The following is a 57,671-nucleotide window of genomic DNA, read 5'->3' as shown; positions in this document are numbered from 1 at the left end:
CTTCGCGACACTGATTGGATGGCGCACGCCCTTGATCACTGCGACGGCACCCACATTGAAGTCCCTGCCCTCCATCAGGCCAGCGCACATCTCGACCTCGCCGTCCGAATTGAGGGCACTTCCATATCCCGCATTGAACGTCGGGTCCGCCTCGAGGATGCGACCGGCCGCTTCCACCGCATCGACCGCCGTTCCGCCGCCGGCCAGGACGGCCCGACCTGCCTCGAGCGCCTCGATGCATCCGTTGCGATGCGCCTCCTCCTCTTGCGGATCGATCTTCTTGGCGCCGCCGTGCAGGATCAGCGACCACATCAGCCAGCCCTCAGATGGCGAATATGGGTCTGATCGGGCCCTCCCCTCGAAGGCGTCGCGCCTCCGAAGCCGGTTACCTGCCGCCACACGGCTTCAACGTCGTCGACGGTCAGCACGACAAGGTCGTTTTCCCGTGCAAGCCTGAGACACACGTCGACGGCCTCCTTCTCGGGACAGACGGCGTGAATGCGGCCTGGGGCGCAGCCGGCGTTCAAGGCACCTTCCCGCAGCAAGCCGGCGATCGCTCCGGGGGCTCGGCCGCGCAGCTCCTGCTCATCCTCCTTGAAGACGATGACGTCGAATATCCGCGAAGCGATCGCGCCCATCTCGCGTATATCACAATCGCGGCGGTCACCGGGTATGGCGACCAAGCCGATCGTGCGCTGATAGCCGCGCCTCATGTGGGAAACGAGCTTTCCGAGCGCCTTCAGCCCTTCCGGATTGTGCGCATAGTCGACGATCGTGCGGAAACCATGCCCGTCGAAGACGTTGAGGCGACCGGGAGATTGCTCGAACGAGGTGCCAAACTCGGCCAGCGCCGCCCGGATCGTTGCCGCCGGAACGTCGTGGCAATGCGCCATGGCGACGGCTGCCAGGCTGTTGGCAACGTTGAATTCGGCAGAACCCTCGAAGGTCGCGGGAATTTCGTCGACGCTCATCAGGAACATCGATTCCCCATCCTCGTGGATGAAAATGTCCCAGCCGTCGCTGCTGGGCTCCCGCGTCACGGCGCGGCCGCCTTCCGCCAGGTGGCTGCGCAAGAAATCGGGCCACTCGCTCCTGCTCGCCAGCGAGAAGTAGCAGATCCTGCCGCCGGCATCTCGCGACATTGCGGACGTATGGACGTCGTCGGCATTGAGAATGCTCCATCCCCCGCGGCGGACGGACTCGACCACGACCGATTTCACCTCCGCCAGGTCCTCGATCGTGTCGATGCCCCTCAGCCCGAGATGATCGCCGTGGACGTTCAGAACGGCGCCAACATCGCATGCATCGAAGGCAAGCCCTTCGCGCAGGATGCCGCCGCGCGCACATTCCAGCACCGCGACATCGACACCCGGCTCGCGCAGCACGATCCTGGCGCTCTGCGGACCGGAGCAGTCCCCTGTCATGATCCGCTCGCCGTTCAAGTAGACGCCGGTGGTGGAGGTGAGCCCGACGGTTGCCCCATTCGCCTGCAGGATGTGCGCCAGCATCCGGGCAGTGGTCGACTTGCCGTTGGTTCCCGTGATCGCGAAGATCGGAATCCGGCCGTCCTTGCCGCCTTTGAAGAGAAGATCGAGCACGGGCCGTGCGACGTTGCGGGCGCGCCCCGACGAGGGTTCGAGATGCATGCGAAAGCCAGGACCGGCATTCACCTCTATGATGCCGCCGCCGGTTTCGCTCACCGGCCGTGAGATGTCGGGACAGACGAAGTCGATCCCGGCAATGTCGAGACCGACGATCTGTGCCGCCCGCCTGGCGATCAGCGCGTTTTCGGGATGGATTTCTTCCGTCCGGTCGATCGCGGTCCCACCGGTGGAGAGATTGGCGGTGGGCCGCAAGAGCACCATTTGGCCCGGCGCTGGAACGCTCGCCAGGGCGAGCTGCGATTTTGACAGGAAATGCTCGACGCATTCGTCGATTTCGATGCGGGTCAATACCGAGGAATGGCCCTCTCCCCTCCGCGGGTCGCGGTTCGTCTCCTCGACGAGCTCGGCGACAGAACTCCGGCCATCGCCGACCACATGGGCCGGAACCCTCTCGGCAAGCGCCACCACCTTTCCGCCGATTACCAGGATCCTGTGATCCGAGCCGACGAAATGCTGCTCGACGATAACGCTGCGGCTGTGTTCTCGCGCCTGTTCGAAACCCCAGCGGACGTCGTCTTCTGTTGCCAGACCGATGTTGACGCCGCTTCCATGATTGCCATCGAGTGGTTTGGTGACCACGGGGTAGCCCAGCCGTGCGGCTGCCGCGACCGCGTCCTGCGCCGATCGCACCAGCTCCCCGCGTGGCACCGGCAGGCCGGCCTGTTGCAGCAGGAATTTGGTCAGGTCCTTATCCGAGGCGATCTCGGTCGCAATCTCGGAAGTGAGGTCACTGCAACTGGCGCGGATGCGCTTCTGATGCTTTCCGTGACCAAACAGCACGAGGCTGCTGTCGTCGATCCGCGCCGCCGGAATGCCTCGCCTCTCGGCCTCGCGCACCAAGGAAGCAGTCGTAGGCCCCAAGGCACGCTCGGCGGCCAGAAGCTTGAGCTGCTGCAGCCTGGCTGCGAACTCGAATGGCCCCTGCGTTTCCGCAATGTCGCCGAGCCCCTCGACACCATGCAGATTGGCCGGCAGCAGGCTGTCCACCAGTTCGAGCGCGACGCGCCCGGCGAGCAGCCCGACAAGCTCGTCCTTGTAGGCGAACATGACATTATAAGTGCCCGGACTGCCTTTGACCGACCGTGTCTTTCCTCGTGTCACCCGGTGACCGAGCATGCTCTGCAGTTCCAGGGCGACATGCTCGACGACGTGGCCGAGCCAGGTTCCTTCCTGCATGCGGCGGACGAAGCCGCCGGCGGCGCCATAGCTGCAGCCATGGCCCGCAAGGCCGGGCAACAGTCGGACGATTTGTTCGGAAAACCCGGGCAGTTTGTCTGTCGGGAACGCCTCAAGGGCTCCGAGGTCGATCCGAATCTGGACCATTGGCGTCATGCTATAGAGGTGCGGCCCGCGAAACACGCGGGCGTCCACGACGCGGATAGGGCGAAAACGCGAGGCGCCCCGATGAATTTCTTTGTCCGACATAGTCCGTTTCTCCTGACTAACTCCGCAACATCCGGAGGATCGGTTAGTTCCCGGCCTTTCAGCCCAAATATTTTTGCAGGAGAGAGAAACAAAAGTGGCCGATAACATATGTTGGCCCAAGAACACCCTCTGGTCATCTCGGCCACGTGCGGTCGCTGTTCTGAGGGGCTACTTATCTCTCGGGACGAGGCGGGCCAGGCGTTCGCTCGTTTTCACAAGCATTCGCCGGGCACATCGCGGCCGTTGAGCTAGTGCCCGGCTTTAGCTCATGGCGACCCATTGTGCGGGTCCAGCACTGAGGCATTAATCTTCAGCACGCCTTCGGCACCCGGGAACACTTCCAGACGCGTCAGGTTTGGAACCATCCTTGCACCGGAACTACAGCCATGCAGAGTCGAAAATCGGTGAAGGCCGCGCTCGTCAAGGAGATCGACGCGGTCCGCCTTCGTATCTCGCTGCTTGAAAGCGAGCTATGCAGAGATGGCAGACCCAGGCAAATTGGATGGCGTTCAGGATACGAACTGAACGCCCACAAAGCCCGCCTTGCTCGACTGGAGACCGTGCTTGCCCACTATCCGTCGGCACCGACGGCCCGGGCATCGAAACAGCAACAGCTTGAGTTGCGCGCAAGTCAACCAAGTAATTTTGGGGAAACGCCATGGCTGACAGACCCTCAATCAGAACTCCGCTAGCTCGAGTGCGGGGCCTTGGATCGGCGAAACACGGAACCGAAACGTTCATGCTGGAGCGGCTGACATCTGCTGCCCTGTTGATCCTTGTCATTTACATCGTCGCGGTCGTTATAATGCTGGTCGGTGAGCCTCGAGACGCCGTCCTCAGCGTCGTAGGATCGATCTATGTCGCGCCAGCCCTTATTGGCTTCATTCTCGTAAGCTGCGTTCACATGCGGCTTGGAATGCAATCGATCATCGAAGATTACTGCCATGCCACCGTGCTCAAATCGCTTCTTCTGATCGCCAATTGGTTATTCTGCTGGGCAGTCGCGCTCGCAAGCTTGTTCGCTGTGCTGTTAATCAGCTTCAGATAGCGATCCGGTTCTCAGCTGCAGCCAACGTCTGCCACCGGCAGGCTGAAGTTCGCCTCAGCGGCGAACCGGGCTGGCTTGCGCACAGGAGTTCGACAACCCGGCCTCATCTGATTTGCGGCAGCCTGTCCCATTGATGGAAAGGGGGTGGAGAGGTCAGCTCCCACTCCAATGTGGTAGCTCCTGGCCCCCATGGGTTCATGCCGGCGGCTCTTTGCCGGTAGAAAGCTTCCAAGATGCCGAAGAGGAAAATCACGACACTCGCGGCCGACAGGTACGATCCATACGAGGACACCATGTTCCAGCCGGCGAATGCGTCGGGATAGTCGACATAGCGACGCGGCATGCCCGCCAATCCAAGGAAGTGATGGGGGAAGAAGACGAGGTTCACGCCGACGAAGGTCGTCCAGAAATGGACCCCAGCCAGAAGCGGATTGTAGAGATATCCCGTCATTTTCGGAAACCAGTAATACCAGCCCGCGAAGATGCCGAAGATCGCTCCCAGTGAAAGTATGTAGTGGAAATGCGCGACGACGAAGTATGTGTCGTGCAGTTCACGGTCGAGGCCGGCATTTGCGAGTTGAACGCCCGTCACCCCGCCTACGGTGAACAGGAATATGAAGCCGAGGGCCCAGAGCATCGGCGTCCGCAGGCTGACCGAACCGCCCCACATGGTTGCAATCCAGGAGAACACTTTTATCCCGGTCGGCACTGCGATCACCATCGTGGCGAAGGTGAAGTAGCGCTGCGTGTCGAGGCCTATCCCGCTGGTGTACATATGGTGGGCCCAGACGACGAAGCCGATCACCCCGATCGCCACGATTGCGTAGACCATCCCGAGATACCCGAAGATCGGCTTTCGCGAGAAGGTCGAGATCACCTGGCTGACGATGCCGAACGCCGGCAGGATCATGATGTAGACTTCCGGGTGGCCGAAGAACCAGAAGAGATGCTGGTACAGCAGCGGGTCGCCTCCGCCGTCCGGCGCGAAGAACGTGGTTCCGAAATTGCGATCGGTCAGGAGCATGGTGATGGCGCCGGCCAGCACCGGCAGAGCCAGCAGCAGCAGGAAGGCGGTGATGAGGATCGACCACACAAACAGGGGCATCTTGTGCAGGGTCATCCCCGGCGCGCGCATGTTGAAGATGGTGGTGATGAAGTTGATGGCTCCCAGGATCGAGGAGGCGCCCGCAATGTGCAGAGACAGGATGACCAGATCCACGGCGGGACCGGGATGGCCGGAGGTCGACAGCGGCGGGTACAGGAACCAGCCGGTCCCAGGGCCATAGCCGCCGGGGACGCTGGGCATGAAGATCGACAATAAAAGCAACATCAATGCCGGCGGCAGCAGCCAGAACGAGATGTTGTTCATGCGCGGGAAGGCCATGTCGGGGGCGCCGATCATGATCGGAACCATCCAGTTGGCGAAGCCGCCGATCAGGGCGGGCATCACAGTGTAGAAGATCATGATCAGCGCGTGGGCCGTGGTGAAGACGTTGTAAAGCTGCTTGCCGGCGTCGATCGCCGCGTCGCCCTGGTAACCGTAGATCATCGACGCCAGTCCGGGGAAAAACTGGATCCCGGGTTGCTGCAGCTCGATTCGCATGCTCACCGACAAGAGCATGCCGATCACCCCCGCGATGAAAGCGAAGACCAGATAGAGTGTGCCGATGTCCTTGTGGTTGGTCGAAAACAGCCATCGGGTGATGCCGGTCGGCTGGTGGCTGTCGAGACCGTCCGGATCTGCCGCCGTATATTCGTTCATGACCTTCTCCGCTTGAGCCGTCCGTCGCCAGCATCGAACCGTGCTGGAACTTGATTGTTCCCTCCACCGAACCGGCGGTAGGAACATTCCACGGAAGCCGCGGTTAGGTTCCGCGCGGCCGACCCTGCGCGGCTGAGGATCGACGTCCATGCTGGCGATAATTGCTGCGACACTGGTTCTGACTACGGTGGTTGGTGGGCTGATATCCGCCTTCTGGCTCGAGGCGCGTTATGGTCTCCATGACCCCATGCCGCCGGACATGTCGGTGCCCAGGCAACTGAACGCCCCGGCCTGGAGCCGGTGGTCCTGACATGGACGCGATCACCGCGACACTCGACCCGAGAACGCGAGCCGGCTGGCTGCTGCTCGGCTTCGCGCTCGGCGGTTTCTTCGACGGCATCGTCCTGCATCAGATCCTGCAATGGCATCATCTTCTCTCGGGCGTCGCCGATCCGGTGGGTTCCGACCTGCGCTTCCAGATCATGGCCGACGGCCTCTTCCATCTTTTCATGTATGTGCTCGCCGTCGCCGGCACGGTGCTGCTGGTGGCCGCGAGGGCGGCCGGCGCGCGGCCCGGGACCACCACGGAGATCCTGCGGCTCGCCTTCGCCGGGTTCGGCGTCTGGCATGTCGTCGATGCCGTCGTGTTTCACTGGCTGCTGGGTCTGCACCGGATCAAGATGAACAGCGACTTGCCGCTCGCCTGGGATATTGCGTGGCTGGTCATCTTCGGCATCGTGCCGCTTGTGTTGGTGCTGGTGCTGCCCAACCGCGGCGGACCGGCACGCGGTGCTTCGGCAGCGCTTACCAGCATCGTCCTGCTCGCGGGATTGGCAGCCGGCGCCGGCCCGTTCTTCAACGGTGCCGCCAATTCCATCATCGTCTTTCGGGCCGGGATGGAACCGGCGGCGATGATGCGGGCCGTTGAAGTCGCCGACGCCCATCTCAAATGGGTCGACGCCAGCGGCACCATCTGGGCGGTCGACCGCGTCTCATGGCGCGGGTTGGTATCCCTTCACGCGCGCGGCGCCCTTGTGGTCAGCACGACGCCTGTCATTGCCGGATGCCTCGCCTGGACCGATGCCGCCGGAATGAGCAGTAGCTCCAGCCAGCAGCGAGGCACTCCTGCCAGGCTATGACTTCCGGACAGGGATAGGGGAGTATCAAGCATGCAGTTCGCCACCGAGAGCAGCCACGGCCGGAGCCTGACACCGCGCATCGTCGTGGTCGGCGGAGGCTTTGCCGGTCTGGAGGTTGCCAAGGCGCTCGGCAAGGCGGAAATCGGGGTGACGATCATCGACCGCCACAATCACCACTTGTTCCAGCCCTTGCTCTATCAGGTTGCAACCGCCGCCTTGTCGGCGCCTGACATCGCCGAGCCAATCCGCAAGATCCTGGGCCGCTATCCCTCGGTTCAGGTTCTCTTCGGCGATGTCACCGAGATCGTCACCGAAGCCAGGATACTGGTGCTGGCCGATGGGACCACGGTCCCCTACGACATCCTGGTCTTGGCCACCGGTTCGCAGCCATTCTATTTCGGCCAGGAGAGCTGGGCTCGGGTTTGTCCCGGCTTGAAGACCATCGAGGACGCGCGCACGATCCGGTCACGGCTGCTGCTATCGTTCGAGCACGCGGAACGGACCACCGATCCAGTCGAGCAATCCCGGCTGATGACGATCGCCATTATCGGCGGCGGCCCGACCGGTGTCGAACTGGCGGGCTCGATCGCCGAACTCAGCCGGCACACACTGGCGCGCGACTTCCGCAACATCCGGCCCGAGAAGACAAGGATCATACTGGTAGAAGCCGGCGAGCGTCTGCTCGCCGGATTCGCCCCGGAGCTTTCCAGATATGCACGTCTGCGCCTTGAAAGCCTGGGCGTCGAGGTCGCGCTCGGCAACCGGGTCGAGGCGATCGAAGCGCATCAGATCACCGTCGGCGGCCAGGTGATCCCGGTGGCCTTGACGCTCTGGGCCGCCGGGGTGGCGGCTTCTCCGCTGGTCGCCCAGCTTGGTGTCGGGCTCGACCGCGGCGGTCGGGTGAAGGTCGAATCCGACCTGCAGGTCGTCGGCCATCCCGATGTCTTCGCGCTTGGCGACGTCGCACTGGTCCTCGATGGGAACGGCCAGCCATTGCCGGGTCTTGCCCAGGTCGCCAAGCAGCAGGGCGAGCACCTCGGCAAGGCACTGGCACGCCGGATAGATGCTGGCGATACGCTGCCCGCTTTTGTCTTCAGCAATCGAGGCAACACGGCCATTGTCGGCCGCCACGCTGCCGTGTTCGAATCGGGTAGGCTGAAACTGAAAGGCTGGTTCGCCTGGTCTGCCTGGGCGCTCATCCATGTCTACCTGCTCGTCGGTTTTCAGCACCGCGTTCAGGTCTCGATCCAGTGGCTCTGGCGCTACCTGACCTATGAGCGTGGCGCCCGGCTCATCGCCGAGGAGCGAGTCGAACCGGGTTCGAAATCATCGCCGGGAGCGGCCCCGAGAGAGCCGCTGCCAACCAAGGCAGACGCCGCCCCGGCATTGCACGCCCGCACTGACTAGATTGCCGGGTGCTCAGTTCGGAGACAGTGGCGATGCGGGGGTCAGCTCTGGATTCCGCCACGGCCCGTCGTCCCACGGCAGCCCGAACCTCGATAGTTGAGGCGGGTGGTTCCCAGCTTGTATCCGGTGCCGGCCTGATGGATCCGGATGGCACCAACGACGTTGCGTCCCTATATGAACAAATGAACACAGGCTCCTCGAAACGGGATCTGTTGAACCCCTCCTCTTCAGAGACAGCTCGTCATGACGTCACCTGCGACTGCTGAACAACCCCCGGTCATTCAGACGGGGCTTCCCGCCCTGAGCAACAGCTATGCGCAATTGCCGGAGCGCTTCTTCGCGCAAACAGATCCGAAGCCGGTGTCCGAACCGCGGCTGATCCGGTTCAACCGGCACCTCGCGGAGGAACTCGGGCTCGATGCCGACCAGCTTACCAGCCCGGATGGAGTGGCGATGCTTGCCGGCAACAGATTTCCGGAAGGGTTGCAAGCAATCGCCCTGGCCTATGCGGGCCACCAGTTCGGAAACTTCGTGCCTCAGCTTGGCGACGGGCGCGCCCTGCTGCTTGGCGAAGTGGTGGACGTCAACGGCGTTCGCCGTGACATCCAGCTGAAAGGATCGGGACCAACGCGGTTCTCGCGCAACGGCGACGGCCGCGCCGCACTCGGCCCTGTCCTGCGCGAATATGTCGTCAGCGAAGCGATGGGGGCGCTCGGCATTCCGACGACGCGAAGCCTTGCGGCGGTGCTCACCGGCGACCCGGTCTATCGCGAGGTCCGGCTGCCCGGCGCCGTCCTGACACGGGTGGCGGCAAGCCATATCAGGATCGGCACGTTCCAATATTTCGCCGCGCGCCACGACACCGAGGCGCTCAAGATACTGGCCGACTATGCCATTCAGCGTCACTTCCCACAGCTGGCGGGGGAAGCACGGCCGTACCGGGCTTTGCTGGAGGCCGTTGTCGCCGCACAGGCGGACCTGGTGGCGCGCTGGATGCTGGTCGGCTTCATCCATGGCGTCATGAACACCGACAACATGTCGATCTCGGGCGAGACGATCGACTATGGCCCATGCGCCTTCATGGACGCTTACGACCCCAGCGCGGTGTTCAGTTCGATAGACCGCGCCGGTCGCTATGCCTATGCCAACCAGCCTCGTGTCGCCACATGGAACCTTGCGCGCTTTGCCGAGACCCTGCTGCCGCTCATGAGCACGGACGAGAATGAAGCAGTGTCTGAAGCGGAAGAGGTGCTGAGGTCGTTCCAGGCCTCCTATGAGGCTGTGTTGCAGCGCGGCTTCCGCAGAAAACTCGGACTGCTGACCGAAGCGGAAGGCGACTTGCAGCTCGCTGCCGACTTTCTGGATGTGCTGGCTCGCGGCGAAGCGGATTTTACGCTCGGCTTCCGGCGCCTGGGCGATGACCTCGACGCTGCGGACGGCCAAGGCACGGCGCGGCAGTTGTTTAAGGATCCAGGTGCATTCGATGCCTGGTCGGCGCGGTGGCGCCAGCGCATCGCAAGCGAGGGCGACACGGCCACGCGCCGTTCTGCCATGCAATCGGTCAATCCCAAATTCATCCCCCGCAATCATCGCATCGAGGCGATGATCCAGGCGGCGTTGGGCGGCGACTTCAGACCGTTCGAGGAGATTCTGGCGGTCGTCAGCCGTCCCTTCGATGAGCAGCCGGGAATGGAACGCTTTGCTGAGCCGCCACGCCCGGATGAGCGCGTCCTGCAGACATTCTGCGGTACATGAGACATTCGTGATGGTCGCTTAACATGTGCAAATGCGGAAGACCCATTTGCAAGCTATCGTCACGGGCACTCTCGTAGGGGCTGAGCTATGACGATCATAGAATTGGCATTCGAATTGCTGGCACGGAAGCTCGTAGACCGTACCGGAATATCAGACGAAGATGCTCGAGACCTTGTCGCAGCCATGGGAGCTGACTGGTCATCGCTCGTGCGAGCAGCGAGGGCGATCAAAGAGGCTTAGGTCTTTTGACGTCGTTTTAGCTGCCATCAGCTGCAGGCAGATCGGACCAGAGGCTGCTGCCGCGATCCAGGCGCGACACCGCGCTCTTCACCGATCATGTCAGCAACGTGGTCAAGCACTGTATTTCGGTCGCTCCAGATCGACCGGATACAACACGCTGTCCCCTGAAAGCCACGGCGGCCCGCTACGCAAGTCGCCGCAAGCTCGCAATAAACAGCGATAGCAGCCCAGGCTTAGGATTTATATTGCAGGCCCGCACCACTGGCAGGGCGACGCGGGCGGGCCGCTGCCGTTCCTTGAAATCCGCGTTGGGAGTCAGATTCCGTCGGCACCGAAAAGCACAGGTGCTGACGAAGCAGACGGAACTTCCCCCCACGATCACGGTTTTGAGTCACGATAGCAACCCAAGGAGATGCAGATGTCGAGCAAAATGCCGCCCGTGCCGCCTGAGAACCAGAGCCAGAAGGGTCGAGGAGAAGGGCGACAGGTTAGCCACGATGATGCCCAGCACGGCACTCACGGAGCGCCGGATCCGGAGCGCCAAGGGCAGCAAGCCAACACCAAGGTCAACACCACTCATCAGGGCCGTCAGCAGGATCGGTGATCATGTCCACATCGAAGAAACACCCGAACACGATCCGGCAGGGCGGGCCAGGCGCATCGCACGAGAACGCCAGAAAACCCCTGCAGGTCAACAAACCCCCGGCGGATGAAGACCGTCGATCCAAAAGCCGAGTTTCAGGGGGTGGCGGTGAAAAGGACAGTCATCATTCGCACAATCCAGCCAAGAAGGGTAGCAACAGTTGAACCCACGGCTTTGTGAATGATTGTGCTAAAGCGCGCCGCGTGTGCATGTCATTGTCTCACAACCGAGCCTTTTTTTGAGTGACATGCATAGCCGGACCAGGGTGAGGATCAGCGAGTCGAGACGCCCGGAAAAACCGGAGGCCGTGGGCCCGCACCACTGGCGGAGCGATGCGGGCCCGGCCAAGGGTTACGGCCCTCGACCAGCAGCGAGGGGCTCGCTGCCGCATGCAGAACAAGCCCCGTAATTTCAGGTTCCGCTAATATACAAAAAAGCCGGCCACCTTTCGGCAGCCGGCCAGTTCCAACAGAACAAGGGAACGTGCACTGATGGGGCAGTGCAACGCCCGAAGTGTTTCGAGGCGACGATGTTCCACCGGAAATCCACAGATTCGCCGTTTCGATCTACATTGGCCGGATTGAAAGATCTTTGACGATCTCTCCCAAGTTCTCGCGGAGCCCGGTCCGACGTGTGGCGCCCTGTCTGCGCCTTGGCTCTCTATGCGGCCAGCAAGCTCATCTTTGAAGAATGCCCGCCGCGACTGCCGCGCGCGTCAAACACCGGCGTGCAATTGGTCGAGCGCGCGGCAGACCGGGGACGCGTCAAGTCGAGCGTCGGTCGACGTAGGTGTAGACGCCGGCCCCAATGGCGACCGCGCCGACCGTGATCACGATCGATGGCGCGCCCATCAAACTGGCAAAGACCGCCCAGATGAGGGCGATGACGATAGCGCCGAGTGTTCCCAGGATCAGTCTCGGCATTGTCTACCCCTCCACGTTCGGGCCGCCTGTGGATGGTCGTCACCCACCGGTCATGCGAAACGCCGCATGAAAGCACAGTGTGGCCCATGAGGTGAAGGGCCGCGCCGGAATACTCCGGTGCGGAAAAGATGATGCCCGCGCCGCCAAAGCCCGGGTGTTCAATAGCCAAATGGCTGGACCGGCGCCTAGCGCCTCAGCGCGTGGACTTCCGCCATGCTTTCGCCGCCCATCGGCAGGGCCATGTCATCATCGAGCAGCCGGGTGATGCGGGCAAAGCCCGTAAACGCCTTCCTGGCTGCTTCGGCCGACATTCTGCCCGACAGGGCCGCGGAGCAGCAATTCACGGCGCACTGATACACAGGCCCACGCCGTCCCAATGGCCATTTCTGCAAAAAGACCATCGCTTCGGCAACGCTATCGACTTCCTCGACGGGGTGTCCCTGCCCGCGCGCAATGCGCACGGGCGTAAAGAAATGCAAGCGGTCCATTTTGTTCTCTCCCTGGTCGGCCGCAGCGCGAACCAACCCTACTAAATTCGCGGATGGCGCGTTTGTTCCGCTTATTGCAAAAAAATCTGCGCTGGTGGGCTTGGGTTGCCGACGCCCGCTTTTGTCCGGAACGTTAGGCCGGCTGATGCATTTCGCTCTCGTGATTGCCTTGAGGGACACGTTCAAACCATGCGCATAGCCCATGTCGCCCCTTTGCACGAATCGGTGCCACCCCTTCTCTATGGCGGCACCGAGCGCATCGTTTCCTATCTGACCGAAGGGCTGGTCGAACTCGGCCATGAGGTGACGCTGTTCGCCAGCGGCGACAGCCGGACGTCGGCCAGACTGATACCAGGTCGCGAACGCGCGCTACGCCTCGATCCGCGTCCACTGAAATCGGACACGGCGGCGCATCTTGCGATGCTTGCCGATGTGAGGAACCGAGCCCACGACTTTGATATCATTCATTTTCATCTCAGCCATTTCCTGCATTTCTCGTTCTTCGAGACCATGCCGGACAAGACGGTGACAACGCCTCATGGCCGGCTCGATTATGTCGATCTGGCGCCAGCCTATGAGCGTTTTCCGCGCTTTCCGCTGATCTCGATCTCGCATAGCCAGAAGACCGGGCTTGCGAATGCCAATTGGCTGGCCACCATCCATCACGGGCTGCCGACGGGTCTCTATCAGCCGACCTTCGAGACGGCGGCAGGCGAACCATACCTCGCCTTTCTCGGCCGGCTTTCGCGCGACAAGCGGCCGGACCGGGCCATCGACATCGCCTTGCGCTCGGGCATGAAACTCAAGCTGGCGGCCAAGATCGGCGACGATGATCGCGCCTATTTCCATGAGACGATCGAGCCGTTGATCGATGGCGACCGCATCGACTATGTCGGCGAGATCGCCGAGAGTGAGAAGACTGAATTCCTCGGCAATGCCGCTGGTCTGCTGTTTCCGATAGACTGGCCCGAGCCGTTCGGCCTTGCCGCGATCGAGGCGATGGCGTGCGGTACGCCAACCATCGGCTGGAACTGCGGTGCGTTGCCGGAAGTCATCGACCATGGCGTTACCGGATTTGTCGTCGATTCTCTCGACGCCGCGGTCGCCGCGGTGCCGGCCTTGCTGCAACTCGACCGGCGAAAGGTGCGCGCCGTCTTCGAAAGTCGGTTCTCCGCCAACAGGATGGCGCGCGACTATCTCACTGCCTATGCGCGTCTCATCGGCGCCCCGGCTGAATCGAAAGCGTCGTGAACGACGGCGGACGTTCCGAGCCCGAAACAGAGATTTGTGACTGATGACCGAACTTGACGAGCGCAAGCTCGACCCTGCCGTGGCCCTTGCCTCCCTGGACGAAACCGCGCCGCGCGAGCCGCACCGGCTGTTTGCCCTAAAGCAAGGCGACTGTTTTGCCGTGGCCGATGCCTACGGCGATATCAGGGGTGCGGGCGACGGTTTCTTCCGTGACGACACCCGGGTGCTGTCGGAGTTCAGGCTCACCGTCGGCGGCCGGCAGACATCGCTGCTCGGCGCCTCGCTCAGCCAGGACAATGTGCTGTTCACCAGCAATATGACCAATTTGCCGATGCAAAGCGTCGGTGGCCGCGACATCCCGCAGGGCGCCATCCATATCGAGCGCGTCAGGCTGTTGTGGCAGGACCGGCTGTTCGAGCGCATCACCCTTTCCAACTACAGCCAGGAGCATTCGGCAATCCGCGTCTCGCTGCATTTTGCCGCCGATTTCCGCGACATGTTCGAGGTGCGCGGTTCGACCCGGCCGAAGCGCGGAATGGCGCATGCAGCGGAGATCGCGCCTGCCTCGGTGCTGCTGCGCTATGACGGACTGGACGGGCTGGCGCGGGTGTCGGCGATCTCGTTCTCGCAGCCGCCAGACCAGTTGAGCGCCGAGCGCGCGGATTTCCTCATCGCAGTGACCAAGCGCAGCAGCAAGATGCTTTACGTCGAGGCCGGCGCGGAACTGACCGAAACGCCCGACCGCGACCGCTTCCGGGCGGCCGCGGCGCGCGCCCGTTTCGGCATGCGGGCCAAGCGCCGCCATGGCGCGACGGTGCACAGTTCGGGTCGCGTCTTCAACGATTGGGTCGAACGCGCCCGCGCGGATGTCGCCTTGCTGACCACCGAGTTGTCGACCGGCCCCTACCCCTATGCCGGCATCCCCTGGTTTTCGACGGCCTTCGGCCGTGACGGCGTCATCTCGGCGCTGCAGATGCTATGGCTCAACCCCGGCCTGGCGCGCGGCGTGCTTGCCTTCCTCGCCCAGCACCAGGCGACCGAGACATCGCCTTTCAGCGACTCGCAGCCCGGCAAGATCATGCACGAGACGCGCAAGGGCGAGATGGTGGCGCTGCAGGAACTGCCTTTCGGCCGCTACTATGGCGGCGTCGATACCACGCCGCTCTACATCCACCTCGCTTGCGCCTATGCCGAACGCACCGGCGACATGGACTTCATCGCCAGCCTGTGGCCGTCTCTCTGCGCCGCCGCCAAGTGGACGGAAGAGGCGAGCCGCGCAACCGGCTTCGTCACCTATCAGCGCGCTGCCGAATCCGGCCTTGCGAACCAGGGCTGGAAGGACAGCTTCGACTCCGTCTTCCACGCCGACGGGCGCATCCCCAAGGGGCCGATCGCGCTGGTCGAAGTGCAGGGTTATGTCTTCGCCGCCTTCAGGGGCCTTGCCGCTCTCGCCCGCCGCCGGGGCGAGTTCGCGCAGGCCGAGCACTGGGAAAATCGCGCCGAAGAGATGCGGATCGCCGTCGAGCGTGATTTCTGGCTGGACGATCTCGGGTTCTATGCGCTGGCGATCGACGGCGCCGGAGAGCCGTGCAAGGTGCGCACCTCGAATGCCGGACACCTGCTCTATGTCGGCCTGCCCGAACCGGCGCGGGCTAAGATGGTCGCCGACCAGTTGCTTTCGGCTTCCTTCCACTCCGGCTGGGGGGTGCGAACGCTTTCCGACGATGCTGTGCTGTTCAACCCGATGTCGTACCACAATGGTTCCATCTGGCCGCATGACACGGCGATGTGCGGCGCCGGCCTGGCGCGGTTCGGCGAGCGTGACAGCGTGGTGCGGCTGATGAGCGGTACGTTCGAATCGGCAGTGCATTTCAACATGCGACTGCCAGAACTGTTCTGCGGTTTCACCCGCTCGCCGGGCGAAGCGCCGATCGCCTACCCCGTCGCCTGCCTGCCGCAAGCGTGGTCCGCAGGCTCGGCCTTCATGCTGATGCAGGCGTGCCTCGGTCTGGAAATCGACGGCTGGAACGGCGAAATCCACGTCACTCGACCCCGTTTGCCGATCGGCATCGATACGCTGACGCTCAGGCATCTGGGTGTCGGCGAAAAGAGGGTCGATCTTACCTTCCAGCGCGTCGGCGACCGCGTCGTCGCCTTTCTCGCCGACCGCCATGAAGGGCTGGTTCCGCTGATCGTGCGGACATGATCTGAACGGCCTTCAACGGGAACCGAACCCAGGGTTTGTGCGTTGCGAAAAACACAGTTCTCACGGGCGATCGTCGGCTGCGAACACTCAAATCGAACCATGAAGAAAAAGGCCCTGACGGCCAAAATTGAGTTGGAATTGGAATGACTGATTATGGCATGGCCCTGCTCTGGGTCTTGATCCTTGCAAGCCTTGGCCTTTCGATTCTAGCCGTTCTGTTATCGATCTCCAGGCAACGTCGTAGCCATAGCTTGACGGTTGCACCGACTGCCGGCGAGGACGTCGCATCGGAAGCGACGCGCAAGGTTTTGCGGGAGTTCGAGAAGAATGGACAATCTCCCGACGCGGCGCTGGTGAACTGGTCGCCCGACACCTTGCGCAAGATACTTGCCGACGACCTGCCGGACGCGCAGGTCATCGTCGTCTCGAACCGAGAACCCTATATCCACAACATCAAGGACGACGGCGTCGAGCTTCTGGTGCCGGCCAGCGGCCTGGTGTCGGCGCTTGAGCCTATCACCCGCGCCTGCAGCGGCACCTGGATCGCCTATGGCGGCGGAACTGCGGATCGTCTGACGGTCGATAGCAACGATCGGGTTCAGGTGCCGCCCGACAATCCGTCCTATACGCTGCGCCGCGTGTGGCTGAGCGACGACGAATATCAGGGCTACTATCTCGGCTTTGCCAATGAAGGGCTTTGGCCGCTCTGCCATATCGCCTTCACACGGCCGGTCTTCCGTGCCTCGGACTGGGAGGCCTATGAGGCCGTCAACCGCAAATTCGCCGATATGGTGGTTGCCGAGGCGCGCAATGAGCGGCCGATCGTGCTGGTTCAGGATTACCATTTCGCGCTCCTGCCGCGCATGATCCGCGAGCGCCTGCCGGAGGCGATCATCATCACCTTCTGGCACATCCCGTGGCCGAACTCCGAAGTGTTCAGCATCTGCCCATGGCGCGAACGCGTTCTTGATGGACTGCTCGGGAGCTCGATCATCGGCTTTCACACCCAGTTTCATGCCAATAATTTCACTGAAAGCGTAGACAGGTTCCTGGAAAGCCGGATCGAGCGCGCCGACGCCGCGATCTCGTATGGCGGGCGGACGACACTGGTGCACGCCTATCCCATCTCCATCGAATGGCCGGCCGAACTCCTGGCCAAACTGCCACCGGTCGAGGAAAGCCGCGCCCGCCTGCGTGAGCGGTTCGGCCTGTCGGCGGACGTCAAGCTGTGCGTCGGCGTCGAGCGCCTGGACTACACCAAGGGCATCCTCGACCGCTTCCATGCGCTGGACGAATTGTTTACGCGCCACCCCGAGTGGATCGGCAAGGTAGTGTTCCTGCAGATTGCTGCCCCAAGCCGCGGCACGCTGCCGGCGTACCAGCAATTGCACGATGAATGCCTGCGTTATGCCAACGAGCTCAACCAGCGCTACGGTCATGACGGCTACAAGCCCGTGGTCATGGTGGCTGAGCACCATTCGCAGCAACAGGTCTATGAGATCTATCGCGCCGCCGACATCTGCATGGTCACCAGCCTGCATGACGGCATGAACCTCGTAGCCAAGGAATTCGTCGCCGCGCGTGACGACGAACAGGGCGTGCTGTTGCTCAGCACGTTTGCCGGCGCGTCGCGCGAACTGCTGGAAGCACTGATCGTCAATCCTTACGACGCGGCGATGATGAGCCAGGTGCTGCTGCAGGCGCTGACCATGTCACCGGACGAACAACGCGAGCGCATGCGCCCGATGCGCGAAATAGTGCGCGACAACAATGTCTTTCGCTGGGCCGGCAGCATGCTGCTCGATGCGGCGCGCCTGCGCAAACGCGGCGACCTCGAAAGAGCGACAAGTGTCGCCGAGCGGCCCGCAAACACCGGCAGCAACATCGTCTCACTGTTCGACCGCATGCGGAAGGTGGCGTCATGAATAGCCTGTCGAAAGCACCGGGCCTGCCAACCGCACCCGACCTGCCGGAAGGACAATGGGCGCTTTTCCTCGACATCGACGGCACGTTGCTGGAGCACGCCGCGCACCCCGACGCCGTGTCCGTGAGCGACGAACTGCGCAACCTCCTCGGCGCCGTCGACAAACGGCTGGACGGCGCCGTCGCCTTTATCACCGGCCGCTCGGTCGAGGGCGCCGACCGCCTGTTTCATCCGTTGAAGCTGCGTGTTGCCGGTCTCTATGGGCTGGAACACCGGCTGACGCCGGACGGCCCGGTCGTTACCGCGGATGCTCCCGCCGATATCGCTGCCCTTGCCGACGCCATCGAGGCCGAACTCGATGACGGCCTTGTTCATATCGAGCGCAAGGGTCCGATCCTCGCCATCCATACGCGTGCGGCGCCGCATCTGCTGGCCAGGGCAACGCATCTTGCCGAACAGGCATTGACCGAGCTTCCCAAGGGCTATCGGGTTATCCCGGGCAACGCCGGCGTCGAACTCATGCCGCTCGAAGCGGCCAAGGGCGCTGCCGTGCGGCGTTTCATGGCAATCCCGCCCTTTGCCGGACGGCGGCCGGTCTTTCTCGGCGACGACACCGCCGACGAAAACGGTTTCGAGGCGATCAACGAGGCCGGCGGCATCTCGATCCGGGTCAAGCCGCGTGGGCCGACCGTGGCCCAATACAGGCTCGATGATGTCACCTGCGCGATAGCTTGGCTTGCCGCCAATTTCGACGCATCACCGGCTCTCAACCGCAAAGCGTCCTGATCGCTGCCGCCTGCGGATCGAATCAAGATACGCCGCGTTTGCGCCGACCTTCGCCAAAAGCCGATCGATAAGCGCTGTTCTCATTGAATATCTTTAAGGCCAAAGCCGGCAAATGGATTGCTTGCCGGTTCCCCTGCGTCAGGCATAACCTGCGCAGTCGACGCGTGAGGGCGCGTGCGGCATCAAGGGGAGGACATCGCAGTGACCATACAAGGCGCATCACCTGATCTATACAATGAGGATCTGGCTCCGGCCAAAGTCCGAAACTGGGGGCCGTTCTCGATCTTCAACGTCTGGACGTCGGACGTCCACAGCCTCTGGGGCTATTATCTCGCCGCAAGCCTGTTCCTGTTTTGCGGCGGCTTCGTCAATTTCATCATCGCCATCGGCATCGGTTCGCTGATCATCTACGCGCTGATGAACATGGTCGGCTATGCCGGCGTGAAGACCGGCGTGCCCTACCCCGTGCTGGCGCGCGCCTCCTTCGGCATCTGGGGCGCCAACATTCCGGCCCTGGTGCGCGCCATCGTCGCCTGCTTCTGGTACGGCGCGCAGACGGCGGCGGCATCGGGCGCGATCGTGGCGTTGCTGATCCGCTCGCAATGGTTCGCCGATTTCAACGCCAACACGCATTTCCTCGGCCACACGGGTCTGGAAGTGATCTGTTTTGTGGTCATCTGGGCACTGCAATTGCTGATCATCCAGAACGGCATGGAAACGGTGCGCCGCTTCCAGGATTGGGCCGGACCGGCGGTGTGGGTGATGATGTTGATCCTGGCGATCTATCTCTGTGTAAAATCCGGGAGATTTGCCTTCACCAGCGACATCCCGATGGATGTGCTGCTCGACAAGACAAAGGATGCCGGCGTACCCGGAACCCCTGGCTCCTGGACGTCGCTGTTTGCGGTGGCGGCGATCTGGGTCACCTATTTCTCAGCGCTCTATCTCAATTTCTGCGATTTCGCCCGCTATGCCCCAGACAAGGCATCGCTGCGCAAGGGCAACATCTGGGGCCTGCCGATCAATCTCATCCTGTTCTCGCTGGTCGCCGGCGTGACCACCATCGCTGCCTTCGACGTGTATGGCGAAGTGCTTCTGCATCCCGACCAGATCTCGGCGAAATTCGACAGCTGGTTCCTGGCAGCGCTTGCAGCCCTGACTTTTGCCGTGGCGACGCTCGGCATCAATGTGGTGGCAAACTTCGTCTCGCCGGCCTTCGACTTCTCCAATGTCTTTCCCCGGCAGATCGACTTCAAGAAGGGCGGCTATATCGCAGCTGTTATCGCGCTGGTGCTCTATCCCTTCGCGCCGTGGGAAGGCAGTGCCGCATCTTTCGTCAACGTCATCGGCGCGACGATGGGGCCGATCTTCGGGGTGATGATGGTCGACTACTATCTGATCCGGAAGGGCGAGGTCGACGTCGAGGCACTGTACCGCGAAGATGGCGAGTTCCGCTTCCAGGGCGGCTGGCACGTCAACGCCTTCATAGCAGCCGGCATCGGCGCCATCTTCTCCTCGGTCCTGCCGAACTTCACCAATTTGCTGCCGGCATGGTGGGGCGTTTATGGCTGGTTTTTCGGCGTCGGCATTGCAGGGGTCATCTACTACGTCCTTCGCACCGCCGCCCTTGGCGCAGGGGCCAGGACGGCGAAGGCGTGAAATGAGAGATAGGGAGTAGTCAGTAGCCAGTAGGGAATAGTATAACCCCTACTCCCTACTCCCTACTCCCTACTCCCTACTCCCTACTCCACCATCTCAGCCAACCTCCGCACCGTGTTCCAGTTGCGTGCGGTGCCGATGCCCATGCGCTTGTGGTTCATGGCAGCGAGCAGCCGCGAGCTTGGCCGCTGGCGCGAAAAGACGACCCAGATGTCGCCGTCGACCGAAGCCACCCTCTCGTCCTCGGCGGCATAGGCCTGGAGCGCGGCCGCACCATCCGCTGGCGCTGGCTCGCGCATCACCCGCACGGCCACCTGATCGCCTGCCTCGGCAGAGTCGGCCGGGAATGGGTTGCCGGCGGCAAGTTTCAGCCAATCCTCGGCAGTGCGCACGATGATGACGACATTGCGGCCGAAGGTTTTTTCGAAGGCCGTTTCCAGCCGCTGTTCCAGCTTGGCGATGCCGGTCGCCCGTGTCTCGAAGACCAGATTGCCGGTCGCCACCAGGGTGCGCGGGTTCTTCAGCCCAAGCTGTTCTGCCATCGCCTTGAGGTCGGCCATGACGACCCGGCGGCCTTCGCCGAGGATAATGCTGTAGAGCAGCGCAACATAGGTTTGCATGGCAACGCGGCCTGCTTATACCAGCCGCGACTGGTCCACCGCGGCCGAGATGAAGCTGGCGAACAGCGGATGCGGCTCGAGCGGCCGGCTCTTCAGCTCCGGGTGATACTGGACGCCGATAAACCAGGGATGGTCGGGATATTCGACCGTTTCCGGCAGCACACCGTCGGGCGACATGCCGGCAAACACCAGGCCGCAATCCTCAAGCCGCTCCTTGTAGTCGATGTTGACCTCGTAGCGGTGGCGATGGCGCTCGGAAATCTGGGTGTCGCCATAGATGTCGGCGATCTTCGAACCCTTGGCGAGTTCAGCCTGATAGGCGCCGAGCCGCATGGTGCCGCCGAGATCGCCGGTTTCGGGGCGCTTCTCCAGCATGTTGCCTTTCAGCCATTCGGTCATCAGGCCGACGACCGGCTCGTCGGTCGGACCGAATTCGGTCGACGAGGCGTGTTCGACGCCGGCCAGCGAGCGCGCCGCCTCGATGCAGGCCATCTGCATGCCGAAGCAGATTCCGAAATACGGCACCTTGCGCTCGCGGGCGAATTTCGCCGCCAGGATCTTGCCTTCCGAGCCGCGCTCGCCGAAGCCGCCGGGCACCAGGATGCCGTGCACCTTTTCCAGCCACGGCGTGGGGTCTTCCTTCTCGAAAATCTCGCTCTCGATCCAGTCGAGCTTGACCTTGACGCGGTTGGCCATGCCGCCATGCGACAAAGCCTCGATCAGCGATTTGTAGGCATCCTTGAGGCCGGTGTATTTGCCGACAATGGCAATCGTCACCTCGCCTTCCGGATTGTGGATGCGGTTGGACACGGCCTGCCAGGGCTCCATGCGCGGCTTCGGCGCCGGATCGATACCGAAGGCGGCCAGCACTTCCGAATCGAGCCCTTCCTTGTGGTAAGCCATCGGCACGTCATAGATGTGGGGCACGTCGAGCGCCTGGATGACGGCACTTTCGCGCACATTGCAGAACAGCGACAGTTTTCTGCGCTCTTCCTTGGGGATGGCGCGGTCGGCGCGGACCAGCAGGATATCGGGCGCGATGCCGATGCCGCGCAGTTCCTTGACCGAATGCTGGGTCGGCTTGGTCTTCAGCTCGCCGGCCGTCGGGATGTAAGGCATCAAGGTCAGGTGGACATAGACGGCGTTGTTGCGCGGCAGATCGTTGCCGAGCTGGCGGATAGCCTCGAGAAACGGCATCGCCTCGATATCGCCAACCGTGCCGCCGATCTCGCACAGCACGAAATCATAGTCGTCATTGCCGTCGAGGACGAAATTCTTGATCTCGTCGGTGACGTGCGGAATGACCTGCACGGTGGCGCCGAGATAGTCACCGCGCCGTTCGCGCTCGATGATGTTCTTGTAGATGCGGCCGGTGGTGATGTTGTCCTGCTGGTTGGCCGAGCGGCCGGTGAAGCGCTCGTAATGGCCAAGATCGAGATCGGTCTCGGCGCCGTCATCGGTGACGAAAACCTCGCCATGCTGGTAAGGCGACATCGTTCCGGGATCGACATTGAGATAGGGATCGAGCTTTTTGATGCGTGCGCGATAGCCTCGCGCCTGCAAGAGAGCCCCAAGGGCCGCTGCAGCGATGCCTTTTCCAAGTGAGGAAACCACGCCGCCTGTGATGAATACATATCGCGCCATGGGAGTCATCGCTTAACGCGGCCGAATTGATTCCGCCAGAGAAAAAACCGCCGCTGAGGCTTTTTCCAGAGAAGGCGCGATAGTCCCGAGGTTCGAGACTGGTGTTTTGGTCAAAACAAAAGGGCCGGCAAAAGCCGGCCCTTTCGGCAGGTTTGTGAAAGCGTCAGATGATGACGACCTTGGTGCCGACCCTGACGCGGCTGTAGAGGTCCATGACGTGCTCGTTGATCATGCGGAAGCAGCCATTGGAAGCGCTGGTTCCGATCGACTGCGGCGCGATGGTGCCGTGGATGCGCAGATGCGTGTCCTTCTTGCCATCGTAGAGATAGATGGCGCGGGCGCCGAGCGGGTTCTGGCCGCCGCCGGGCATGCCGTCCTTGTACTGGCCATAATGCTTGGGTTCTCGCTTCTGCATGTCGAGCGTCGGGATCCAGCGCGGCCATTCCTGCTTGTCGCCAACGGCAACCTTGCCCTTGAACTGCAGGCCTTCGCGGCCGACCGCGATCGCATAGCGGCGGGCGGTGAAAGCCGATTCGACGAGGTAGAGGCGGCGCGCGCTGGTATCGATGACGATCGTACCCGGCTCGTAGCCGCTGAATTCGACGTCCTGCGGCACGAATTCCGGCTTCACCTTGAACTGTTTCTTGGCTTGCCGCTTGGCGAGAGCCTGGTCGAGAGCGCGCGTCTCGGGGAGATAGGCAATGGACGAGGCAGAGGACGTGCCGCCGAACAGGCCGGCGAACAGTCCGCCACTCGTCGGCTTCTGGCCCGGGGCCTCGCTGCGCAATTCGCCATTGTTGCCGGTCAGCGCGATATTCATCGCTTCGGCCGGAAGCGGTTCGGCCGATTCGATCGGCTCGACCGGCGCGATCGGGTCAACCGGAGCGATGATCTTGGTGATCTTCTTGCCTGGCTTGGCGTCAGCGATCACCACCGGCTTGCCCTTGCTGGCCAGGAACGCCTGGCGCTGGGCGTCGGCCCTGGCTTTCGCCGCATCGCGCATCGCCACCTTGCGGGCCTCGAGCGCCTTGACGCGGGCGAGATCCCTGTCGGCGGCGATCTTGTCTTCGAGCTTGCTGATCTGAGCCAGATCATCCGGGCTCGGGTTTTTCTTCTTCTTGAGAAGCTTCAGCTGCGTCGCATCGCTCTTGGCGGCGACGTTGATGACAGCGGTTTTGCCAACCGCCTGCGGTGAGGTCATTGCCGGAGTGCCGGCGAAGGCCGCGGAGCTCATGCCGAATACGGCACAAAACCCCATGAAAATGAAGCTGCGAAGCTGCATGGCGAAGATCCGATCGTTCAATGCTTGTTGCCCACGGCGTCGCCCGGCGCCCCCCAAGGGCGCAGAAAGTGCCGCCGGCAATCTATAATCGAAGTGGCGTACGGGCCTCAAGCACGGGGTGCCGTCGAATCTTCGTGATCGTGTGCCATTTGCCGCGACTGTGTTGAAACAACAACAGATCGCGGCATCTGACCGTACCGACTACTGGTTCGGAACCTGCGGCGTGACCGGCAAGGTAACGCCATTGGTAGCCGGCGGCGCAGCCGAATCGGTTGCAGGTGGCGTCGCCGGAGATGGAGCCGTCGCCGGGGCTGTGGTGGCGGGAGCCGTCGCGGGCGGCGTCGTGGCGGCGCCGTTGGCCGCGGGCGCGGCCGGTGCGGTGTTGCCCGAAGGCGGCGTCGGCGCCGTCGTGCCGGGCAACTGATTGAGCACGCCGTTGCCGCTGTCGGCCGGCACGCGGTCGAGAATGTCGATCGGTTTTTCGCCATAGCGGGCAACGATCGAGAGTGTCAGCGACGTCACGAAGAAGGCCGCGGCCAGGATCGCCGTCGCCCGCGTCAGCGCATTGGCGGCGCCACGCGCGGTCATGAAACCGGAACCGCCGCCAATGCCGAGACCACCGCCTTCGGAGCGTTGCAGCAGCACCACGCCGACAAGGGCGAGCACGACCATGAGGTGGATGACGATCAGTACGGTTTCCATATTTTATCCTGGCAAGCCCTGCCGCTCCCTGGCGATCAGGGCCGGTGATTTGGAGGCGGCTCCATACAATGCTTTAACGGCATTTCCAAGCCCGTGGCCGGAATATGGGAAGCAATGCGCCCTTTGCAACGATTTCCGCCGAACTGCTGCGTTCATAAGTCGATGACGGAACTGGTCGGCAACGAAATTCCGGGCCTACGCGATATTCTGGTATGCCTCGGCGATGGCGAGAAAGTCGGACGCCTTCAGGCTGGCGCCGCCAACCAGCGCGCCATCGACGTTTTTGACGCCCAGCAGTTCGACCGCGTTGGACGCCTTGACCGAGCCGCCATAGAGGATGCGCATCTTGCCGGCCACGGCTGCGCCGAGCGCTTCCGCCAGTTTTTGGCGGATATGCGCGTGCGCCTCCGCCACGTCTTCGGCGGTCGGCGTCAGGCCGGTGCCGATAGCCCATACCGGCTCGTAGGCGATAACGGTGTTGGCGGGCGTTGCGCTCGGTGGCACCGAGCCGGCGACCTGCCGCGACAACACGTCGAGTGCTGTGCCCGCTTCACGCTCCGCCTTGGTCTCGCCGATGCAGATGATGGCGACGAGCCCTGCCCGCCACGCCGCCGAGGCCTTGGCGAGGACGATGGCATCGTCCTCGCTGCGCTGTTCGCGGCACTCGGAATGGCCGACAATGACGTGGCTGGCGCCCGCATCCTTCAGCATCTCGGCTGAGACACAGCCGGTGAAGGCGCCGCTTTCCTTGATGTGGCAGTCCTCGCCACCGGCCCGCACCGGCGTGCGCGACAGGATTTCGACGGCGCGCGACAGTAAGGTCGCCGGCACGCAGACCAATGCTTCGGTCTCTGCGTCGAGCCCGCTCATGAAGCCGTTGCCGATCATCCTGAGCTCGTTCAGCGAAGCGCTGGTGCCGTTCATTTTCCAGTTGCCGGCAACGAGCGGTCGAATTCCTGGCGTCATGGGGATCTGGTTCTCCGGGCGACATTGGGGTCTCGCCCTCCCTATCAAAATCAGGCCACAAAGCAATCGACAGTGAGCCGGAAGGGCGCTATTGCGCTTGTTTCAGACTCGGGCGCACGCAAAACTGCGCAAAAATCGGAAGTAACAATGCTTGGTATATTGAGAAGCGCGGCAGGGACCTGGGTCGCGAAAGCCCTGCTGTCGCTGCTGGTGTTGAGTTTCCTTGCCTGGGGCGTCACCACGCGGATGACGGGCGGCTTCCTGGCTGGCCATCATGCGGTGATCACCGCCGGCAGCACCACCGTGTCGATCACCGAGTACCGCCTCGCCTACGATCGCCAGATCGCCATGCTGCAGCAGCAGATCGGCCAGCGCATCAGCCGCGACCAGGCCAAGGCCTATGGCATCGACAACCAGGTGCTGGCTCAGTTGGTGTCCGGCGCCGTCCTTGACGAACAGGCGCGCAAGCTCGGGCTTGGCTTCTCCAAGGACAGGCTGGCCGAACTGACGCGGCAGGAACCCGCCTTCCAAGGCCCGAATGGCCAGTTCGACCGCCGGCTGTTCGAATCCCGGCTGCGCGAACTGGGAATGCGGCCGGAGGATTATCTGAAGAACCGGGCTCAGGTGGCGGTGCGCCAGCAGATCGTCGAAGCGGTTTCGGACGGCCTCAAGGCTCCGGACACCTTCTTCAAGGCAGTTGCGCTCTATCGGGGCGAAGACCGCACCATCGACTATCTGATCTTGCCAAAGGCGTTGGTGGAGCCCATCGAGGCGCCATCCGACAGCGTGCTTCAGGCTTATTTCGAGGCCAACAAGAAAACCTACGCGGCGCCAGAATACCGCAAATTCTCCTATGTCCGGCTCGAGCCCGAAGACATCATGGATGTCAGCGCCGTAACGGACCAGCAGGTCAGCGACGACTACAACAAGAACAAGGGCCGCTACACCACGCCGGAAATGCGCACCATCGAACAGCTGGTGTTCCCTTCCGCGGACGCCGCCAAGGCGGCATCCGATTCGCTGAAGACGGGCGCCACTTTCGACAAGATCGTCACCGCGCAGGGCAAGACCCCGGCCGACACGCTGCTCGGCACGCTCTCCAAGGATAAGATCACCGACAAGGCGGTCGCCGATGCCGCATTCGCGCTTGCCGTCAACGAAGTCAGCCCGGTCGTCCAGGGCGCGTTCGGTCCGGTGCTTTTGCGCGTCACCGAGATCAAACCGGAAACGGTGAAGCCGCTGGCGGAAGTGTCAGACCAGATCCGAAAGGATCTGGCGCTCGGCGAAGCAAGCCGCATCCTGCTCGACGTGCACGACAACTACGAAGACACCCGCGCCGCCGGCAGCACGCTGGCCGAAGCCGCCGCCAAACTGAAGCTCAAGGACGTCACCGTCGAGGCCATAGACCGCACCGGCCTCAAGCCGGACGGCACCATCATCAAGGACCTGCCGGCATCGCCGGACCTGATCAAGGCGGTGTTCGAGGCCGAGCCCAACACCGAGAATCAAGCCCTGACCACGCCTAACAACGGCTTCGTGTTCTATGAACTGACATCGATCACGCCGGCTCGCGACCGCACGCTGGACGAAGTCCGCCAGCGCGTGGTGGCGGACTGGACGACAGAGGAAACGACCAAGCGGCTGACCGCGAAAGCAGACGAACTCGACAAGCGCCTCAAGGCTGGCACCACACTCGACGTCATCGCCGGCGAACTGAAGCTTGAAAAGCAGACCAAGCGCGGCGTGAAGCGCGAGGCCGACGATGTCGATTTCGGCAAGGAGGGTGCTGCTGCGATGTTCGGGGTCGGCGAAGGCGGCACCGGGCTGATCCCCTCGCCCACCGGCGACGGCCAGATCCTGTTCAAGGTCGCCGAAGTGTTCGAGCCGGCCGGAGCCGACGCCAGCTCGGTACCCGACGATGCGCAAAAATCCTTCACGCAAGGCATGTCCGACGATCTGCTCGACCAGCTGGTGGCGCAGTTGCAGACGCAGTACGCCGTCAGCGTCGACCAGGCCGCCGTTTCCCAAGCCCTCGCCCAATGAATGGCCTTAGCCCAATGAACGTCTTGGCCCAATGAGCGCCCTGAAGACCCATATCGCCAAGGTCGCCACGGGAAGCGGGCTTACCTTCGAGGAAGCGCGCGAAGCTTTCGACATCATCATGTCTGGCGACGCGACGCCGGGCCAGATCGGCGGCTTCCTGATGGCGTTGCGCGTGCGCGGGGAGACCGTGAGCGAGATTTCCGGCGCCGTCGCCACCATGCGTGCCAAGATGCTGCGCGTCGAAGCTCCTGAGGGCGCCATCGACATTGTCGGCACGGGCGGCGACAATTCGCATTCAGTCAACATCTCGACCGCTTCGGCCTTCGTCATTGCCGGCTGCGGCGTGCCGGTCGCCAAGCACGGCAATCGCGGCCTGTCGTCGCTGACGGGCGCTGCCGATGTGCTGGTCGCGCTCGGCGTCAAGATCGATATCCTGCCAGAGGTGATCGGCCGCTGCATCCAGGAGGCCGGCGTCGGCTTCATGTTCGCGCCGGCGCACCACCCTGCGATGAAGCATGTCGGCCCGACCCGCGTCGAGCTCGGCACGCGTACCATCTTCAACCTGCTCGGACCGCTGTCCAATCCGGCTGGCGTCAGCAGGCAGATGGTCGGCGTGTTCCTGCCGGAATGGATCGTGCCGGTGGCCGAGACATTGAAGGCGTTGGGCACCGAGCATGCCTGGGTGGTCCATGGGGATGGCTATGACGAAATCACCACCACCGGCGAAACGCAGGTGGCGGAACTGGCCGGCGGCGAGATCCGCCATTTCACGCTCACCCCGGAAGCCGTCGGCCTGCAGCGCCACACCAAGGACGAGTTGCGCGGCGGCGACGCCGCCTACAATGCCACGGCGTTGCGCGACATGCTGAGAGGTGCTGCCGGGGCCTATCGCGATACGGTGCTGATGAACGCCGGCGCCGGCATGGTGGTGGCCGGCAAGGCGACGACGCTTGCCGACGGCATGGCCGCGGCCACACAGGCCATCGACAGCGGCCGGGCGCTGGGCGTGCTCGACAGGCTGGTCGAGATTTCGAACGGATGAGCCGTGGCTGACATTCTGCGCAAGATCGAGGCCTACAAGCGCGACGAGATCGCGGCGGCGAAGGCGCGGATACCGTTGGCCGAGATCAAGGCGCGAGCCAAGGATGCCGACGCACCGCGTGGCTTTCGGAGGGCGCTTGAGGCGAAGCGCAGATCGGGCAGCTTCGGCCTGATCGCCGAGATCAAAAAGGCAAGCCCATCCAAAGGCTTGATCCGTGCCGATTTCGACCCGCCCGCACTGGCGCAGGCCTATGAGAAAGGCGGTGCCGCCTGTCTTTCGGTGCTGACCGATGCGCCATCCTTCCAGGGCGCGCCGGAATTTCTCACCAATGCACGGAAGGCAGTGTCCCTGCCCGCGCTGCGCAAGGATTTCCTGTTCGACCCTTACCAGGTCTACGAGGCTCGCGCATGGGGCGCCGATGCCATCCTGATCATCATGGCCAGCGTCGATGATGCCTTGGCGAGCGAATTGGAAGCGACCGCGTTCGAACTCGGCATGGACGCGCTGATCGAGGTGCATGACGAGGCCGAGACGCAGCGCGCGGTAAAACTCTCGTCGCAGCTGATCGGCATCAACAACCGCAATCTCAGAACATTCGAGACCAGCCTCGAGATCTCGGAACGGCTGGCATCGATGGTGCCGGGCGGCCGATTGCTGGTCAGCGAGAGCGGAATTTTCACCCACGACGATTGCTTCAGGATGCAAAAGACCGGCATCAGCACCTTCCTCGTCGGCGAGAGCCTGATGCGGCAAGAGGATGTCGCTGCGGCAACGCGGCTGCTTTTGACAGGCAAGGCGAAAGCAGAGGCCATCTGAGGATGGCAGCCGCCCTCACCCATCTCGGCGCCAAGGGCGAGGCCAACATGGTCGATGTCGGCGAGAAGGCGGAGACGACGCGCACGGCGGTCGCCGAGGGCTTTGTCTCGATGCGGGCCGAAACCCTGAAGATGATCCTCGACGGCGACGCCAAGAAGGGCGATGTGCTGGGTACCGCGCGCATTGCCGGCATCATGGCTGCCAAGAAAACGCATGAGCTGATCCCACTCTGCCATCCGCTGCTTTTGACCAAGGTGTCGGTCGACATCGAACCGGACACCACGCTGCCCGGCCTCAGGGTCACCGCGCTCGCCCGCGTCACCGGCAAGACCGGGGTCGAGATGGAGGCGCTGACCGCGGCATCTGTCGCGTGCCTGACCATTTACGACATGGCCAAGGCGGTCGACCGCGCCATGGTGATTTCCGGTATAAAGCTGGTGGAAAAGACCGGCGGCAAGTCCGGCGACTACAAGGCGGGTTCGTAAATGGCGCTGGTTCCGGTCGCCGAGGCGCTTCAACGCCTACTCGACGGCGCTGTGGCGTTGCCCGGTGAAAGCGTCGCGCTGGCGGATTCGGCCGGCCGGGTGCTGGCGGAGCCGGTCGTGGCGCTGCGTACCCAGCCGCCTTTCAATGCATCTGCCATGGACGGCTATGCCGCACGGGCGCGGGATGTGGCGACCCTCCCGGCGAGGCTTTCGGTGATCGGCAAGGCGCCTGCAGGGCGAGGCTTTGACGGCGCTGTAGGTAAGGCGGAAGCTGTGCGCATCTTCACCGGCGCGCCGCTGCCGGAAGGCGCAGACACCATCGTCATCCAGGAGAATGTCCGCGATCTCGGCGGTGGCCGGATCGAGGTCACCGAACCGACGGCGAAGAACCGTAACATCCGCCGCCTTGGACTGGATTTTGCCCAAGGCGACGTGCTGCTGGAGAAAGGCCGCGTGCTCGATCCGGCTGCATTGTCGCTGGCGGCGTCGGCCAATCATCCCCGGTTGAACGTGGTGCAACGGCCGCTGGTCGCCATCATCGCCACCGGCGACGAATTGCTGCCACCGGGTAGCGAACCTGGCCCCGACCAGATCATCTCGTCCAACGCCTATGGCGTCGCTGCTGTGGCGCAGTCGGTCGGCGCTCGCGCGCTCGATCTCGGTATAGCGGCCGATCGCAAGGAAGCGATCGCGGCGCTGGTGAAAAAGGCGGTCGATGCGAAAGCCGACGTCATCGTCACGCTCGGCGGCGCCTCGGTCGGCGACCATGATCTCGTCCATGACGTGCTGACCGGCGAAGGCATGAACCTCGACTTCTGGAAGCTCGCCATGCGCCCGGGCAAGCCGCTGATGTTCGGGCGGCTGGGCGATATCAGGTGCATCGGCCTGCCCGGCAATCCGGTGGCGAGCCTGGTCTGCTCGCAATTGTTCCTGAAGCCGTTATTGGCGCAGCTCGGCGGCCGTCCCCACCGGCAGGACATCCGCCAGGCTCAGCTTGGCGCCGCGATGCCGGCCAATGATCTAAGGCAAGACTATGTGCGCGCCGTGGTCCGGGAAGAAGCCGGCGCATTGGTGGCGACGCCGTTCGGCATCCAGGATTCCTCGATGCTGAGAATGCTGGCCGACGCCACCGGCCTGATCGTGCGCGAGCCCTTCGCTCCGGCGGCAGAAGCAGGCGCTGCTTGCAGCGTTCTGATGTTGCGCTGAAGGTCGCGGATCCAAGCCGTTAATTCCAAGAGATAAGACTGGTTGTTACTCCGCCAGCAATGTCCGCGTCAGCGGATGTGTCGGATCGGCAAGCCCGTCGACGATGCTGAAATGATGCCGGTCCGGCTCGACCACTGTGCTGGTCGTGGCGCCGAGGCCGATCCAGATGTTGGCAAGCAGCGCATTCTGGCGCAGGAACTCCGCCCGCTCGCCGCCGCCAGCCCAGCAGGTGATGCGCGCGCCCTGCATGGGGCGCAGCAGAACCGGGCTTTCGGCCAGTGCTTCCGCTTCATCGATGGCCAGTGTCGCGTTCATCCCCGTCCGCATGATCGGCCGCAGATCATGAACCCCGGAGATCGAGACGACATTGCGTATGCGGCCGGCCACATCGGCGGCCAGAGGCGTCGTTGTCGTCACCATCCTGGAGGCGAGATGGCCGCCGGCGGAATGCCCGGTCAGGATCACCGGCCCGCCGACCATCGTCGCCGCCTTGCCGATCGCCGCCGCGATTTCCCTGACGATGCCGGAAATGCGTATGTCGGGACAAAGCGTGTAAGTCGGGATTGCCACGGCAAAGCCATTGGCAACCGCGCCGTTGGCCAGATGCGACCATGGCTTGTTGTCGAACGCCTTCCAGTAACCGCCATGGATGAAGACGACGAGCCCTTTGGGCATGACATCGGGAAGGAACAGATCGAGCCTGTTGCGTGGACTGTCGCCATAGGAGATGTCGAGCTTGGCCCGACCGGACGCCGACATTGTGTCGCGAAAAGCCTGTGCCGGTGTGTCCCACGCGGCCGGCCAGCGATTGCTGCCGGCAATGTTGTCGCCGTTGGCGTAGGCATTGTCCCAATCGGCAACACGATGTTCGAGCATCTGCATCCCTCCCGGATGGCTTCAGTTCAGTCGACAGGAATGGCCGCCGAACAGGGCGGCGTCAATGCTGCGACCTAAAAACATTTTAGGCTTGAAACAAATTTCGACTGGTGCGATCCTGCGCCTTGTTCAGCCATGGGCGCGAGGCAGACAGGGGCAGCCGAAAATGCTTGGGCCATCAGCGCATATCGACACATTCACGCGCGACAACCTGCCGCCGCCGGAGCAATGGCCGGAGTTTTTGCTCGACGGCTTCGACTATCCCGACCACATAAATGCCGGCGTCGAATTGACCGACAGGCTGGTCGAAAAAGGATTCGGCGACCACACCGCGCTGATCGGCAATGGCCGCCGCCGCACCTACAAGGAACTGTCCGACTGGACCAACAGGCTCGCCCATGCCCTGGTCGAGAATTATGGCGTCAAGCCGGGCAACCGGGTGCTGATCCGCTCGGCCAACAACCCGGCCATGGTCGCCTGCTGGCTGGCCGCCACCAAGGTTGGCGCGGTGGTCGTCAACACCATGCCGATGCTGCGCGCCGGCGAACTCGCCAAGATCGTCGACAAGGCGGAAATCACGGTTGCGCTTTGCGATACAAGGCTGATGGACGAGATGACCGCCTGCGCCAAGAGCAGTGCGTATCTCAAGCAGGTCATTGGCTTCGACGGCACGGCCAACCATGACGCGGAACTCGACCGCGCCGCCCTCGACAAGCCGGTCACCTTCACTGCCGTCAACACCGGCCGCGACGATGTCGCCCTGCTCGGCTTCACCTCCGGCACCACCGGCGTGCCGAAGGCGACGATGCATTTCCACCGCGACCTGCTGATCGTCGCCGACGCCTATGCCCGCGAAATCCTGGAGGTGACGCCCGACGACATCTTCGTCGGCTCCCCGCCCCTTGCCTTTACCTTCGGTCTTGGCGGGCTCGCCATCTTCCCGCTGCGTTTCGGCGCCGCGGCGACGTTGCTGGAACAGGCGACGCCACCCAACATGATCCACATCATCGAGACCTACAAAGCGACCATTTCCTTCACCGCTCCAACCGCCTATCGGGCCATGCTCAAGGCCATGGATCAAGGCGCTGACCTGTCCTCGCTGCGCGTCGCGGTTTCGGCGGGCGAGACGCTGCCGGCGCCTGTCTTCGAGGAATGGACTGAGAAGACCGGCAAGCCGATCCTCGATGGGATCGGCGCCACCGAGATGCTGCATATCTTCATCTCCAACCGCTTCGACGACATGAAGCCGGCCTCCACCGGCAAACCAGTCGGCGGCTATCTGGCACGCATCGTCGATGACGAGATGCGGGAGTTGCCGCGCGGCTCTGCTGGCCGGCTGGCGGTGCGCGGCCCGACCGGCTGCCGCTACATGGCCGATGCCAGGCAAAAGGACTATGTCCGCGACGGCTGGAATCTCACCGGCGATACGTTCACGCAGGACGAGGATGGCTTCTTCCACTTCGCCGCGCGTTCCGACGACATGATCGTCAGCGCCGGCTACAACATCGCCGGCCCCGAGGTCGAAGCGGCGCTGCTCTCGCATCCCGACGTCGCCGAATGCGCGGTGACCGGCGCCGAGGACGGTGAACGCGGCCAGATCGTCGAGGCGCATATCGTGCTTGTGCAAGGTGTTTCGCCGGACGCATTGACCGTCAAACGCCTGCAGGACCACGTCAAGGCAACGATCGCGCCCTACAAATATCCGCGTTCGGTGAAGTTCATCGACGCCTTGCCCAAAACCCAGACCGGCAAGATCCAGCGCTTCCGGTTGCGCGCGGAGAAGAGCAATTGATTAAGCCGCACGATCCGGCGTCCGATGGCGCGCAGATGTCGTTCAAGGAGCGGATGTCCTACAGCGACTATCTGCAGCTGGACAAGGTGCTCGATGCGCAGGCGCCGCTGTCTTCGGCCCATGACGAGATGCTGTTCATCATCCAGCATCAGACATCGGAATTGTGGATGAAGCTCGCTTTGCACGAGATCGGCGCCGCGATCCGCTCGATCCGCGCCGACCGCCTCGAACCGAGCTTCAAGATGCTGTCGCGCGTCGCGCGCATCTTCGAGCAGCTCAACAATGCCTGGGACGTGCTGCGCACGATGACGCCAAGCGAATACACCGAGTTTCGCGACGCGCTCGGCCAATCCTCGGGCTTCCAGTCGTGGCAGTACCGCGCCATCGAGTTCATGGCCGGCAACCGCAACCTAGCCATGCTCGGGCCGCACAAGCACCGGCCCGACCTTACGGACAGGCTGGAAGCCATCCTGGCCACGCCGTCGCTCTATGATGAGGCGCTTCTGCTTTTGGCGCGCAATGGCTTCGACATCGGCGCCGATGCCGGGCGCACGGACTGGCGCGAGACGCGCGGTGAGAACGAAGACGTGCTGGCTGCCTGGCAAACCGTCTACCGCGACCCGCAGCGCTACTGGATGCTCTACGAACTGGCCGAGAAGCTGGTCGACTTCGAGGATTACTTCCGCCGCTGGCGCTTCAACCACGTCACCACGGTCGAGCGCATCATCGGCTTGAAGCGCGGCACGGGCGGCACCTCAGGCGCCTCCTATCTGAAGAAGATGCTGGAGGTCGTGCTGTTTCCGGAGCTCTGGACGGTCCGCACCCGGCTCTAGAGCATTTCACCGTTTAGCGTAAACGGCGAAATGCTCTAGCTCTTTGATTTGACGCAATTGCGGACGGAAAACCGCTTCACACTTTTCCTGAAATTGCTCTAGTTCCTCAGGTGACCGCGGTCTTCACCGCGAAGCGGGCGTCCTGCCAGGCGCCGGTGCGCAAAATATCCTCCAGCGCTTCGACCGCCTGCCAGACATCGCCATAACCGACATAGAGCGGCGTGAAGCCGAAACGGATGGTCGACGGCGCCCGGAAATCGCCGATCACGCCGCGCTCGATCAGCGCGCGCATCACCTGATAGCCATGCGGATGGAGGAACGACACCTGGCTGCCGCGCTGGCTGCCGTCGCGAGGACTTTCCAGTTCAAGCCCGTAGGCGCCGCATCTGGCTTCGACGAGCTGGATAAACAGGTCGGTCAGCGCGATGCTTTTTCTGCGCACCGCCGCCATGTCGACGTCGTTCCAGATATCGAGCGCGCCCTTGAGCGCCCGCATCGACAGCACCGGCTGCGTTCCGCATAGGAAGCGGCGGATGCCGCTGCCGACGGCAAAGCCCTGCTCGAAGGCAAACGGCCGCGCATGGCCCCACCAGCCGCTGAGCGGCTGGCTGATATCACCATGGTGGCGCTCGGCCGCGTAGATGAAGGCCGGCGAGCCCGGGCCGCCATTGAGGTATTTGTAGGTGCAGCCGACAGCGAAATCGGCACTGGCACGGTCGAGTTCGACCGGCAAGGCGCCGGCGGTGTGGCAGAGATCCCAGATGATCAGCGCGCCGGCGTCATGTGCCTTGCGCGTCAGCGCCGGCATGTCGCGCAACTGGCCGGATTTGTAGTTGACGTGGTTGACCAGGATGACGGCAACGCTGTCGTCGATCAGCTCCTCGATTGCGGCCGCGTCGACGCCCTCCAGCCGCAGCCGCGTTCTCGGCCGGGTGGAGGCGACGCCTTCGGCCATGTAGAGGTCGGTCGGGAAACTGTCGCCCTCGGCAACGATGACCGACCGATCCGGCCGCATGCCGAGCGCTGCGTGCAGCAGCTTGTAGATGTTGATCGAGGTTGTGTCGCAGACCACCGTCTGCCCGTCAGCCGCGCCGATCAGTCGTCCGAGCTGATCTCCCAGTTCCACCGGCATGTTGAACCAGCCAGCCGTGTTCCAGGCGCGAATGAGGTCGTGCGCCCATTCCTGCGTGGCGGCCTGCTGCAATTCGCTGAAGACGGCTGGTGACGCGGCACCCAGGGAATTGCCGTCGAGATAAATCACGCCTTGCGGCAAGACAAAGCGTTCGCGCATGGAGCGCAGCGGATCGGCGGCATCCATTGCTTCGATTGCAGCGAGATCGGGTGTCATCATGATTCGCGCCCCTCCATGGACAAACGCGCGCGGCGGAGCCTGCCCGCCCAAACATGCCGGCGATCTTGAGGGGTCGCCCTTGAACTGTCAAACATTATATATAATTCACCCATTGAAAGGCTTTGATATATAATGCTCAGCCGAGCGTTTATGTCTGATGGATCACGATGCTGGATGACGAGCAGACCTCGAAGACGGAAGTGGCCTATCGCCTGCTCAGGCGCGATATTCTTGCGACCCGGCTGGCGCCTGCCGCGCCGTTGAAGCTGAGCACGCTGCGCAACACCTACGGCATCGGCTGGACGCCGTTGCGCGAGGCGCTGTCGCGGCTGGAGGCGGAACGGCTTGTGACCGCCATCAGCAACCGCGGGTTTGCGGTCGCTCCCGCCTCTCGGGCGGAGCTCGAGGATTTGGCGCGTGCGCGGCTGGTGGTCGAACTGCCCCTGCTGGTGGAATCGATCGAGAAGGGCGACCGTGAGTGGGAAGACGCGGTCGTTGCCGCCCACTATCGTCTCTCACGGTGCGGGTCTGTTCTCGACGATCCATCGGATGATGCGGTCGACGCGTGGTACGAAAAACACGATGCCTTCCATGCGGCGCTGCTCAGTGCCGCGACATCCAGCTGGCTGCTGCGCTTCAATGCGACGATTTCCGACCAATTGCATCGCCATCACCGCTTTCTGGGTCTGGTCCCGACGCTGCGCGCCGCCGCCGGCCGCACGGATGGACACCGGAAGGCCGTGGCGGCCCTGCGCGACGCCGTGGCGATCGAACACCATACCGCCCTGATGGAAGCGGCCCTCGATCGCGACGTCGAACGTGCGAAAACTCTGATGACCGCTCACATCGGCTACACGCTGCAGGTCTATGCCCAGAGCGAACCCGGCGCGGATGCTGCGCAGCCCCGTCCGAAAAGGAAGCGGCGGTCGTAGCCGACGCGCAGGGCACTTTGGCTTCGTTTCACCCGTTGCCGGCAAATGGGCGCAGGCGGCGCTCGCAGCGCCGAACGTTACGCTGAACAAAACGTCAACACATTCATTAAACTTTAAAAGGTTGCGGAACACAACTGGAACAGATAGTGTTTGTTCTGGGTTTGTTTTTTCTGATTCTGATTTCAGAACCCTTGGGGGCCGCGATGCTGACGCGCAAACAACATGAGCTTCTGATGTTCATCCATGAACGCCTGAAGGAGAGCGGAATCCCGCCGTCCTTCGACGAGATGAAGGAAGCGCTCGACCTCGCCTCCAAGTCCGGCATCCACCGCCTGATCACGGCGCTTGAGGAGCGCGGTTTCATTCGCCGGCTGCCGAACCGGGCGCGCGCGCTGGAAGTGCTGCGGCTGCCCGACTCGATCGCACCAGGCCTCAATGCGGCGAGGAAGTTTTCGCCGAGCGTGATTCAGGGCAGTCTTGGTCAAACCGGCCAAGGGCAAGGCGGCCAAGGACAAGGCGCGATGGGCCAAGGCGGTCTCGGCCGCCAGATCAAGCCGGGCTCGCCGTCGCGTTCGATGTCGGCCGGCAATGACGATGCCGTTTCCGCGATTTCAATCCCGGTTATGGGACGCATCGCCGCCGGCGTGCCGATCGACGCCATCCAGCATCAGACCCATTCGATCTCGGTGCCGCCCGATATGATCATGGGCGGCGAACACTACGCGCTCGAGGTCAAGGGCGATTCGATGATCGAGGCCGGCATTTTCGATGGCGACACGGTCATCATCCGCAATGCCGACACAGCCAGCCCCGGCGAGATCGTGGTGGCGTTGGTCGACGATGAGGAAGCGACCCTGAAACGCTTCCGCCGCAAGGGCGCCTCGATCGCCCTGGAAGCCGCCAACCCGGCCTACGAGACCCGCATTTTTGGACCGGACAGGGTGAAGGTGCAGGGCAAGCTTGTCGGATTGATCCGGCGCTACTGAGCCGGCTTGGGTTTGTATTTTTCACGCTGGTTGTAAGGCGGCAGGCCGCGCGCTTCGCGGGAGAAGCGGCGTTGCTCGTGCCAGGGGCGATACGGCTTGTCGACGGCGAAGCGGATGGTTGGCGCTGCAGCTGCCGATTGCGGATCGAAGAAGACGGCGGCGCTGCCGTCGCGGGCCAGCTGTTTCTTCGTCACGACCAGCACCAGCGGGTCGCGGCACGGATTGTAGGCGGTGGCGTCATCGATGACGATCAGGCTCGCGAAGGCACAGGCCGGCCGCGCCGTCTTGCGGTCTTTCGCAAGCGCTACAATGGCTCCGGAAGGGTGCCGGGCGATACAGAGATCGCCCATGCAATAGAAGGGCGACCCGGGCGGCAGATCGAGCGGATCGAGATCGAACCGCGTATCTGTTGCCTCGAAAATCTCGGGCGGGATAATGGTTTCGGCCCGCAGCGCCCGTTTCCAATTGTCCGTGGTGAATTCGTTGGAGCGTTCGCGGTTGAGGGCGAGTTCGCCGCCACCTATCGGCATGGCCACCAGATGTGCGTCCTCGGATATGAGCACGTCGGGCGTAAGCACCTGCGGCACCGTCAACAGGCCGGCCAGCGCGAAAGGCACGGCCGCCAGCCTGAGCCAGGTGGTGGCCATGGTGGCGATGACGAGGGCGACCGCCACCAACAGCACCGAGCGGATGGAGATCAGCCCGACGGCGTCGACCGGCGAGCGCTCGGAAATCCAGGCCGATATAGCGATCATCGCCATCAGACCCTTGCCCATCACATAGAGGAGCGGCCCGTCGGCGCCGAACGGCATCGCCAGTGCGCTGAGCACGGCAAAGGGCATGACGATCAACGAAACAATCGGCATCACGGCCAGATTGGCGATCAGGCTGAGCGGCGACACACGCTGAAAATGCCAGATGGCGAACAGCAAGGTTGCACTGCCGGCGATGATCGAGGTCATGGCGAGGCCGCCCATGGCCAGCGCGAATTTTCGCGACAGGAAGCCGACGAAGGAGCGCTTTGCCAGCGGCGTTCTCACCTTGTCGGCGCGGTAATCGGCCCAGCCGGCATAGGCGCCGACAAGGGCGGCGGTGGCGGCAAACGACATCTGGAAGCTGGGACCGACCACCTCGTGCGGCGACACCAGGATGACGGCAATGGCGGAGATCGCCAGATTGCGCATGGTGAGTGCGGCGCGATCAAACAGCACGGCGACAAGCATGACCGCCAGCATGATGAAGCTGCGCTCGGCGGCAACCACGACGCCTGAAATGACGAGATAGGCGGCGATGGAGACGAGTGCTGCCACTGCTGCATATTTCTTGACTGGGCGGCGCGAAGAGAAATCGGGAAACAGCGCAAAGGCGCCACGCAGCAACACCATGATGGTGCCGGCAACCAGCGCCATGTGCAGGCCGGAGATGGAGATGATGTGGTAGATGCCGGTGCGCCGCATCGCTTCGTTGACCTCGTCCGGGATGCCGGCGCGCACCCCGACAATCAACGCCGCGGCAATCTCGCCTTCGGCGCCGCCGATTTTGCCCCTGATATGGTCGGCAATGTTTTCGCGCGCGTTCTCGATTGCCGAGGAGAGCCGCGCGGTCAGCGGCGGCGGTCCCTGCGTAGCAATGGTTTTCGGATTGCCGAGAAAGAAGCCGCTGCCGCCGATACCGGTGAAATAGCTGTCGAAGGAGAAATCGTAGCTCTCCGGCCGCACCGGACCGGTCGGCGGCAACAGCCTGGCATAGCCGGTGATCAGGGAGCCGGCGGTCATATCGGCGGGAACGGTCCGCGCCGAGAGCCTGACCCGCTCCGGGGCGTAGCGCAGCTCGGGGTAAGCGGTCGAAACCACATCGAGCGTCAGCCTGATGCGGCCGCTTTCCATCTGTTCGAGACTGACGACGCGGCCGGTCAGCCGTGTCTGAATCTCGGAGCCGAGCATCTGCGTTCCGGCGCGCCAAGTCTCGACTTTGGCGGCGACGACGCCGAGCGCGCACAGCATCGCGGCCATGCAGAACAGATGCGTCCTCGGCCGCGATCGCGTGGCGAGGGCGCAACATGTCGCCAGCACCACAATGGCGATTGGCTGCGCAAAGCCGGGCTCGCCGGCCAGCGAGAAATAAATGATGACGCCGGCCGCCAGGAAAACCGGCACCAGCAGGAAGGCGACGCCCCGGTCGAGCTCCGTGTTGGCGGCCACGGCAAGGCTGCGGCGGAGCGCGGGCCATGACGGACGGCGAAGCCGTCTGCGCAGACGGGCGATAGATCCGGGCGCTGTGACTTGCGCCGGCAACGCGTGACCGGGCAGCGCAGGCGCGACGCCGGGATGCGGCTCAGGCAGCGCGAGGGGCAGCGGCTCGGCATAGGGACTATCGGCAAACAGCGAGCGTTCGCTGACGCTTGCCTCGGCGCCTTCGCCTTCCTTCGTGCCCCGGCCACGTCCAGCCATCGGGTCTGCCCCTTGCGCCCCAGACCCCTATGCTACATGAACGCGCAAAGCGCGAAAGTCCGCGTGATCACGTCCACCGCGCCGGAATCGACCATCACCTGGCAAGGACGCTCAATCCTCAATCATATCCTGGCCCTCCGCTCTCACGCGAGCAAGCCCATCGTGCATTGCCTTCAATTGTTCCGGTGTATGACCCTGCCATTCACCGAGTTCACCCTGGATGAGCAACGGATCACGGGAGCGGTAGGATTTCGTCGGATTACCGGGAAATTTTTTGTCGGTCAGGTTAGGGTCATCCATAAAAAACCCTGTCGGCTTTACGATGTAAATCCTTTGACGACCGTCACCCGTTGCAAGCTCTGCTCCCCAGATGGCGGCTTCCAGTGTCTGGGTGAAATAGATCCATGACAGTGGTTTACCTCTGAAATTGGAAGGGTGGCCGACGCTCAGCAGATCCCCGGGTTTCAAATCCGCCCGGGTACCATGGTAGAACGGATCACCCTCCGTATGGTCGGCGTTTTCGGTCATCGGTAGTCCTTCTTTCAATCATGCCTCCTTCGTGGCGAGACCGGCCTGCACACAGTTGCGGTGTTCACGATAATGATTGCAGAAAGGTCAATATGCGTGACCAAGCCAACGCTGTCACGGCGGCGTTGTAGTCGGGCAGTGCCGCATCCGTGAAGAAATGTCCGCTCGTCAGAGGGGGCTACCACCGTCGCAGCGATGTTCCAGGCACTGTGACGGACGCTGCAGCCGAATGAAACCCAGACATTGACGCTGCTGCCAAACGAGGTTGCGCGGAGGGTGCGAACAGATTTTGTGCTACAAGGCTCCAGCGCCAGTTGACGCAACCGATAATTGCCGACGTGCCCCGGCCACGTCCAGCCATCGGGTCTGCCCCTTGCGCCCCAGACCCCCTATGCTACATGAACGCGCAAAGCGCGAAAGTCCGCGCGATCACGCTCGCTTTCCAAGGTTCCGAGAGTTCCATGTCCGACACGGTCGTCACCCGTTTTGCCCCCTCGCCCACCGGCTATCTGCATATCGGCGGCGCGCGCACGGCGCTGTTCAACTGGCTGTACGCCAAGCACACCGGCGGCACGATGGTGCTGCGCATCGAGGACACCGACCGCGAACGCTTCAACGAGGCGGCGACACAGGCCATTCTGGATGGGCTGACCTGGCTCGGCCTTTCCTGGGACGGTGAGGCCATATCGCAGTTCGAGCGCGCGCCGCGCCACCGTGAGGTGGCCGAGGAGCTGGTGCGCCTGGGCAAGGCCTATTACAGCTACGAGACGCCTGCCGAGCTCGAGGCGATGCGCGAGGCCGCACGCGCCAAGGATCTGCCGCCGCGCTACAACGGCCAGTGGCGCGATCGTGCCCCCTCGGAGGCGCCTCCCGGCGTCAAGGGCGCCATCCGCATCAAGGCGCCGACCGAGGGCGAAACCGTGGTGCACGACCGTGTGCAGGGCGAGGTGCGCTTCCCCAACAAGGACCTCGACGATTTCATCATTCTGCGCTCGGACGGCAATCCGACCTACATGCATGCCGTCGTCGTCGACGACCATGACATGGGCGTCACCCACATCATCCGTGGCGACGACCATCTGACCAACGCCGCGCGCCAGACGGTGATCTACAACGCCATGGGCTGGGACGTCCCGTCGATGTCGCATATCCCGCTGATCCACGGCGCCGACGGCGCCAAGCTGTCGAAGCGGCACGGCGCACTGGGTGTCGAGGCTTATCGCGCCATGGGCTATCTGCCCGAGGCACTGCTCAACTATCTGGCAAGGCTCGGCTGGAGCCATGGCGACGACGAGATCATGTCGATCAAGGACATGATTTCGTGGTTCGACATCGGCGATGTCAACAAGGGTGCGGCGCGCTTCGACTTCGCCAAGCTCGAGTCGATCAACGGCGCGCATATGCGCAAGATGGCCGATGCCGAGCTGTTCGACATTTTCGTCGCCACTCTGCCATACCTCGAAGGCGGATCTGCTATCGCCGCCCGTCTCGACGACACCAGGAAGGCGCAGTTGCTGGCCGCCTTGCCGGGCCTGAAAGAGCGCGCCAAGACGCTGGTGGAACTGGCCAATGGCGCGGCCTTCCTGTTCGTCGAGCGGCCGCTGCCGATCGACGAGAAGGCGGCAGCACTGCTCAGTGCCGACGCGCGCGCGATCCTGCGCGGCGCACATGCCGCTTTGCAGACTGTTTCGGGCGATTGGTCGGCTGCCGCGGCTGAAGCCGCGGTGCGCGAGTTCGCAGCGGCCGGCGGCCACAAGCTCGGCGCCGTGGCCCAACCGCTCCGGGCGGCCCTTACCGGCCGTAGCACCTCGCCCGGCGTGTTCGACGTGCTTGCCGTGCTTGGCCGCGAGGAAAGCCTGGCGCGGATTGCGGATCAAATCGATTAGGAGCGAGCTGGCCCAAAAAGATTGGCATTGAAAGGCGGGTTTCGCAGTGCAACATTAGGCCTTGGCCCAATCTGGCACGCACCTCCTAAAATGCGGTGGCGAGTTCGCGCATTCCGGTGATTTCGACGTGTCGTTTGCAGGAATTGCCTTGCCGGCATGAGGAACATGAAGGAGTTTGAGAATGAGCGAAGCTGCGACAAGACTGGAAACCGGCAGCAAGACGACGCACCCGTCGACTGCCACGCTCGAACTGGCCGGCAAGACGCATGAATTCAAGGTGCGAAGCGGCTCGGTCGGGCCCGACGTCATCGACATCGGTGCGCTCTACAACACCACCGGCGCCTTCACCTACGATCCCGGCTTCACCTCGACGGCGAGCTGCGAGTCGGCGATAACCTTCATCGACGGCGATGCCGGCATCCTGCTTCACCGCGGCTACCCCATCGACCAGCTGGCCGAGCATGGCGACTTCCTCGAAGTCTGCTACCTCCTGCTCTACGGCGAACTGCCGACCAAGGCGCAGAAGGACGATTTCGACTACCGGGTAACGCGCCACACCATGGTGCACGAGCAGATGTCGCGCTTCTTCACCGGCTTTCGCCGCGACGCGCATCCGATGGCTGTGATGTGCGGCGTGGTCGGCGCGCTGTCGGCCTTCTATCACGACTCCACCGACATTTCGGACCCGTATCAGCGCATGGTCGCCTCGATGCGGCTGATTGCCAAGATGCCGACGATTGCGGCCATGGCCTACAAATACCATATCGGCCAGCCCTTCATTTACCCGAAGAACGAGCTGAACTTCGCCGCCAACTTCCTGCATATGTGCTTTGCGGTGCCGTGCGAGGAATACAAGATCAATCCGGTGCTGGCGCGCGCCATGGAGCGCATCTTCATCCTGCATGCCGACCACGAGCAGAACGCCTCGACCTCGACCGTGCGGCTTGCAGGCTCGTCGGGCGCCAATCCGTTCGCCTGCATCGCCGCCGGCATCGCTTGCCTGTGGGGCCCGGCGCATGGCGGCGCCAACGAGGCCGCGCTCAACATGCTGGGAGAAATCGGCCATGTCGACCACATCCCGGAATTCATCGCCCGCGCCAAGGACAAGAACGATCCGTTCCGGCTGATGGGCTTCGGCCATCGCGTCTACAAGAACTACGATCCTCGTGCGAAAATCATGCAGAAGACGGCGCATGAGGTGCTCGGCGAACTCGGCATCAAGGACGATCCGCTGCTCGACATCGCCATGGAGCTGGAAAAGATCGCGCTGACCGATTCCTACTTCATCGAAAAGAAGCTCTATCCGAACGTCGATTTCTATTCCGGCATCACGCTGAAGGCGCTGGGCTTCCCCACCACCATGTTCACCGTGCTGTTCGCGGTCGCGCGCACCGTCGGCTGGATCGCGCAGTGGAAGGAAATGATCGAGGACCCGCACCAGAAGATCGGCCGCCCGCGCCAGCTCTATACCGGCGCCCCGGAACGCGACTACGTGCCGATTGCGAAAAGGTGAAAGAGAGTGAATGGTGAATGGTAAGTAGTGAATAGCAAGTAGTAAGTAGCAGGTAGTAAGTAGCAGCTTGATTATAGTCGAGAGTGCGTTAATCCTATTCACTATTCACTATTCACTCGCTAAGCCCTATTCGCTCTCCCGATGTGGCGAAGAACGACATCGGCGGCGATGTCGCCGGAGGGCCTGTCGGTGGCCATGCGTCTGGCAACCTCGCCAAAGCCGTCCTTTTGCCAGGCGCGGTAGGCGGTGTCTGAGAACAGTGCCTCGAGCTGCCGCGCCAGATAGTGCGGCCGCACATACTGGTTGTAGCTTTCCGGCACGACCGGCCGGTCGGCAATAAGGTTGGGCAAGGCAGCGCTCCACACCGTGATCAGGCTCTGCGCCATCAGCATGATCGGATCGAACTTGTAGCAAGAGATCATCGGGACACCCGACATCGCCAGTTCCAGTGACACCGTTCCAGACGCGATCAGCGCCGCATCGGCCTTGCCGAAGGCCTGCCACTTGCGCTCGGGATCGAGGATGACTTCCGGCTCCTGATCCCAGCGCGCCACCGATGTTTTGACCAGTTCGGCGACATGCGGCACCGTCGGCAGCAACAGCCGCAGCCGGTGGCCACGCGCGCGCAGCGCCGACACCGTCTCGCCGAACGGACCGATAAGCCGGCTCACCTCGCCGCGCCGCGACCCTGGCAGGACGAGCAGCGTCTTGATGTGATCGGCAGAGAGATCGCGCGGCTGGGCTTGCGCCCTGGCCGCGCCCAGCACGCCTGGATCATGCGTGAGGCGATGTCCGACGTAAGTGCCGGGCGGGCCGCCGAGACGGCTGAGCTCCTTTACCTCGAAAGGCAGGATGCACAGTATGTGGTCGACATAGGGCTTCATCGCGGCCGCCCTACCCGGCCGCCACGCCCAGACGCTCGGGCAGACATAATGGACGGTCGGGATTGACGGATCGGCGGCGCGGACCTTTTTGGCGACGCGCAGCGAGAAATCAGGGCTGTCGATGGTGATCAGACAGTCGGGTTTTTCGGCGGCGACAGCACTTGCCGTCTGGCTGATCCGCCGCATCAGGCGCGGCAAGTCACGCAGGATGGCGCTGAGCCCCATCAGCGCGATCTCGGCGCCATCGAACAGCGGCGCCAGTCCGAGCGCCTGCAGATGCCGCCCGCCAATGCCGACGAGTTGCACCTCGCGCCCGGTCATGCGCTTCAGCGCCTGCACGATGTCGGCGCCCAGCAGGTCGCCGGATTCTTCGCCGGCGACGATGGCAATCTTCAGCGGCTTCTCAGCTGCCATGGACAGCCCCCGCAGCCGGCAGGCCGAACACGAACAGGCCGAGCGCATTGGCGTGCGCGACAACGGCGGGGCCTTCGAGGATGAGCGAACGGCCGGCTTCGACGGCAATGCCGGCGAGCCCCGCGGCATGCGCCGCCTCGACGGTCTGGGGGCCAATAGATGGCAGATCGGCACGCAATTCCTGGCCAGGCTTGGCGCATTTGACCAGGACACCGCGCGTCTTGCCGGCCAGCCTGCCATGGCCGCGCAACTGCTGCGTCCGCTCGAGCAGTCCGTGGGTGCCCTCGACGCCTTCCAGGGCAACAGTGCGGCCACCGATGGCAATTGCCGCCTGGCCAATGTCGAGCGCGCCGATGGCCTTTGCCGCCGCGTGTGCCGCCTCGATATCGCGCCAGTCGGACTTTCGCGGCACTGCTTTGGTCAGCGGCCCTTCGGCCGCGACGAGCCGGGGCACGACTTCATGCGCACCGACGACCTTGACGCCCCGTGCCTCCAGGCCGCGGGTCAATATCTTCAACAGCCCGTCATCGCCGCGGGCAAGCGCCATGGCGAGCGAGGGTATAAGTGCCAGTAGCCCAAGGCTCGGACGCATGTCGACCAACCGCGGCCTGCGCCTGATCTCGCCGGCAAGCACAAGATGGGTGATCCGCCGGCGCCTCAGCAACGCAACCAGCGAGCCGATGTCTTCCAGCGCAAGGCTTTCACGCTCATAGATTGTGAGGTCGGACTGACGGTCGGCCTGACCTTCGACCAGGATGATGACAGGCCGATGTCCGGCCTCCGCCAGGCCGGCGGCAACTTCGACCGGCAAGCTACCGCCGCCGGCAATGATGCCGACCCTGGCGTCCGGCGCAAGTTCGAGGCCCGTTGAAGTGGCCTCAGCCTTCGTCATCGGCATCGTCGCCGTCGCCACCCTTAAGCGACGGGACGGCAAAATGCCGCTTGCCGCGACTGGTGATGAAATCGATGATTTTCATGGCCGTCGGCGACGACGCAAACTCGGCCTTGGCGAATTCGATGTTCTCGCCGACAGTGCGGGAGCGGTCGAAGATGGTCTTGTAAGCCTTGCGCAGCAGGTAGATTTCTGCGCGCGGCAACCCGGCGCGCTTCAGGCCAATGATGTTGAGTCCACGCAGGCTGGCGCGATTGCCCACCGCAATGGCGTAGGGAATGACATCGCCGACAAAAGCCGAGCAGCCGCCGAGAAAGGCGTTGTCACCAACACGCACGAACTGATGAACGGCGCTGAGGCCGCCGATATAAACGCTGTCACCGACCTCGCAATGGCCGCCCAGGGTCGCGCCATTGGCGAAGGTGGCGTTTTTACCGACGACGCAATCATGGGCAATGTGGGCATAGGCAAGGAAATTGCCGTTGTCGCCGACGGTCGTCTCGCCGCGGCTGGAATCGGTGCCGAGATGCATGGTCACGCCTTCGCGGATCGTGCAGTTCTGGCCGATGACCAAAGTGGTGCGGCCGCCCTTGTGCTTGGTGTTCTGCGGCGGTCCGCCCAGTGTCGCCATTGGATAGACCTTGGTCGCGGCGCCAATGGTTGTCGCGCCCAGCACCGAGACATGGCTGACCAGTTCGACGCGGTCACCGATCACGGCGTCAGCGCCGACATAGCAGAAAGGTCCTATTGCGGCGCCTTCGCCGATCTGCGCGCCGGCCTCGATGACGGCCGAGGGGTGGATTGAAGTCTGTATTTTCATGAGCATTTCGAACCGTCAGCCGGTAACCATCATTGCCGAGATCTCGGCTTCGGCGGCCTTTGTGCCCTCCACCATGGCCTCGCAGGCGAATTTGAGCAGGTTGCCGCGCATCTTGATTTTCTTGACGTGGATTTTCAACTGGTCGCCCGGGACGACCGGTTTGCGGAATTTCGCATTATCGATGGTCAGGAAATAGACCAGCGACGGCTTTTCCGTGTTGAGGTTACGGATGCAGATCGCGCCGGCGGTCTGCGCCATGGCCTCGACGATGAGCACGCCCGGCATCACCGGCTGATCCGGGAAATGGCCCTGGAAATGCGGCTCATTGATGGTCACGTTCTTGATGCCGATGGCAGAATCATTGCCGTCGATTTCGATGATGCGATCGATCATCAGGAAGGGATAGCGATGCGGTAAAAGCTTCATCAACCCCAATATATCGACCGCTTCGAGCGTCGCCGGCACCATCTCAGCTACTTCCCCCTTCGCCCTGCTTGCGCGTCCTGGCGAGCTTCCTCAGCATGGCGATCTCGCGCATGGCTTCCGCCATCGGCTGCGCCGGATAGCCTCCCCAGATCTCGCCCGCCGGCACGTTGCTCATGAACCCGCTTCTTGCAGCAAGCTTGGCCCCTGATCCGATGGTCAAATGATCGGCAAGGCCAACGCCGCCGCCCATGGTGACACCATCACCGACGGTGACGGAGCCGGAAATACCAGAGAGCCCGGCAATAATGCAATTGCGGCCGATGCGAACGTTATGGGCGATCTGCACCAGATTGTCGATCTTGGTGCCCTGACCGATGACCGTATCCGACATGGCGCCGCGATCGACGGTCGTGTTCGAGCCGATTTCGACATCGTCCTGGATGATGACGCGGCCGACCTGCGGCACACGCTCAGGGCCTTTGGCGCCGCCGACAAAGCCGAAGCCGTCCTGGCCTATCCTGGCGCCGCCATGAATGATGACGCGGTTGCCGATCAGCGCATACTGAACACTGACACCCGGCCCAATGTAGCCGTCACGGCCGATCTGGCAGGAGGGACCGATTACGGCGTGGGGGGCAATGACTGTTCCGCTGCCTATGGAAGCACGGGGGCCGATGACCGCTCCGGCTTCGATGATCGCGCCTGCCTCGATACGCGCCGTGGCATCGACATGAGCTTGCGGCGAGACCCCGGTTTCGCTGGTCATCGGCCCCGGCGTAGCCGCTGTCGGGAACAGCAGCCGGCCGATCATGGCGAAGGCCTGCTGCGGGCGCGGATGCACCAGAACCGCGATGCCGGCCGGCGCCTTGCCCGCGAACTCGGCGGGACAAAACACGGCCGCCGCCTTCAGCGACTGCATCAGCGCGAAATTGCGCTTGCCGTCGACGAAGACGAGCGCACCCTCGCCGCCTTCGTTGGCTGGCGCCAACGCATCGATCGATATGTGGGCAAGATCGGAATCGACAAGCGATGCGCCGGTCAGATTCGCGACTTCGCCGGCCGTATACCGGCGTGATGGCGCGAAGAACACCGGATCGGTCATTCCAGAAGCAATATCCAGCTAGGTCGGATCAATTCTCTTCCGGACCCCAACGGCCCGGAAGCATCGTTACCGCAAGATCAGAAGCGGCTCGACATGCCGAAGTTGAATTCCTGCACGTCGTCGGTCTTTTCCTTCTTGACGGGCATCGCGTAGTCAATGCGGATCGGGCCGAAAGGCGATGACCACAACAAGCCGACACCAACCGAGGCGCGCAGTTCCAAGTCGACTGACCCCTGATTGACCAAAGGAGTGTTAATCTTGCTGCCATACAGCGTTGCGGCATCGGCAAACACGGCGCCGCGCACACCAAAGCTTTCCGGAATGACCGGTATCGGGAACTGAGCTTCCGCCGACGCATTGAAATAGGTGGTTCCGCCGAGGTGGTCACCTGTGTTGAGGTCCACAGGGCCAATGCCACCATACTCGAAGCCGCGGATCATGCGGTCGCTGCTCTGGAACTGATCGAAGATTCGCAAGCCGTCATTGCCGTAGCTCGCAATATGACCAGCACCGCCCGAAATCAGGCCGACCAGATCCAGCTGTTCTGACAGCGTCTGGTAGACAGTGCCACGACCGGTAACCTTGACGAACTTGGCATCGCCACCAAGGCCCGCCACTTCCACAGTCGTGGTGGCGTAGATGCCTTCATGCGGGCTCTTCATATCGTCGATGGTGTTGTAGACCAGTCCCAAGCTGACCGAAGACTTGATCCACGGGCTATCCTCAATCCCCTCCAGGATCGCATTGGAGACGTCACATTTTGCCGGGTCATAAACGCCGGCAGTCAAGCAACCGTCGTCGAGCTTGTACTTCTCCTGGGCGATATTGTACGCCAACTGCGTCGAGATGTTGTCGGTGATCGGCAGGCCGAAGCGCACCGTCGCACCCAGCGTCTCGCTGTCATAGTGGTCGTAGTTGCGGGTCTGCTGGAAGATATCGAAGCCGGCGGCGATACGGCGCCCCAGGAAATAGGGTTCGGTGAAGGACAGGCTGTAGTCCCGCGAATTCTTGCCGCCACCCGCCGAAACCTTGATGTACTGGCCGCGACCGAGGAAGTTGCGCTCCGCGACCGAACCTTCGACAGACGGACCGGCAGTGTCGCCACCTGTCGAATAACCTGCGCCAACCGAGAACTCGCCGGTCGATTTCTCGACCACGTCGACCACGAGCACGACCTGGTCTGGCTCAGAACCCGGGACAGTCGAAACGTCGACTTTCTCAAAGTAATCTAGCTTTTCCAGCCGCTTCTTCGCGCGCTGGATGAGTACCTGGTTGAAGGCGTCGCCTTCGCTGACATCGAACTCACGACGAATGACATAGTCGCGTGTGCGGTCGTTGCCGCGGATTTCGATGCGCTCGATATACGCCTTGGTGCCCTGGTCGATCGTATACACGACCGAAATGGTGTGGTTCTCGAAGTTGCGATCGCCGCGCGGCGTCACCTGGGCGAAGGCATAGCCCGAACCCGCGACCTTTTCGGTCAGCGCGATGATGGTGTCCTCGACATTCTTGGCGTTGTAGACGTCGCCCTTGTGGGTCTGAACCACCGATTCCAGCGCCTTCGAGTCGACTTCGGGAATGGTGCTCTCGACGCTGACGTCGCCGAACGTATAGCGGTCGCCTTCCTGGACGGTGATGGTAACGGTGTACTGGTTGGTCGTGTCGTCGAGCTCGCCGACGGCTGAGACCACCTGGAAGTCGGCATAGCCGTGATTGTAATAGAAGCGGCGCAGCGATTCCTGGTCGGCGCGGAGCTTGTCCTCGTCATAGACGTCGTCACGCAGCACGAAGGACAAGAAGCTCGAGCGCTTGGTTGCGATGACGTCGGACAGGCGGCGGCTCGAATAGGCGCTGTTGCCGACGAAATTGACAGCGGCGATCTTGGTGCGGCCGCCTTCGTTGATGTTGAAGACCACGTTCACGCGGTTGTCGCCGAGATCCATGATCTGCGTCGTGACAGCGGCGTCATCCCGGCCAATTCGCCTGTAGGCAGCCTTTACCGCCTCGACATCGGAGTCCAGCGTTGCCTGCGAGAACGTCCCGCGCGGCTTCAACTGCACGGCGACTGCCAGCGCGTTGTCCTTGAGCTTCTTGTTGCCCTGGAACAGAACCTGGTTGACGACCTGGTATTCGGCAACCTTGACTACCAGCGTCGAACCGACCTGATTGATCTGCACGTCCGAGAACAGCCCGGTGCCGAACAGCGCCTTGACCGCATCGTCGATATCGGCGCTGGAAAACGCCTTGCCCGGCTTGATCGTGATGTAGTTGCGGATGGTGTCGGCGTCGACACGCTGGTTGCCGCTGACCTCGACTCTCGAGACAACGGCTGCCTGCGCCGCAGATGTGGCAACGAACTGCACGGCGAGCGCACCTGGTACAACCAGAGCGGCGGACATAGCCACCGCGGACGCGGCGCTCAAAAATTTGGATGCTGCCTTCATCGGGCTTTTGTACCTTTTCTCGAAGTCCCCACGGCGAGAAAACCGGACGTGCGGTAATTTCTCCTACCGTATTAACCGGATTTTCCCTACACGCAAGGCTTCTGGTTAATTTGTAATTACTTAACCCTGATGCGTGGCTTTCGCGTCACGCATACCCCCGTGCATGGTAAACGGCGTCTCAACATTGCCGGTGCTGAAGCCAAATTTCTTCATGATTTCAGCACCCAAACAGATCGTTCCAGAAGACGAAGCCCATAAATCCCAGCACCAGAAAGAGGCCGGCCCGGTATCCCATTTCCATCATCCGCTCCGATACCGGACGCCGGAAAACGGCTTCGAGTGCGTAGAACAGGAGATGGCCGCCGTCGAGGGGGGGAATCGGCAAAAGGTTCAGAATTCCGATCCCGACCGACAGGCCGGCGACGAGTTGCACCAGCCATAGGAAGCCCAGCTTTGCCGCCTGCCCCGACATCTTGGCGATCTTGATCGGGCCGCCCAGCTGGCATTTGTCTTCGCGGCCGACAACGAATCGCTGCAGGAACTGGCCGGTGCGCTGAATGACGTGCCCCGTCTCCTCGACCGCGGCGCCGACTGCTCCGACAGGGCTGTAGGTGATCAGCCTGGGCTGGCCGACATCCTTGTTGTTGACGACGCCGATGACGGCCACCTTGACCTTGTTGCCCAGTGCGTCCAGCTGCTCCATTGGCTCCGGCGTCGCGACGACCGTGACCTCCTTGCCGTCGCGCAACATGGTGAAGGTGATGGCGTCGCCGCCGCGGCCCGAAACTAGGCGCTGGACGTCGGCGAAGGTCTCAACCTTGCTGCCGTCGACGGCGACGAATCGGTCGCCTGGCAAAATGCCGGCCCTTGCGGCTGGACTGCCGGCGGTGACCGCCGCCACCATCGGCTCAAACACAGGGCGGCCATAGAGGGAAAACAGCACGGCAAAGACGGCAATGGTCAAAAGGAAGTTGAACAGCGGTCCGGCCACCACCGTGGCGGCGCGTTTCCAGATGGGTTGCGTGTGGAAGGCGACCTTGCGTTCAGCGTCAGTCAGCGTTTCCAGATCTTCCGAACTCGGCTGGCTCGACGTGGCGCTCATGTCGCCGACGAATTTGACATAACCGCCGAGCGGTATGGCGCAGAGCTTCCAGCGCGTGCCGTGGCTGTCGTTGAAGCCGAGAAGTTCGGGGCCGAAGCCGATCGAAAAGGCCTTCACGCCAATGCCGCACCAGCGGCCGACCAGGTAATGGCCCATTTCGTGAATGAAGACGACCACGGTCAGCACGAACAGAAACGGCACCAGCGTGCCGAGGACAAAGCCTTCCGTGCTGAAAAACGCGTGAAGAATTTCGTTCAAGTCATGCCCTCAAATTCACCCGCGGCGAAAGGTGTCGCCGCGACTGTGACATCAATCCAGGCGAATCCGTGGCGTGCGCCATTTCTTCGCCGTGAAATATCACTCAAGCCGGAAACAGCCCCTGCGCCGGATGATCGGCGCCCGCCGAAATCCAGCCGATCACGTATAGGGCAAAAGCCGCCGCGACAAGCCCGTCCACCCTGTCCATGACACCGCCATGCCCGGGTATCAACGCGCTTGAATCCTTGCGGCCGTGGCGGCGCTTGACCCAGGATTCGAAGAGATCGCCAGCCTGGGCAACAATCGACAGCACCAGCGCAACCAAGGCGAGGACGCCAAGATTGCCGGCCCCGGCGGCGGCAGCCAGAAGCACGCCGGCGGCCACGCCGCCGACAGCGCCGCCAAGCGCGCCGCTCTGCGTCTTGCCGGGGGATATAGATGGCGCGAGCTTGGGCCCACCGACGGAGCGGCCGACGAAATAGGCGAAGATGTCGGTCGCCCAGACCACGGCGAACAGAAACAGGATTGCGACCAGGCCGGGATGGTCGCCGCCGCGCAGCAGCGCCAGCGATAAGCCGGACAAAGCCGCGTAGGCAAGACCGGCTGCATCCCATTGCGCCGCTCCACGCATACGGGCGCCGACAGCAGCGACCACAACCATGGCCAGGACAAGAGACAGAAGCCACGATGCCGGCACGCCTGCAACCAGGGCGACGACGAAAACCAGAAGCAGCGCTTCGGGAATGAAGCCGAGGGTCGCACCGGCCAAGGGGCGCGACATGCGCGCCCATTCATAGAAGATGACCGCCGATATCCCGGCGCAAAGCAGGCGGAACCACAGCCCTCCCAACCAGGTCAGGCCAAGCGCTATTGCGGCCAGCACCAGCGCCGAGACGATGCGAAGCTGAAGATTGTTCATCCCGCCGCCGATCACGAGGCAGCGACATCTTGAGCGGCAAGCCCGCCAAAACGGCGCTCGCGGCCAGCAAAATCGCGCAATGCGTCGGCCAGGTGTTCGCGGCTGAAGTCAGGCCAGTAGCAAGGCAGAAAAACCAGTTCGCTGTAGGCTGCCTGCCACAGAAGGAAGTTCGACAGCCGAAGCTCGCCACTGGTGCGGATGACCAGCTCCGGATCGGGAATGCCTGCGGTGTCGAGGGCGCCGGCAAAAGTGTCTGCCGTGATCGCCTCTGCGTCGATCTCGCCGCGCGCCACTGCGGCTGCGAGCTTGCGTGCCGTGCGCACGATCTCGTCGCGCCCGCCATAGTTGAAGGCGATGACCAAGGTCAGCGATTCATTGCGCGCAGTCAGCGATTCGGCCTCTTCGAGCAGGCCCCTGATGTCCGGCTGCAGCCCCGCCCTGTCACCGATGATCCTGACGCGCACGCCGTTCTGGTGCAGTTCGGCCAGATCGCGGCGGATGAACAGCTTCAAAAGCCCCATCAGGTCGCTGACTTCGGCCTTGGGCCGCGACCAGTTTTCCGACGAAAAGGCGTAGACGGTCAGGAAGGAAATGCCGAGACCGGGCGCGGCGCGCACCGTCTTGCGCAGCGCTTCGACGCCGGCGCGATGGCCGGCAAGCCGCGGCATGCCGCGCGCCTTGGCCCAGCGTCCGTTTCCATCCATGATGATCGCGACATGCGCGGGCGTTGCCATTGTCTCGCTTTCGGGCCGGTGTGGGCCGACCCTAGACCTGCATGATTTCAGCTTCCTTATCGGAAAGCAGGTGATCGATGGTGCTGATCGTTTCGTCGGTCAGCTTCTGGACCTGATCGGAGCGCTTGCGCTGATCGTCCTCGCTGATGTCGCCGTCCTTTTCCGCCTTCTTCAAGAAGTCCATGCCGTCGCGACGGACATGGCGCACCGCAACGCGGGCGTTCTCGGCGTAGCCATGCGAAATCTTGACCAGTTCCTTGCGGCGCTGCTCGTTGAGCTCGGGCAGCGGAATTCTGAGATTGGTGCCGTCGACGATCGGATTGAAGCCGAGATTGGATTCTCTGATGGCACGGTCGACCGCGCCGACCATCGACTTGTCCCATACCGAAACCGAGATCATGCGCGGCTCCGGCACCGACACGTTCGCCACCTGGTTGATGGGCATGGTGGTGCCGTAGGCCTGGACCTGGATGGCGTCGAGCAGATTGCTGGAGGCACGGCCGGTGCGCAGCGAAGCCAGATCGTGCTTGAAGGCGGCGATCGCGCCATCCATGCGCCGCTTGAGGTCGTCGAACTCACCACTCATCTTAGTCTCCTCGACCCGTTTGATCCGGGTTCACTGCTTAGGGCCTATATTCGGACCCGCTTTCGAAAACTGATCCCCTTTTTAGGAGAGTATACTCCGGGTCACTCGTCGGCGACGATCGTGCAACGGCCGCCGCCCCGCAGAATATCGCCGAAACCACCTTTTTCGTGGATCGAATAGACGATTATCGGGATGTTGTTTTCGCGCGCAAGTGCAATTGCGGCGGTATCCATGATCGAAAGGCCCTTGTTGATGACTTCGGCATGGCTGATGCGCTCGAAGCGGGTCGCATTCGGATCCTTCTTGGGATCGGCCGAATAGACGCCGTCGACCTGGGTGCCCTTGAACAACGCGTCGGCGCCGATCTCGGCGGCGCGCAAGGCCGCGGCCGAATCGGTGGTGAAGAACGGATTGCCGGTGCCGCCGGCGAAAATGACGACCTTGCCCTGGTTCATATAGGCGGTGGCCTGGCGCTGGGAAAAACTCTCGCAAAGTTCGGGCATGGCGATGGCCGACAGCACGACGGCATCGACGCCGATTTTGTTCAGCGAGGTGCGCAGCGCCAGCGAGTTGATGACGGTGGCCAGCATGCCCATGTGGTCGCCGGTGACGCGGTCGCCGCCCTTGGATGCCACCGCCACGCCGCGAAAGATATTGCCGCCGCCAATGACGACGCCGACCTCGATGCCAAGTGCGCGGGCTTCGGCGATGTCGGCGGCGATTCGGTCGACCACCGAGACATCGATGCCGAAATGCTGCTCGCCCATCAACGCTTCGCCCGACGCTTTCAGCAGGACACGTCGATAGAGGGGCTTTGCCGTCATCTGGACCTCGTCATTGTTGCGTGTGGCAGCCTGGGCAGGCCGCCCTCGCGCGGGCGCCGCCGCTGGCGCGATGCCGAGTTCCGATACACGAAGGGCGCCGCGATGTCACGCGGCGCCCCTCGCCCAATTCCGCCTTCCGTCGCGGCCCGTCAGTTGCTGGTGATGCTGACGGCGTCGCCCTCGACCAGCAGCGGCGGCGCATAACCCAACGGCTTGTCGCCGGTCACGGCGCCGCCGGTAACCCGGGCTTGTATGTCGGAACCGAAATAGGCGTACGGGAATGGCGGCGGTGTCTTGCTGACCGTATCCAGCCGCGCGCGAAGCTCGGCGGGTAAAGTGAAATCCAACGCCGCCAGATTGTCCTGCAACTGCGCCAGCTTGGTGGCGCCAAGAATCACGGTGGCGATGCCCGGTTGCGTTGCCACCCAGTTGAGCGCGACCTGCGCCATGCTGCGTCCGAGTTCGGCGGCAACTTTTTCGAGCTCCGCCACGATCGCCCAGTTGCGCTCGGTGAACTTCTGGAACCCCGGATGAGTGGTGTTGCGAAAGCCGTCGAGCCGGCCGGCATGGCCTTCCTGCGTCGGCCGGTACTTGCCGCTGAGCAGCCCGCTGGCCAGCGGGCTCCACACCATGATTCCTGCGCCATGGCGGGTGCCGAAGGGCACGAACTCATTTTCGATCGAACGCTCCGCCAGCGAATATTCAAGCTGCAGGGCCGACACCGGCTCGTAGCCGCGCCACTCGGCGATCGTCTGCGCGCGGGCAGCATACCAGGCCGGCACATCGGACAGGCCGACATGGCGAATTTTGCCCGCACGCACGAGATCATCCATCGTGCGCATGACCTCCTCGGCCGGCGTCAGCCCGTCCCAGACATGGAGGAGGTAGAGGTCGATATAGTCAGTGCCCAACCGCTTCAGCGAGGCATCCACGGCGCGCAAGATGTTCTTGCGGCCATTGCCACCGGCGTTCGGATTGCCGGGCTCCGCGTTGAAGGTGAATTTCGTGGCGATCACCGCTCTGTCGCGCAAGCCTCGCTCGGCGATGAATTCGCCGAGCCAGGTTTCGGCTGTGCCGCCGGTGTAGAGGTCGGCGGTGTCGAAGAAATTGCCGCCGGCCTCGACATAGGCGTCGGCCATGGCGCGCGCGGTTTCCCTGTCCGCGCCCCAGCCCCATTCGGTGCCAAAGGTCATGGTGCCCAGTGCCAGCCGGCTGACGCGCAGGCCGCTGTTGCCCAGTGTGTAATAGCTCATGGTCATGGTGTTTTTCCTATCCTGATTTCTTGACGCCGGCTCACTGGCCAGGCGTCATCTTGACCCAGGGATTGCCGCGCTCATGCGTGGCGCGGAAAACGAAGCCGTCGACTTTCCAGCCGGTCCCGGAGCGAACCAGATGGTGCTCGTAGGTGCCCCAGACTTCCCACAGCGGGTCGCCATTGCCTTCCATCCGGTTCCAGGCATAGCCGTTCGAAGAGACGGTCGCCGCGTCCGCCTCAAAGATCACCTGGTGATTGGTGCGCAGATGCAGGCTGGTCTTGCTGCCCCTGAGGTTGCCGGCCCAGGTACCGATCAGATTGTCGGAGGGGATGGTGGCGGCAGGCTGTACTGACAGGCTGCTGAAGTCGACGGTGACACGGTCGGCGAAATAGGAGCGGGCAAGCTTCCAGTCCTGCGCATCGACGGCACGGTCGATGGCATCGGCGATGCGGATGACGGCGCGTTCGTCGGCGAGCGCGCGCCAACCGGACGGCTCGGCGCCGCCGGCATCGACCGGCGCTAGGGCAAGGCCTGCGGCGAAGGTAGCGTGTTTCAAGGCATCCATCTCTCTTCTCCTTTGTGCATCGGTGATGGCAATATGGGTCAGCCTGTCGGCATCGAGAAGATTGAAGTGTTCGCAAGGACTATGCGATATCATGCATGAATGGATCGGGATCTGCTCAGTCATTTGCCTGTCATCGTCGCCGTTGCCCGACGCGGCGGCTTTGCGCTAGCTG

Annotated in this window: 50 protein-coding genes (2 of these 50 cut by a window edge); 23 read left to right on the top strand and 27 right to left on the bottom strand. The window is 62.9% G+C overall.

Annotation, left to right across the window (positions count from 1 at the left end; all coding sequences use genetic code 11):
- On the bottom strand, window positions 1–312 hold the start of the coding sequence (locus NKK50_RS14450) for an isoaspartyl peptidase/L-asparaginase family protein (RefSeq protein ID WP_023730105.1). It extends 588 nt beyond the left edge of the window; the window shows 312 of its 900 coding nt (coding positions 1–312); the start codon lies at window positions 310–312; its stop codon lies off the left edge, out of view.
- Window positions 312–3,209 (bottom strand): cyanophycin synthetase, encoded by a 2,898-nt coding sequence (gene cphA / locus NKK50_RS14445; protein WP_352543579.1) that lies wholly within the window; start codon window positions 3,207–3,209, stop codon window positions 312–314. The genes NKK50_RS14450 and cphA overlap by 1 nt, the downstream gene beginning before the upstream one ends.
- Before the next feature lie 538 nt (window positions 3,210–3,747).
- On the opposite strand from cphA, the gene sdhD reads away from it, so the two are divergent.
- The gene (gene sdhD / locus NKK50_RS14440) at window positions 3,748–4,137 is read left to right on the top strand and encodes a succinate dehydrogenase, hydrophobic membrane anchor protein (RefSeq protein ID WP_027050929.1); all 390 of its coding nucleotides are present in this window, start codon (window positions 3,748–3,750) and stop codon (window positions 4,135–4,137) included.
- A gap of 103 nt (window positions 4,138–4,240) precedes the next feature.
- On the opposite strand, the gene ctaD is transcribed toward sdhD, so the two are convergent.
- Complete coding sequence (ctaD, locus tag NKK50_RS14435; protein WP_023693467.1) at window positions 4,241–5,899, bottom strand: cytochrome c oxidase subunit I; 1,659 nt, start codon at window positions 5,897–5,899, stop codon at window positions 4,241–4,243.
- Between the two features lie 311 nt (window positions 5,900–6,210).
- On the opposite strand from ctaD, the gene NKK50_RS14430 reads away from it, so the two are divergent.
- The 5 genes from NKK50_RS14430 to NKK50_RS14410 all read left to right on the top strand — a co-directional run bounded on the left by NKK50_RS14430 (window position 6,211) and on the right by NKK50_RS14410 (window position 11,247).
- Complete coding sequence (locus tag NKK50_RS14430; protein WP_023696175.1) at window positions 6,211–7,038, top strand: DUF2243 domain-containing protein; 828 nt, start codon at window positions 6,211–6,213, stop codon at window positions 7,036–7,038.
- A gap of 30 nt (window positions 7,039–7,068) precedes the next feature.
- Entirely contained in the window at window positions 7,069–8,445 is a 1,377-nt protein-coding gene (locus NKK50_RS14425; RefSeq protein WP_023672682.1) for an NAD(P)/FAD-dependent oxidoreductase, read from the top strand.
- Window positions 8,446–8,688: 243 nt separating this feature from the next.
- Window positions 8,689–10,200, top strand: coding sequence for a protein adenylyltransferase SelO (locus NKK50_RS14420; RefSeq protein ID WP_352462499.1), 1,512 nt, complete (start codon window positions 8,689–8,691; stop codon window positions 10,198–10,200).
- A 658-nt stretch (window positions 10,201–10,858) separates the two neighbouring features.
- Entirely contained in the window at window positions 10,859–11,044 is a 186-nt protein-coding gene (locus tag NKK50_RS14415) for a hypothetical protein (protein ID WP_023688550.1), read from the top strand.
- A 2-nt stretch (window positions 11,045–11,046) separates the two neighbouring features.
- Window positions 11,047–11,247: a hypothetical protein gene (locus tag NKK50_RS14410; protein ID WP_081725396.1), complete on the top strand. Its 201-nt coding sequence runs from the start codon at window positions 11,047–11,049 to the stop codon at window positions 11,245–11,247.
- Between the two features lie 600 nt (window positions 11,248–11,847).
- On the opposite strand, the gene NKK50_RS14405 is transcribed toward NKK50_RS14410, so the two are convergent.
- Both NKK50_RS14405 and NKK50_RS31330 read right to left on the bottom strand, forming a co-directional pair.
- On the bottom strand, window positions 11,848–12,006 hold the full coding sequence (locus tag NKK50_RS14405) for a hypothetical protein (RefSeq protein WP_023672685.1): 159 nt from the start codon (window positions 12,004–12,006) through the stop codon (window positions 11,848–11,850).
- A gap of 185 nt (window positions 12,007–12,191) precedes the next feature.
- A complete protein-coding gene (locus NKK50_RS31330; protein ID WP_373432840.1) occupies window positions 12,192–12,698 on the bottom strand; it encodes a DUF982 domain-containing protein in 507 nt (168 codons plus the stop codon).
- Between NKK50_RS31330 and NKK50_RS14395 the strand changes: the two genes are divergently transcribed.
- The 5 genes from NKK50_RS14395 to NKK50_RS14375 all read left to right on the top strand — a co-directional run bounded on the left by NKK50_RS14395 (window position 12,684) and on the right by NKK50_RS14375 (window position 20,320).
- Window positions 12,684–13,745 carry a glycosyltransferase family 4 protein gene (locus NKK50_RS14395; protein ID WP_023672687.1) on the top strand — a complete coding sequence of 354 codons (1,062 nt, stop codon included), beginning with the start codon at window positions 12,684–12,686 and terminating at the stop codon, window positions 13,743–13,745. The genes NKK50_RS31330 and NKK50_RS14395 overlap by 15 nt on opposite strands.
- A 43-nt stretch (window positions 13,746–13,788) precedes the next feature.
- Window positions 13,789–15,951, top strand: coding sequence for an amylo-alpha-1,6-glucosidase (locus NKK50_RS14390; RefSeq protein ID WP_023834104.1), 2,163 nt, complete (start codon window positions 13,789–13,791; stop codon window positions 15,949–15,951).
- 143 nt (window positions 15,952–16,094) lie between these two features.
- Window positions 16,095–17,876 (top strand): alpha,alpha-trehalose-phosphate synthase (UDP-forming), encoded by a 1,782-nt coding sequence (locus NKK50_RS14385; protein WP_023693459.1) that lies wholly within the window; start codon window positions 16,095–16,097, stop codon window positions 17,874–17,876.
- Window positions 17,873–18,661 carry a trehalose-phosphatase gene (otsB, locus tag NKK50_RS14380; protein WP_023748419.1) on the top strand — a complete coding sequence of 263 codons (789 nt, stop codon included), beginning with the start codon at window positions 17,873–17,875 and terminating at the stop codon, window positions 18,659–18,661. Before NKK50_RS14385 ends, otsB begins: the two co-directional genes overlap by 4 nt.
- A 201-nt stretch (window positions 18,662–18,862) precedes the next feature.
- Entirely contained in the window at window positions 18,863–20,320 is a 1,458-nt protein-coding gene (locus NKK50_RS14375; protein ID WP_023688556.1) for an NCS1 family nucleobase:cation symporter-1, read from the top strand.
- Window positions 20,321–20,403: 83 nt separating this feature from the next.
- On the opposite strand, the gene NKK50_RS14370 is transcribed toward NKK50_RS14375, so the two are convergent.
- The 5 genes from NKK50_RS14370 to tpiA form a co-directional block, all read right to left on the bottom strand.
- Window positions 20,404–20,940 (bottom strand): DUF1697 domain-containing protein, encoded by a 537-nt coding sequence (locus NKK50_RS14370; protein WP_352543578.1) that lies wholly within the window; start codon window positions 20,938–20,940, stop codon window positions 20,404–20,406.
- A 15-nt stretch (window positions 20,941–20,955) separates the two neighbouring features.
- Window positions 20,956–22,593, bottom strand: a complete 1,638-nt coding sequence (gene pyrG, locus NKK50_RS14365; protein WP_352543577.1) for a CTP synthase — start codon at window positions 22,591–22,593, stop codon at window positions 20,956–20,958.
- 154 nt (window positions 22,594–22,747) lie between these two features.
- Window positions 22,748–23,866, bottom strand: a complete 1,119-nt coding sequence (locus NKK50_RS14360) for a L,D-transpeptidase (protein WP_023688557.1) — start codon at window positions 23,864–23,866, stop codon at window positions 22,748–22,750.
- 201 nt (window positions 23,867–24,067) lie between these two features.
- Window positions 24,068–24,568: a preprotein translocase subunit SecG gene (gene secG, locus NKK50_RS14355; RefSeq protein WP_023688558.1), complete on the bottom strand. Its 501-nt coding sequence runs from the start codon at window positions 24,566–24,568 to the stop codon at window positions 24,068–24,070.
- Between the two features lie 195 nt (window positions 24,569–24,763).
- Window positions 24,764–25,534 carry a triose-phosphate isomerase gene (gene tpiA / locus NKK50_RS14350; protein ID WP_023671052.1) on the bottom strand — a complete coding sequence of 257 codons (771 nt, stop codon included), beginning with the start codon at window positions 25,532–25,534 and terminating at the stop codon, window positions 24,764–24,766.
- A 147-nt stretch (window positions 25,535–25,681) separates the two neighbouring features.
- On the opposite strand from tpiA, the gene NKK50_RS14345 reads away from it, so the two are divergent.
- The 5 genes from NKK50_RS14345 to NKK50_RS14325 are packed head-to-tail and all read left to right on the top strand — an operon-like array spanning window position 25,682 to window position 31,126.
- Window positions 25,682–27,577, top strand: a complete 1,896-nt coding sequence (locus NKK50_RS14345; protein WP_023688560.1) for a peptidylprolyl isomerase — start codon at window positions 25,682–25,684, stop codon at window positions 27,575–27,577.
- Between the two features lie 31 nt (window positions 27,578–27,608).
- A complete protein-coding gene (trpD, locus tag NKK50_RS14340) occupies window positions 27,609–28,619 on the top strand; it encodes an anthranilate phosphoribosyltransferase (protein WP_352543576.1) in 1,011 nt (336 codons plus the stop codon).
- 3 nt (window positions 28,620–28,622) lie between these two features.
- On the top strand, window positions 28,623–29,435 hold the full coding sequence (trpC, locus tag NKK50_RS14335; protein WP_352543575.1) for an indole-3-glycerol phosphate synthase TrpC: 813 nt from the start codon (window positions 28,623–28,625) through the stop codon (window positions 29,433–29,435).
- Between the two features lie 2 nt (window positions 29,436–29,437).
- Window positions 29,438–29,920 (top strand): cyclic pyranopterin monophosphate synthase MoaC, encoded by a 483-nt coding sequence (moaC, locus tag NKK50_RS14330; RefSeq protein ID WP_023684710.1) that lies wholly within the window; start codon window positions 29,438–29,440, stop codon window positions 29,918–29,920.
- Window positions 29,921–31,126 (top strand): molybdopterin molybdotransferase MoeA, encoded by a 1,206-nt coding sequence (locus NKK50_RS14325; protein ID WP_023693454.1) that lies wholly within the window; start codon window positions 29,921–29,923, stop codon window positions 31,124–31,126.
- Between the two features lie 45 nt (window positions 31,127–31,171).
- Here the strand turns inward: NKK50_RS14325 and NKK50_RS14320 are convergent, their stop codons facing one another.
- Window positions 31,172–32,002, bottom strand: a complete 831-nt coding sequence (locus NKK50_RS14320) for a hormone-sensitive lipase (RefSeq protein WP_352543574.1) — start codon at window positions 32,000–32,002, stop codon at window positions 31,172–31,174.
- A 166-nt stretch (window positions 32,003–32,168) separates the two neighbouring features.
- Here NKK50_RS14320 and NKK50_RS14315 point away from each other — a divergent pair, with 166 nt between their 5' ends.
- Both NKK50_RS14315 and kynA read left to right on the top strand, forming a co-directional pair.
- A complete protein-coding gene (locus NKK50_RS14315) occupies window positions 32,169–33,794 on the top strand; it encodes an AMP-binding protein (protein WP_352543573.1) in 1,626 nt (541 codons plus the stop codon).
- Window positions 33,791–34,627, top strand: a complete 837-nt coding sequence (gene kynA / locus NKK50_RS14310; protein ID WP_352543572.1) for a tryptophan 2,3-dioxygenase — start codon at window positions 33,791–33,793, stop codon at window positions 34,625–34,627. The genes NKK50_RS14315 and kynA overlap by 4 nt, the downstream gene beginning before the upstream one ends.
- 106 nt (window positions 34,628–34,733) lie before the next feature.
- Here the strand turns inward: kynA and kynU are convergent, their stop codons facing one another.
- On the bottom strand, window positions 34,734–35,978 hold the full coding sequence (kynU, locus tag NKK50_RS14305; RefSeq protein WP_502896559.1) for a kynureninase: 1,245 nt from the start codon (window positions 35,976–35,978) through the stop codon (window positions 34,734–34,736).
- A gap of 167 nt (window positions 35,979–36,145) precedes the next feature.
- On the opposite strand from kynU, the gene NKK50_RS14300 reads away from it, so the two are divergent.
- Window positions 36,146–36,910, top strand: coding sequence for a GntR family transcriptional regulator (locus tag NKK50_RS14300; RefSeq protein ID WP_023671042.1), 765 nt, complete (start codon window positions 36,146–36,148; stop codon window positions 36,908–36,910).
- Window positions 36,911–37,113: 203 nt separating this feature from the next.
- The gene (gene lexA, locus NKK50_RS14295) at window positions 37,114–37,896 is read left to right on the top strand and encodes a transcriptional repressor LexA (protein ID WP_023724387.1); all 783 of its coding nucleotides are present in this window, start codon (window positions 37,114–37,116) and stop codon (window positions 37,894–37,896) included.
- Here the strand turns inward: lexA and NKK50_RS14290 are convergent.
- Together NKK50_RS14290 and arr are read right to left on the bottom strand one after the other, a co-directional pair.
- Complete coding sequence (locus NKK50_RS14290; RefSeq protein WP_352543571.1) at window positions 37,890–40,346, bottom strand: ComEC/Rec2 family competence protein; 2,457 nt, start codon at window positions 40,344–40,346, stop codon at window positions 37,890–37,892. The two genes, lexA and NKK50_RS14290, sit on opposite strands and share 7 nt — an antisense overlap.
- A 111-nt stretch (window positions 40,347–40,457) precedes the next feature.
- Entirely contained in the window at window positions 40,458–40,874 is a 417-nt protein-coding gene (arr, locus tag NKK50_RS14285; RefSeq protein WP_023745107.1) for an NAD(+)--rifampin ADP-ribosyltransferase, read from the bottom strand.
- A gap of 461 nt (window positions 40,875–41,335) precedes the next feature.
- Between arr and gltX the strand changes: the two genes are divergently transcribed.
- Together gltX and gltA are read left to right on the top strand one after the other, a co-directional pair.
- On the top strand, window positions 41,336–42,760 hold the full coding sequence (gene gltX, locus NKK50_RS14280) for a glutamate--tRNA ligase (RefSeq protein ID WP_023745108.1): 1,425 nt from the start codon (window positions 41,336–41,338) through the stop codon (window positions 42,758–42,760).
- 181 nt (window positions 42,761–42,941) lie between these two features.
- On the top strand, window positions 42,942–44,273 hold the full coding sequence (gltA, locus tag NKK50_RS14275; protein WP_023671037.1) for a citrate synthase: 1,332 nt from the start codon (window positions 42,942–42,944) through the stop codon (window positions 44,271–44,273).
- A gap of 119 nt (window positions 44,274–44,392) precedes the next feature.
- Here the strand turns inward: gltA and lpxB are convergent, their stop codons facing one another.
- The 13 genes from lpxB to NKK50_RS14210 form a co-directional block, all read right to left on the bottom strand.
- Complete coding sequence (gene lpxB / locus NKK50_RS14270; RefSeq protein WP_352499997.1) at window positions 44,393–45,571, bottom strand: lipid-A-disaccharide synthase; 1,179 nt, start codon at window positions 45,569–45,571, stop codon at window positions 44,393–44,395.
- A complete protein-coding gene (locus NKK50_RS14265) occupies window positions 45,561–46,463 on the bottom strand; it encodes an LpxI family protein (protein WP_352543570.1) in 903 nt (300 codons plus the stop codon). Before NKK50_RS14265 ends, lpxB begins: the two co-directional genes overlap by 11 nt.
- On the bottom strand, window positions 46,450–47,283 hold the full coding sequence (gene lpxA, locus NKK50_RS14260; protein ID WP_023706235.1) for an acyl-ACP--UDP-N-acetylglucosamine O-acyltransferase: 834 nt from the start codon (window positions 47,281–47,283) through the stop codon (window positions 46,450–46,452). The genes NKK50_RS14265 and lpxA overlap by 14 nt, the downstream gene beginning before the upstream one ends.
- A gap of 15 nt (window positions 47,284–47,298) precedes the next feature.
- On the bottom strand, window positions 47,299–47,751 hold the full coding sequence (gene fabZ / locus NKK50_RS14255; RefSeq protein ID WP_023684696.1) for a 3-hydroxyacyl-ACP dehydratase FabZ: 453 nt from the start codon (window positions 47,749–47,751) through the stop codon (window positions 47,299–47,301).
- Window position 47,752: 1 nt separating this feature from the next.
- Entirely contained in the window at window positions 47,753–48,811 is a 1,059-nt protein-coding gene (gene lpxD / locus NKK50_RS14250) for a UDP-3-O-(3-hydroxymyristoyl)glucosamine N-acyltransferase (protein WP_023745111.1), read from the bottom strand.
- A gap of 77 nt (window positions 48,812–48,888) precedes the next feature.
- Window positions 48,889–51,255, bottom strand: coding sequence for an outer membrane protein assembly factor BamA (gene bamA, locus NKK50_RS14245; RefSeq protein WP_023745112.1), 2,367 nt, complete (start codon window positions 51,253–51,255; stop codon window positions 48,889–48,891).
- A 217-nt stretch (window positions 51,256–51,472) separates the two neighbouring features.
- Window positions 51,473–52,615, bottom strand: a complete 1,143-nt coding sequence (rseP, locus tag NKK50_RS14240) for an RIP metalloprotease RseP (RefSeq protein ID WP_023693444.1) — start codon at window positions 52,613–52,615, stop codon at window positions 51,473–51,475.
- A gap of 103 nt (window positions 52,616–52,718) precedes the next feature.
- Window positions 52,719–53,534 (bottom strand): phosphatidate cytidylyltransferase, encoded by an 816-nt coding sequence (locus tag NKK50_RS14235; RefSeq protein ID WP_023696555.1) that lies wholly within the window; start codon window positions 53,532–53,534, stop codon window positions 52,719–52,721.
- 11 nt (window positions 53,535–53,545) lie between these two features.
- Window positions 53,546–54,268 carry an isoprenyl transferase gene (locus NKK50_RS14230; protein WP_023748403.1) on the bottom strand — a complete coding sequence of 241 codons (723 nt, stop codon included), beginning with the start codon at window positions 54,266–54,268 and terminating at the stop codon, window positions 53,546–53,548.
- A 31-nt stretch (window positions 54,269–54,299) separates the two neighbouring features.
- Window positions 54,300–54,854, bottom strand: coding sequence for a ribosome recycling factor (gene frr / locus NKK50_RS14225; RefSeq protein WP_023671027.1), 555 nt, complete (start codon window positions 54,852–54,854; stop codon window positions 54,300–54,302).
- Window positions 54,855–54,955: 101 nt separating this feature from the next.
- A complete protein-coding gene (pyrH, locus tag NKK50_RS14220; RefSeq protein WP_023671026.1) occupies window positions 54,956–55,678 on the bottom strand; it encodes a UMP kinase in 723 nt (240 codons plus the stop codon).
- A 149-nt stretch (window positions 55,679–55,827) separates the two neighbouring features.
- The gene (locus tag NKK50_RS14215; protein ID WP_023745113.1) at window positions 55,828–56,937 is read right to left on the bottom strand and encodes an aldo/keto reductase; all 1,110 of its coding nucleotides are present in this window, start codon (window positions 56,935–56,937) and stop codon (window positions 55,828–55,830) included.
- A gap of 34 nt (window positions 56,938–56,971) precedes the next feature.
- Window positions 56,972–57,499 carry a nuclear transport factor 2 family protein gene (locus NKK50_RS14210; protein WP_023745114.1) on the bottom strand — a complete coding sequence of 176 codons (528 nt, stop codon included), beginning with the start codon at window positions 57,497–57,499 and terminating at the stop codon, window positions 56,972–56,974.
- Between the two features lie 99 nt (window positions 57,500–57,598).
- Here NKK50_RS14210 and NKK50_RS14205 point away from each other — a divergent pair, with 99 nt between their 5' ends.
- Window positions 57,599–57,671, top strand: the 5' portion of a protein-coding gene (locus tag NKK50_RS14205; RefSeq protein WP_023671024.1) for a LysR family transcriptional regulator. It continues 854 nt past the right edge of the window; the window shows 73 of its 927 coding nt (coding positions 1–73); the start codon lies at window positions 57,599–57,601; the stop codon falls past the right edge of the window.

This window comes from Mesorhizobium sp. M0001, assembly GCF_040324255.1.
Taxonomy (GTDB): Bacteria; Pseudomonadota; Alphaproteobacteria; order Rhizobiales; family Rhizobiaceae; genus Mesorhizobium.
Note: the sequence above shows the minus strand (reverse complement) of the source record. Positions and strands in the feature narration are given on the sequence as shown.

Excerpts from the sequence above, each read along its gene's own strand:
- sdhD (WP_027050929.1), top strand. The coding sequence starts at position 3,748 with ATGGCTGACAGACCCTCAATCAGAACTCCGCTAGCTCGAGTGCGGGGC.
- ctaD (WP_023693467.1), bottom strand. The coding sequence starts at position 5,899 with ATGAACGAATATACGGCGGCAGATCCGGACGGTCTCGACAGCCACCAG.
- NKK50_RS14430 (WP_023696175.1), top strand. The coding sequence starts at position 6,211 with ATGGACGCGATCACCGCGACACTCGACCCGAGAACGCGAGCCGGCTGG.
- NKK50_RS14425 (WP_023672682.1), top strand. The coding sequence starts at position 7,069 with ATGCAGTTCGCCACCGAGAGCAGCCACGGCCGGAGCCTGACACCGCGC.
- NKK50_RS14420 (WP_352462499.1), top strand. The coding sequence starts at position 8,689 with ATGACGTCACCTGCGACTGCTGAACAACCCCCGGTCATTCAGACGGGG.
- NKK50_RS14415 (WP_023688550.1), top strand. The coding sequence starts at position 10,859 with ATGTCGAGCAAAATGCCGCCCGTGCCGCCTGAGAACCAGAGCCAGAAG.
- NKK50_RS14410 (WP_081725396.1), top strand. The coding sequence starts at position 11,047 with ATGTCCACATCGAAGAAACACCCGAACACGATCCGGCAGGGCGGGCCA.
- NKK50_RS14405 (WP_023672685.1), bottom strand. The coding sequence starts at position 12,006 with ATGCCGAGACTGATCCTGGGAACACTCGGCGCTATCGTCATCGCCCTC.
- NKK50_RS14395 (WP_023672687.1), top strand. The coding sequence starts at position 12,684 with ATGCGCATAGCCCATGTCGCCCCTTTGCACGAATCGGTGCCACCCCTT.
- NKK50_RS31330 (WP_373432840.1), bottom strand. The coding sequence starts at position 12,698 with ATGGGCTATGCGCATGGTTTGAACGTGTCCCTCAAGGCAATCACGAGA.
- NKK50_RS14390 (WP_023834104.1), top strand. The coding sequence starts at position 13,789 with ATGACCGAACTTGACGAGCGCAAGCTCGACCCTGCCGTGGCCCTTGCC.
- NKK50_RS14385 (WP_023693459.1), top strand. The coding sequence starts at position 16,095 with ATGACTGATTATGGCATGGCCCTGCTCTGGGTCTTGATCCTTGCAAGC.
- otsB (WP_023748419.1), top strand. The coding sequence starts at position 17,873 with ATGAATAGCCTGTCGAAAGCACCGGGCCTGCCAACCGCACCCGACCTG.
- NKK50_RS14370 (WP_352543578.1), bottom strand. The coding sequence starts at position 20,940 with ATGCAAACCTATGTTGCGCTGCTCTACAGCATTATCCTCGGCGAAGGC.
- pyrG (WP_352543577.1), bottom strand. The coding sequence starts at position 22,593 with ATGACTCCCATGGCGCGATATGTATTCATCACAGGCGGCGTGGTTTCC.
- NKK50_RS14360 (WP_023688557.1), bottom strand. The coding sequence starts at position 23,866 with ATGCAGCTTCGCAGCTTCATTTTCATGGGGTTTTGTGCCGTATTCGGC.
- secG (WP_023688558.1), bottom strand. The coding sequence starts at position 24,568 with ATGGAAACCGTACTGATCGTCATCCACCTCATGGTCGTGCTCGCCCTT.
- tpiA (WP_023671052.1), bottom strand. The coding sequence starts at position 25,534 with ATGACGCCAGGAATTCGACCGCTCGTTGCCGGCAACTGGAAAATGAAC.
- NKK50_RS14345 (WP_023688560.1), top strand. The coding sequence starts at position 25,682 with ATGCTTGGTATATTGAGAAGCGCGGCAGGGACCTGGGTCGCGAAAGCC.
- trpD (WP_352543576.1), top strand. The coding sequence starts at position 27,609 with ATGAGCGCCCTGAAGACCCATATCGCCAAGGTCGCCACGGGAAGCGGG.
- moaC (WP_023684710.1), top strand. The coding sequence starts at position 29,438 with ATGGCAGCCGCCCTCACCCATCTCGGCGCCAAGGGCGAGGCCAACATG.
- NKK50_RS14325 (WP_023693454.1), top strand. The coding sequence starts at position 29,921 with ATGGCGCTGGTTCCGGTCGCCGAGGCGCTTCAACGCCTACTCGACGGC.
- NKK50_RS14320 (WP_352543574.1), bottom strand. The coding sequence starts at position 32,002 with ATGCTCGAACATCGTGTTGCCGATTGGGACAATGCCTACGCCAACGGC.
- NKK50_RS14315 (WP_352543573.1), top strand. The coding sequence starts at position 32,169 with ATGCTTGGGCCATCAGCGCATATCGACACATTCACGCGCGACAACCTG.
- kynU (WP_502896559.1), bottom strand. The coding sequence starts at position 35,978 with ATGATGACACCCGATCTCGCTGCAATCGAAGCAATGGATGCCGCCGAT.
- NKK50_RS14300 (WP_023671042.1), top strand. The coding sequence starts at position 36,146 with ATGCTGGATGACGAGCAGACCTCGAAGACGGAAGTGGCCTATCGCCTG.
- lexA (WP_023724387.1), top strand. The coding sequence starts at position 37,114 with ATGCTGACGCGCAAACAACATGAGCTTCTGATGTTCATCCATGAACGC.
- NKK50_RS14290 (WP_352543571.1), bottom strand. The coding sequence starts at position 40,346 with ATGGCTGGACGTGGCCGGGGCACGAAGGAAGGCGAAGGCGCCGAGGCA.
- arr (WP_023745107.1), bottom strand. The coding sequence starts at position 40,874 with ATGACCGAAAACGCCGACCATACGGAGGGTGATCCGTTCTACCATGGT.
- gltX (WP_023745108.1), top strand. The coding sequence starts at position 41,336 with ATGTCCGACACGGTCGTCACCCGTTTTGCCCCCTCGCCCACCGGCTAT.
- gltA (WP_023671037.1), top strand. The coding sequence starts at position 42,942 with ATGAGCGAAGCTGCGACAAGACTGGAAACCGGCAGCAAGACGACGCAC.
- lpxB (WP_352499997.1), bottom strand. The coding sequence starts at position 45,571 with ATGGCAGCTGAGAAGCCGCTGAAGATTGCCATCGTCGCCGGCGAAGAA.
- NKK50_RS14265 (WP_352543570.1), bottom strand. The coding sequence starts at position 46,463 with ATGACGAAGGCTGAGGCCACTTCAACGGGCCTCGAACTTGCGCCGGAC.
- lpxA (WP_023706235.1), bottom strand. The coding sequence starts at position 47,283 with ATGAAAATACAGACTTCAATCCACCCCTCGGCCGTCATCGAGGCCGGC.
- fabZ (WP_023684696.1), bottom strand. The coding sequence starts at position 47,751 with ATGGTGCCGGCGACGCTCGAAGCGGTCGATATATTGGGGTTGATGAAG.
- lpxD (WP_023745111.1), bottom strand. The coding sequence starts at position 48,811 with ATGACCGATCCGGTGTTCTTCGCGCCATCACGCCGGTATACGGCCGGC.
- bamA (WP_023745112.1), bottom strand. The coding sequence starts at position 51,255 with ATGAAGGCAGCATCCAAATTTTTGAGCGCCGCGTCCGCGGTGGCTATG.
- NKK50_RS14235 (WP_023696555.1), bottom strand. The coding sequence starts at position 53,534 with ATGAACAATCTTCAGCTTCGCATCGTCTCGGCGCTGGTGCTGGCCGCA.
- NKK50_RS14230 (WP_023748403.1), bottom strand. The coding sequence starts at position 54,268 with ATGGCAACGCCCGCGCATGTCGCGATCATCATGGATGGAAACGGACGC.
- frr (WP_023671027.1), bottom strand. The coding sequence starts at position 54,854 with ATGAGTGGTGAGTTCGACGACCTCAAGCGGCGCATGGATGGCGCGATC.
- pyrH (WP_023671026.1), bottom strand. The coding sequence starts at position 55,678 with ATGACGGCAAAGCCCCTCTATCGACGTGTCCTGCTGAAAGCGTCGGGC.
- NKK50_RS14215 (WP_023745113.1), bottom strand. The coding sequence starts at position 56,937 with ATGACCATGAGCTATTACACACTGGGCAACAGCGGCCTGCGCGTCAGC.
- NKK50_RS14210 (WP_023745114.1), bottom strand. The coding sequence starts at position 57,499 with ATGGATGCCTTGAAACACGCTACCTTCGCCGCAGGCCTTGCCCTAGCG.